Origin of the sequence: Nostoc sp. (assembly GCF_036919815.1) — a bacterium.
GTDB lineage: Bacteria > Cyanobacteriota > Cyanobacteriia > Cyanobacteriales > Nostocaceae > Nostoc.
In genome coordinates this window covers 1-57671 of sequence record NZ_JBALCE010000083.1, presented here as the reverse complement: position 1 = coordinate 57671, position 57671 = coordinate 1, and the positions used below count along the sequence as shown (strand labels likewise).

The window sequence follows — 57671 nt, the reverse complement described above, 5'->3', positions numbered from 1 at the left end:
CGCCCGTGGAAAAGGCGCAAATTAGCCGATAAGCGAGATAATTCTTCACTCCTAACAGACGCGATTAATCGCGTCTCTCCAAACTCCTCATTCCCACTCCCAACTCAGCATGACAATCTTCTACGGAAGTGCGTTGTCGCATGGCATTAACTAAAGCCTCGTAGCTAGACCAATTTTCTTGCAGTAGGGTTTTTGCCTGGAGGGTATGAAACCCCAGTTTCTGCCGATAAAATGGTTCAGAAAAACCCAAAATTGTCAAGACTCCTATCAGTTTATTTTTATCATCACCTCCACCCTCAGCATTATTAAAAACTAGGGTTTCAGCAGCAATACCCGCCATCCAAACAGTGCAGTAGCGGTCTAGCATTTGGGCACTGATTTTACCAACTTCTAGTTGAGATGCTAATTCGCCATCATCAAAGCTAACGCCGCCTTGCCCAGGTTGCCCCTGTTTCCAGGCTTCCCAAGCGCTGAGTGTGTAGCCGGTAACGGGAATACCCAACAGGTAAGCAACCAAGAAATGTCCTGCTTCGTGGTGGACGATGCGATCGCGGTGTTCACTTGAAAAACCAGCAATCCAATCTACAAAGATAGTACCACCCTTGCCTTGCAAGCTAAAACTATCTAACGTAGCTATGCCTAAGATAGTGAAAGTAGCGATCGCTGGTACTGCCGGTGATAAGTGAATAAATGGCCCCAATAGGGTGGACATGGTGATCAGAAAGATAGATATTGCAACTAAATTTAGGCTAGTTTGGCTCATTGAGAGTTTTCTGAGTGCAGCTTAATCTTTCTATATTATGAGGCGAGATTAGCTACAAAAGGAATGTGATTAAACAATGGTGCATTTATTGAGAATGACTTCCAGCCCCTTCTGTACTTGCTCAAGTTCTTGGCGCTTTTGGTAAATCCATATCTTATCTTTTCAGCCTCACGTTGTTCCAGAGTCTCGTTGTGAGCTTTTTCCTGCTGTTCTAGGAGATTTTCGTAAAGTGCGATCGCTTGTGTGATGACTCGACTGGCTGATTCAACTCGGTTTTCAAAGACTGAGCCAACAATTTCATGTAACTTCTCGGATAATTTATCCATTGATTCATAAAATTTTTTAAATCCTAGTTCAAAAACTTTCCCTTTTATTTGGTCTTTTAGTCCATCAAAATCTAGCATTCCTAAACCAAAGTAACCCGCAATTGCAGCAGCTACACTTGCTACAACTACGGCAATAAATCCAAATCCTGTCAATATTAATCCAGCCGCTAAAGCACCACCTATTCCAATACCACCACCAATTCCTCCCATAGCCATAAAGTCATCATTTATATCGCCAATAGAAATTTTAAGCTGCTCACTAAAATTAGTTTGTATGTTATGGTCTAGGCTATTAAACTCGCCTTGAATTGCATCTAGTTCATAAGCAATATTAGTGTCTAAATACTTAATATTCTCTTGTAAAATTACATCTTTAAGTTTTGTATTTTTCCATTCATCTATTTCTTTTGACAAGTCTCTAATAAATTGATTTGTATAACCTCTAATAAGTTTGTCTTGGCTAAAAACCGGATTGTGTTCAGAATTCCAATATTGGCTCTTTTGAGCCATGCGATCGCGCAATCCTTCACGCCATTCATGCCAAGATCCATCAATTTGTTGAAATGCTACCGTATGGCTAGAGATGCAATTACCGGGCAGTTTGTTGGCCATGCAATTGGTGCCACAGTCAATAACAGCCCTTTATCTCCACTGGTAGCTGATTATAATTTGATTCCGAGTGGGGAGCAAATGTATGTAACTCATAAAGGTTTTACGGCTGTATTAAATAGCTTAAAAACTATACAGACTAACTTGGGTGTGCTGCAAGCAACTACAGCCTTAATTGGTGTGGGAACAATAGCTGGTGTAGCGTTGACAGCAGTAAACCTGCATCAGACACTGAAATTAAGAAATGAAGTAGAGCAAATGAGGCTGGAAGTTAAAAACGGCTTTATTGACTTAAAACAAGCCTTAAAAGACCAAGGAGTAGAAATTAGGCAAATAATCGAGCAAGTAGCCCAAGATATCAAATTTTAACAGCATCGCACAGCTTTAGTGAGGGCGTATGGGGTGTTTATCCAGGCGATGAACCGCTTCCGTTCAGCGATGCAAGTGCAAGATTTTAGCCGGAGAAACACTGAAATTGATGGTGTGAGGGGAATGTTATTTGCGGCTTTAGCAGATTATAGCAATCCGCATCTACTGGAAGAAACCTGTGCAGCTGGTCAACTCCGCAGACTCGAATGTGCTTGGGCAATTGAACAGGTGATTGTTGCAACTTATCAAGTGCAGAATGAGGTTTCAGCAGTGAGCGATCGCTTGTCTCATCTCCAAGATAAAATCTGTGAAGATGCTATCACTGTGATTAATCGCTGTGAATCACATGATGAGCTTGATTTTCTCTTTCCCGAAATTATCCGCATTAAAAATCATGATTTAGCAGTATTGAATTCGTGGCAAAATCATGTTGATTGGATGCGTTCGCTTCCTTCATCAGAATTAAAACTTTTAAATAGCGCTGATTTTAATAGTTCAGATCCTCACTACTCCACAATCAATTTAGCAGAACCACCAGAACCCCCTTCATAACGAATATGGTTATAAGCAATTTGGAAACCAGACTTTTTGTAGTTATCTTGTTGAGCTACTACACCATCCAAGCCAATGTTACGGGCAGCACCCAGATAGTCCATTCCAGTCTTCCAAATTTTCATGCCCAACCCCTGCCCACGAAACTGGGGTTTCACAATGTAAAAACCTAGAAAGCCGAAGTCTTGATCGTAAGTAACAGCAGAAATGCACCCCACCGACTCACCATTCAACTCGCCCAAGAAAAAACCGTTCTCGTCAGTTTGATAAAAAGATTGAGCATCATAGCTTCCTGGATTCCAACCTTCGGTTGCTGCCCAAGTAATCGCCAAATCCATTTCCGACCTGTTCATTGGGCGGACGATGAAGTTGTCAGTGGTCATAATATCTCCTTACTGCTAGGCTGTTAACTATTTAACTTCACTTTCGCAAACCCAGTGATAACTCTTAATATTTTTATACTCATCTCTTATAGTAAGTGCTTATAAATATTAAATGTAGTTAAAATTGTGACTTCTTGTAGTATGGGTAAGAGAACAGAAACAGCAATGCACTTGGGCAATTGAACAGGTGATTAATCGCTACGAATTAAATTAGTTCGGAGATAAAATCATTTACTACCAAATCATCAACTTGATCACCGTGACTAACAAAGCACCACATCCTGTTCATTAATTGGGTCTGGATCTAAATCAGCAGTGGCATAATGAGCAGTTACGCCAATAATTTTTATCCCACGTTCAAAAGCTCTGTGATAAACCTTTACTCCGATAAAAGCTATTAGAATGCACAACTTTTATGTCGCGCATATAAGCTCAATGCCTATTCCTCGTGTCTTTAGCAGTTGTAGCACTAGTGACTTCTAAATCATCATACTTATTGACTTTATAGATGATGGTCGAAAGTAACCAACTGAATACAAAAATGGCAATGATTAAGTAACCAATTGTGCCAAAGTTATCACCTAGTTGACTAATTAAATCCCAAAACGGACTTTTCAGTTGTAACTGATCACCAATAATGTTCAGAGCCTCAATTCCGCCAATGACCACAGCAACTAATACAGAAACAAGGGTGATAGTCATGTTGTAGTACAGCTTGCAGATTGGTTTTACGTAAGCCCAGCCATAAGCACCAAGCATTAAAATGCCGTCAGTGGTGTCAATCAGGGACATACTTGCAGTGAACAAAGCTGGAAATAATAGGATCGACCAGATAGGCAGACCTTTAGCTGCTTGATGGGCAGAAATCCCTAGCAGTGCTACCTCTGTCGCCGTGTCGAAGCCTAAACCAAAAAGGAAACCTAAAAGAAACATTTGCCAGCTACTATCTATCAACCGAAACAAAGGACGGAAGATGCGACTGATTATCCCACGTTGGTTCAAAAATTCATCTAAGGATTGCTCGTCGTAGATTCCTCCCCGCTTGACAGTTTGGAAGGTCTTATAAACATCCCACAGCACCACCATATTGATTGCTGCAATTGCTAGTAGGAAAAGTGCAGAAATGATACTGCTAATTAGCCCCCCAACTTTTTCAAAACTGGGAAAGTTGTTATGGATGGTTGTAGTGGTTAAAGCGATCGCAACGGAGGCGGCAATTATAACGGTGGAATGACCTAGAGAGAAGAAGAACCCAACAGCAACAGGTCGTTTGTTCTCCTGCATCAATTTACGGGTAACATTGTCAATCGCGGCGATGTGATCGGCATCTACAGCATGACGTAGACCAAAGCTATAAGCTAATACGGCAGTGCCAAGCAGAAGGGGGTAGCTATGGAATGTAATCAGGACAACTACCCAGACCAAAATATTCACGCTAATCAGGAACGCATAGATGTTGATAACTTTACGTCTAACGTTTCTGGAACTATCGTTGAAAATACGTGAAAATCTAGATAGCATGTATCACTCCTTACAAAGCCATATTTCGACAAGGTGAAGAACGAATGAGACTCTGTATCAGCCGTACCAGCATACAGCCTCTGGAGTTGTCATTCATCATAATTACTTATATTGACATTAATGTAATGTTTAGTAAAACCTATCTAAATGACAGAGGCATTGCAAAGTTATGTCAAAAGTGTGACTAGTCGGTCATACTTCATAACGATGAGCAGCATTAGCAGGCTGAAATCTTTATAAATAGAACTTGTCAGCCCAGTTAGAAAATCAAGGGGTTAATACCCGCGTAGGCAAAGAGAAGACTCTAAGGGAGGCGATTAAACAATGGCGCATTTAGTGAGAATGACTTCTAGCCGATTCTGTACTTGCTCAAGTTCTTGGCGTTTTTGGTAAATCCACATCTTTTTGAGCTTTTTCCTGCTTAGGACTTACGCAAAAAACCTCTCAAACTCTTATTCCTCCGTGTCGCGCCAGTTGCTACAACTCTTGGAACCCCCCTTCGGGTGACGCTCGCGGACTCGCTAACGCTACGCTAACGGCAGTTCCTCATGGGGGAAACCCCCAAGACCGGACTGCCGACGCTCGCGGACTCGCTACCGCTACGCTAACACCGCAACGCACTGGCTTCTCTGCGTCCTCTGTGGTAGCCTGCGGCCGCTCCGCGTCTACGATTTTCCGTTGCTTGTGCGTAAGTCCTGCTGCTGTTCTAGGAGATTTTCCGAAAGTGCGATCGCTTGTGCGATGACTCGACTGGCTGATTTATAGCAACCCTTTCAAGTCCATGAACTCCTAGATGGCAGATCCTTGCTAAAGTAATAGTTATGAATGTTGAGAAACACAACCCATCTTTTATAGGAATATATGGATCACTATGAAATTATATAGGGCGAACGATGGGAATTGAACCCACGAATGGTGGTACCACAAACCACTGCCTTAACCACTTGGCTACGCTCGCCATTCAACAATTTAAATTATAGCAAAAATTTGGCAAGCGATCAAGAGCTTTTATTCAAGGAACGGACTCAGTTGATTTAGAGTCTCTGGAATCTAAGGATTACAACGAATTTTATTTGGCAAACATGAAACCCTTAACCATCATTGCATATACTGGAGCAGCAGCAGGACTCGCCGCCTTGGGTGTGACAATGGCGAAGACCAATCCCAGTCATGTTGAATATGAAGAATATGCAGTGCAACGGCTGACAAAATACTTAAAAACCGATGTATGCAAAAAAAGCACTAATTTCATCGAAAATTTAATCCATTTTAATTGTGATAAGTTGGTTGACTCGGCTAACCCGCAAATCCAAGAAATTATTGCCAGGACTACAGAAAGACAAAATTACATTATTTTTAGCATTTACCGTACAGATTTAAAAATAAATTCTTGGATACCTTCATACAAATTTGAAACAGTGGGAGCCTTGGATCAATTTTATACTTACACTGCCGAAAAACAATAAGGCAAGCAGCAGGGGAAGAATATAAAAGTGATTAAAAATACTTCTATTTAGTGAGTACTTATTCTAATATCTTGCACCAGTCTCAAGAATCGCCTTAAAATTAATTCTGATGCTAATACATTAGGGATGTATTTGATACAACTTTTAAATGCTGTCGTTATTTTCAGTAGCATTTGTTTTTCTCCTCAGTACTTATTAAATACAGGGGTAGACGTAGAATTATATAGGTATTTTTTTCTATTACTACCAGCTTAATATTAAGTAAGATATGAGAATTAGTAACTGAGAGTTCAAGCTTTGCCGATGTCATCTGCCTATCTGCTACTATCTCACGGAAGTCGCGATCGCCGCCCAGAAATTGCTATGCAGCAACTAGCAAAGCTGGTATGTCAGAAATTGCCAAAAAACCACAATTCATCAAATAGCGAACATCTGGTTGGCATAGCGGCTTTGGAAATGAGTCCTCAGCCTTTACACGAGCAGATTCAACAATTTGCCAAGAGGGCTTTTGGCGATGCCTGGGTTGGGCTAGGCCGGAGCGGAGTCTCTCAAAACCAAAATCGCCTCAAAATTGTACCGCTATTTCTGCTGCCGGGAGTGCATGTAATGACAGATATTCCCGCCGAAGTAGCACTAGCACAACAGGCTCTTGGTCAAGATATCATCATTGAGTTGCAACCATATTTAGGCTCTCACCCCAATTTAGAGAAATTGCTGGCAAAGCAAATAGCTGCTATAAAAGCAGAAGCATGGATTCTATTAGCTCATGGTAGCCGTCGCCCAGGTTCTCAAGAAACTGTGTCAGCAATGGCGGCGAGTTTGGGATCTGTGGCTGCTTATTGGGCTGGGCCTCCTAGTTTAGAATCACGGGTGAAAGAGTTGGTAGCTGCTGGTGATCGAGAAATTGCAATTTTGCCATACTTTTTATTCGCTGGTGGAATAACCGATGCGATCGCCGCCTCAATAGAGGAGCTAAAATTACAATTTTCTGCGGTGAATTTCCAATTGGCAGAACCACTGGGAGCAAGTGCAGAATTAGCCGAGCTAATTTGGGATTTAACAGATAGATGAACCGCACAGAAAAACAGGATAACAAGTATTTGGGAAAAGTTTATTTAGTAGGTGCAGGGCCTGGAGATCCAGGACTAATAACTCTGAAGGCAAAAGGTTTATTAGAATGTGCAGATGTAGTTATTTATGATGCCTTGGTGAGTCCGGCAATTCTGGCAATGATTAATCCCCAAGCAGAGCAAATTAATGCTGGTAAGCGTGCGGGGAGACATTCTTTGTTGCAGTTAGAAACAACTCAATTGCTGATTGATAAAGCGCAGGCTCATCCAATTGTGGTGCGACTAAAGGGTGGTGATCCGTTTATTTTTGGCCGTGGTGGCGAAGAGATGGCAGAATTAGTCAAAGCCGGAATATCAACGGAAGTTGTGCCAGGTATCACATCGGGGATTGCCGCCGCAGCCTATGCAGGTATTCCTTTGACTCATCGGCTATATAGTTCTTCAGTAACATTTGTTACTGGACACGAGGCTGCGGGTAAGTATAGACCGCTAGTGAAGTGGAATGCGATCGCCCACGGTTCCGAAACCATTGTAATTTATATGGGAATTCACAATCTACCTTATATTGTGGAACAATTAAGTGCAGCTGGGTTGAATTTAGAAACGCCCATTGCTTTGGTGCGCTGGGGTACGCGGCCAGAACAAGAAGAATTGATTGGTACTTTAGAGACAATTGTAGAGCAGGTAGAGCAAACTGGATTTGGTGCGCCTGCGATCGCAGTCATTGGACAAGTAGTAAATATGCACAGTATTCTAGCTGCTTGTCGTCCAGTTTGATGGTTGCTACAAAAAAATAAAAATTAGAAGTGTAGAGAAAGCAGTTTAGATGGCGGAGTTCTGCTCTCCAGAGTTTTTAAGTTTCTCGAGTCCAAAATGCCAATCCTCCTCCCCGGCCGCGAGCTGCAATGAAATCTTCCGTCACTGAAAAGAAGCCAAAGAAGGGTAGTTTAGCTATGGGCTGGTTGTAGAAATCTTCTGTTTTAACTTTACCAAAACGGATTGGTCTGTTGTAAACAACACCACCAAACAGACTGATAAGTATGTGGTTAAAGTCAAACGCCAATAAATTTTTTTGAGTTGAATATTGCACTGGCCCGGTGAGCTTTAACAAAACTGGGCCAAATTCAACCTGATTAATAATTTCGCCTCTGCCGGAATCCTGTTCCAAGGCATTGAAGGAAACATGGACTGTTATAAATTTGGGTACATAGAAACCCTTGCCTAATACAATTCCCCCGCGCTCTCTGACTTTATTAGTGCCAGTGACAAAGGAAAGTTGCCATTTACCTAAAATAGACTCGAACGGATAAGTTAATCGTTGCTGCTTGGCAGATTTTTCTGCTTGTAGCAACGCATTTACTAATGTTTCAGCACTAGGGCGTGTGCCTCTCTGTTTTCGATAGGCAGCCGCAGCATAGGATAGCACGGTTACAAAGTTAAATGTCGCTCTAGATGTCAAATCAGCTGTCATGAAAGCACTCTGGATTTAACTATTTCTTGGCTTTATTGAAGAGATTGTACCGTTATCGGGAGTCGGGAATAAATATTTTCGTGGTTGGTTGTAGGATTTTATCGGGATTAAAACCCAAAAACTATCAACCTCTAATTCGTGCCCTGCTGCCGAATTGGACTAAGCTGTTCCACATTTAAGTTGCATAATTAGGGCGGACAAGATGCCCACCCCACAAGAGTTCTGTTTATATTCGGTTATGCTAAATTAGATATTTTTCAGCTTATAGGCAGCAGCCCCAAGATGGGCATTCCCATGCTCTACATGGGAAGGAGATAATGTCATGTCACCTTGACAGTGCTAATCCTGCCTTCACTAGGAAAATCCAGTGCGTCTAGAGCTTCGGCTCTTGTTAATGACCAAATTCTGTGACAATGGTTAACAATTAAGACTTACGCAAAACAACATTCATGTAGCCGAAGGCTTCCCGTACCACTTTCCTACGGACGCGCAAGGGAGGTGAAAGCAAGCTACGCGGTAGCGTCTTTGCAGAAGAAGGGTATTGCTCCTACCTAGAAAGCATTCTTTTCAGCTATTGTTTGCGTAAGTACTGACAATAAACCGGAATACGGAATCTAAGCTACTCATGAGCCAGAGTTATCAAAACAGCCCTTTGCCACACCAACCCGTTCAATCATTTTTCGGTTGGTTATACGCTTTCTGGAAATTCTCTCGCCCCCACACGATTATTGGTACAAGTCTGAGTGTTTTAGCTTTATATTTAATTGCCATTGCCATTAGTAATCCTACTCTTTCCCCACTCCTATTCGACTACGCTCACGGCAAGCCTACTCCCGACTCCCATTCGACTACGCTCACGGCAAGCCTACTCCCTCTCTTAGGCGCATGGATTGCTTGTTTGTGTGGGAATGTCTACATTGTGGGGCTGAATCAATTAGAAGATGTTGATATTGACAAGATTAATAAGCCTCATTTACCGTTAGCATCAGGTGAGTTTTCCCGGCAGACGGGGCAATTTATTGTTGCTTTGACTGGGATTTTGGCGCTAGTTGTGGCGTGGCTAACTGGGCCATTCTTATTGGGCATGGTGGCAATTAGCTTGGCCATTGGTACTGCTTATTCTTTACCGCCTATTCGTTTGAAACAGTTTCCATTTTGGGCAGCGCTATGTATTTTTTCGGTGCGCGGTACGATTGTTAATTTAGGATTGTATTTACACTATAGTTGGGCGCTGAAACAAAGCCAAGTAATTCCGCCCGTGGTGTGGGTATTGACATTATTTATCTTGGTGTTTACCTTTGCGATCGCCATCTTTAAAGATATACCAGATATCGAAGGCGATCGCCTCTATAATATCGCTACTTTCACTATCAAACTCGGTTCCCAAGCTGTATTTAATCTGGCTCTTTGGGTGATAACTGTCTGCTATCTGGGAATAATTCTAGTTGGTGTGCTACATCTTGCCTCGGTTAACTCCATATTTCTGGTAATTGCTCATTTAGCACTGCTAGTTTGGATGTGGTTGCGGAGTTTAGCAGTAGACTTACAAGATAAAAGTGCGATCGCTCAATTTTACCAATTTATCTGGAAACTATTTTTTATGGAATATCTGATTTTTCCTATCGCCTGCTTTTTGGCTTAAACAATGCTAGAAACCTTTCCTACCAGTTCTCTTATCCCTGCTCTTGTAGTGCTTCTCAGTCTGTCAATTCTTGGCTATTTCGCTTGGAAAACTTTGATTACTTCAGACTTGTTTCAAAAAGGAATCAATCTGGCTGAAGTAAAAGATTACCAAGGCGCAGAAGCAGCATTTCGCAAAGTGATTTCCCTCAACTCTACTAATGATGTAGTGCGCTTGTTTTTAGGAGATGTTTTAAATCACCAAGGGCAAGTAGAAGAAGCAACAGAATTATTCCGGGAAGTGATTCGCCGCAGTCCGAAAAATCCTGATGCTTACTTGCGTCTAGCGAATATTCTCATGCAGCAAGAGCGAGAAGAGGAAGCCAAAACTAACCTGCTACAAGCTAAAGATTTATTGCAAAAACAACGCCAACCTGAAAAAGCTCAAAAAATCACTCAACTGTTAGATAAAATGAGTGCTAAGTTAAGTGAATCTTAAGTTGAGTGAGAATTGCGGAGATTAAAATCAGAAAGTACTAAAAGCTGGGTTTTAGATGCATTGACACAAGCCTCTTAACCCAGATTAATTAATTGCAGCCATTGCTCAACTGATGGAAACAAAAGTTTAGCAATTACTTAAAAAACGACTTTTTACTTTTAATCAAGCCCTACCTATTATGTACAAATGGACAATTATATTAGAGGATGTTTGAAAAGTCCTATTGTTGGTAGGAAAACGTTTTAGATCCCCCCTTAAAAAGGGGGACTTTAATTCCGGTTCCCCCCTTTCTAAGGGGAGCCAGCGCGGTCTTCTCCCAACGCCAAGGAGCGTCTCCAAGAGTTGGGGGTAGAGTGTTTTTATGATAGTAATTAGCCGAACTCGATATTACACGTAAACCAAGCAGATAAGGTGATAAAAATGCTGAAAAACAAGAATCTACTGGTAGCAGCTATTATCTGCTTGTGTTTGAGCAATGGTAGTACTGCCTTTGGTAGAGATGTTGGCGTTGTTTTGTCAAAAATTGATGACTCTGCACAGGCCGCAGTGACTCAAAACAAAAACGCAGTTACTAACTTCGAGCAAGGAACCAATCTCTACAAACAAGGAGATTTAAAAGGAGCAGAGGCGGCTTTTCTCAAAGCAATTGAACTAGAACCCAACTTTGTACAAGCTTATATTGGTTTGGCAAATACTCTCGACGATCAAGGGAAATCACAAGAAGCGATCGCTATTTACAAAAAAGCCATTAGCCTCGATCCTAAAGACTCTGGAGTATACTTGAATTTGGGTTTGACTTTAGCAAGACTGAATCAGTTAGAAGCGGCGATCGCCCAATATAAGAAAGCCCTCAGCCTTGAACCGAACTATGCAGACGCTCACTATTACTTAGCGAACGCCTTATACGCTCAACAAAAGCCAGCAGAAGCAGTCGCCGAATATACAGCATCCATTCGCCTCAATCCGAAAAATCCAGTAGCTTATAATGCCTTAGGAAATGCTCTGTATGCTCAAGGCAAACTAGAAGAAGCGATCGCAAATTACAAAAAAGCCATTAGCTTTGCTCCCAACTATGCAGACGCTCACTATAATTTAGCAAGCGCGTTTTACGCTCAAGGCAAGCTAACAGAAGCAATCGCCGACTATACCGAAGCGATTCGCCTTGATCCCAAACATGCACAAGCTTACGCAGGTTTGGCAAATGCAATGGACGATCAAGGTAAACCTCAAGAAGCGATCGCACATTACAAAAAAGCGATTAGCCTCGTACCCAACGATGCCTTAACTTACTATAATTTGGGAATCACCTTGGGAAGAGAACAACAGCCAGAAGAAGCGATCGTTAATCTCAAAAAAGCCAGAGAGTTATTCCAAGCTGACGAAAATAAGCAGATGGTTGAGCAAGTTGATCAGCTAATCCAAAAAATTAATCCCCGAAGGAATTGAATAAAAGAGAGTGGGGAAGAAGAACTATTGACAAATGACAAATGGACATGATTCAACAAAGGGGTAAAGTTTACCTCGTAGGTGCTGGTCCTGGAGATGTGGCATACCTGACGGTAAAAGCTTACAATCTCTTAACTATTGCTCAGGTGTTAGTCTACGATGCCCTGGTAGATGCTCAATTATTGCAGTGCGTACCAGATGAATGCTTGAAGTTAGATGTCGGCAAACGCGGTGGTAAACCCAGTACAACTCAAGCTGAGATTAACAAGTTATTAGTAAACTATTGTCTGCAAAGAAAACAAGTTGTACGGCTCAAATCAGGCGATCCGTTGATTTTTGGGCGTTGTACTTCTGAAATTGAAGCGTTGAAAGCATCTGGTTGTGATTTTGAACTAGTACCAGGAATTTCCTCAGCCCTTGCAGCACCTTTGTTTGCAGGAATTCCCCTGACAGATCCGGTTTTAAGTCGCGCTTTTGCAGTGCTTACAGCTCATGAACCAGAGGTTTTAGACTGGGAGGCACTGTCACGGTTAGAGACACTGGTAATTTTGATGGGAGGGCAACATCTACCAGAAATTATAGATCAACTGGTACGACACGGGCGATCGCACTTAACACCCATTGCAATCATCCGTTGGGCAGGAACTCCTGATCAACAAATTTGGACAGCGCAACTGGGCAATATTCTGGAACAAACCAGCGAATTATCCCTTTCTCCAGCAGTAATTGTGATTGGTGAAGTTGTTGGGCTAGGCAAGTACTTACAACCTGAGAATATATATTTAGACGAAATTATCAGATATTCTCAGGGGGAACCTCCGAACGAAAGTAATCCCACACCCCAACCTATGTTAAGTAACTTCCCTCCCTCTTCCTCATCTCCTCTTCCCCTGACTGGCAAAACAATCTTAGTGACGCGTTCAGTGGCACAGTCGAGTCAATTTAGCGATCGCTTGATCGCATCAGGTGCAACAGTTATCGAAATGCCAACCTTAGAAATCGGCCCGCCCTCCAGTTGGGAAGCTTTGGATAATGCGATCGCTGATTTATCTGATTTCGACTGGTTAATTCTCACTTCTACCAATGGCATAGACTACTTTTTTGAAAGGCTAATCGCCCAAGGTAAAGATACCCGTGCCTTAGCAGGTGTCAAAATTGCCGTTGTTGGCGAGAAAACAGCCCATAGTCTCAAACAACACTCTCTCCAACCAGATTTTATTCCCCCCAACTTTGTAGCCGATTCTTTAGTAGAAAATTTTCCAGATCAACTGGATGGTAAAAAGGTTTTATTTCCCAGAGTTGAAAGCGGCGGAAGAGAAGTTTTAGTTAAGGAATTAACTGTTAAGGGAGCAAAGGTGATAGAAGTTGCCGCATATCAATCTTGTTGTCCTAGTGGTATTCCACCTGTGGCAGAGTTAGCTCTCCAAAACCGCAAGGTAGATGTGATTACCTTTGCCAGTTCTAAAACTGTACAATTTTTCTGTGAACTTACTAATCAGATATTTTCCCACAACTCTGATGCTAGCCAACTATTAGAGGGCGTTTGTATTGCCTCTATCGGACCCCAAACCTCTAAAACTTGTCATGCTTTATTCGGACGCGTAGATGTAGAAGCCCAAGAATATACTTTAGATGGTTTAACCCAAGCACTGATAACATGGGCGACAAATTATTAATACAGCTTTGCATAAAATCGGGTATCGTCGGTCTTTACAGCTTCAGCAGAAAATTTTTTAGCTTAAAAACTTATGCCTTATAGTAAATTCACTATCAGTAAAGCTGTAGAGGATTTCCAACTCACAATCGTTGAAGGGGGTCGTTTTCTGCCAGAAATTCCCTCACTCATCCCTACCCCTTTGCTTGTGGATATTCTTAAAGAAACAATTCCCTGGGCGATCGCAGTCAGTAGCGAGAAAGCCCGTTCTGAGGGCATCATTAATCCTGTGTTACTGGAGGTAAAACGCCAACTCAAAGGACAGATTAGCGTTTTCTCTGGTGAGGAATTCAATGTAGAACCGGAGGCTGAACTCACTGGCTATGTTGATTTTCTGATTAGTCGTTCCCCAGAACAGCTATTTATTAAAGCTCCTGCGGTTATTCTAGTGGAAGCAAAGAAGGAAGACCTGAAACCAGCACTAGGTCAATGCCTCGCCGAAATGGTTGCAGCTCAACGCTTTAACCAACAAAAGCAACAGCCGATCTCGACGATTTACGGAACCGTTACTAGTGGCACGGTTTGGCGGTTTCTGAAGTTGGAAGGGCAATGCGCGTCCATTGACCTTACAGATTACCCTCTCCCTCCAGTTGAGCAAATTTTGGGTATTCTCGTTTGGATGGCGCAGAAGGGCTAATGAGAAAGATATGAGAGTAGGAAGACTTAAGTGTCTCCCCTAATCCTCATCTTCCCTGCTCGCCTCAACTGATAACTTTCCCAACCCTTGCGGTTTTGCCCCCTGCTTCCGGCGGCATCACAAAGAATTCTGAGAAATCAGCCTTAAGTACTTGGCGAAAAAGACTCAGTTTGATATTGTTGATTAACATATCAAACTGATATATCAAAATGCTGAAGTTGGCAGTATTAGGTCTCTTACAGCGAGAGCCATTAAATGGTTATCGGCTCAAACAGCAACTAGAGATGTTTATGAGTTGCAGTATTTGTGTTAACTCTGGTGCGATTTATCCTCTTCTCAAGCGCATGGAAGAACTAGGAGAAGTGATGCTATGTGCAGAACAGGTACAAGAAGCTGGGCAGTGTGGAAAGGTATATGAGATTACACCCCTCGGTAATACCACTTGGTATCAAGAGATGCTGGCATATCCTCATGAAAGTTGGGTGAATGCGCGATCGCGATTCTTAATCAAATTTTTTTTCTTTGGTCATTTATTACCCGAAGAACGAGTGCAGTTAATTGAACATCGATTGATGTCATGTCGGTTACGCCTTGCAGAGAAAAAAGCCCTGGAAATTACTGATGATTTATACCAAGTGAAAGTGCAAAGGCGGGTAGTTGAAGTCATCAAATCGGAGATAGAGTGGCTAGTTGAGCAACTGCAAACAGAACAACTTCAATTAACTCAAACGCCAACTTCAGCAAAATAGCTTTAACCCAAAAAACTTTTGAAGTATCCTAACTAACTATGTGGATCGTCAAAATTGCTTTACGTCTTCCGTATACATTCGCGATCGCAGCTTTAATGATTGTGATCCTGGGTGTAGTCACGATATTTGGTACACCAGTTGACATTTTTCCGGCAATTAACATTCCGGTAGTCAGCGTAGTTTGGACTTATACAGGGACCACATCTGAGGAAATGGCCCAGCGAATCGTGACAATTAGCGAACGCGCCATGACAACAACCGTTGGTGACATCGAACACATTGAGTCTCAATCTTTAAGTGGTGTTAGTGTCGTCAAGGTTTTCTTCCAACCGAGCGTGAATATAGCCTCAGCCGTCGCTCAAATCACCTCTGTCAGCCAAACAATTCTCCGTCCTTTGCCACCCGGTATCACACCACCATTCATCATTCAATACAACGCTTCTAGTGTGCCGATTATCCAGATGAGCGTCAGTAGCAATAACTTGCCAGAACAAGCGCTCAACGACTATGCTACCAACTTCGTCCGCACCCAACTAGCAACAGTGCAAGGGGCGAGTGTACCTCTGCCCTATGGTGGGAAACCTCGGCAAATTATGGTTGATATCGATCCCCAAGCAATGTTGGCTAAAGGTATTTCTGCCCAAGACGTAACTAATGCTGTCAGTGCCCAAAATCTGGTATTACCCGCAGGTGATATGAAGATAGGCGATCGTGACTTCGCCGTACAAATCAACAATAGTCCAGATGTGGTGTCAGCCCTCAACGACTTGCCGATTAAGCAAGTTAATGGTAACGTCACTTACATTCGTGATGTCGCGCAGGTAAGAGATGGCTTTGCTGTGCAATCAAACATTGTACGTCAGAATGGCAGACGATCCAGCTTACTTAGTATCCTTAAGAGTGGCAATGCCTCGACTATTGATGTCATCGATCGAGTAAAAAAAGCTTTGCCTCGCATCCAATCCACCTTGCCCCCAGGACTGAATTTAGCATTTTTATTCGATCAATCTGTATTTGTGAAAGCTTCTATTCAAGGCGTTCTCAAAGAAGGATTGATTGCAGCATTTCTCACCGCGCTGATGATTTTGATTTTCCTGGGAAGTTGGCGTAGCACTGTAATTGTAGCCGTATCGATTCCCCTCTCAATGCTGGTTTCGATCATTGTGATGAGTCGTTTGGGACAAACTTTCAACATCATGACCTTAGGTGGTTTGTCCTTAGCTGTAGGTATTCTTGTAGATGATGCCACAGTAGAAATTGAAAATATCCACCGAAATCTCGGACAAGGTAAAGCAATCAAGCGAGCAATCTTAGATGGCGCTCAACAAATCGCCACTCCAGCACTTGTTGCAACATTATGTATTTGTATTGTCTTTGTGCCGGTCGTGTTTTTAAGTGGAGTGGCAAAATACCTATTTGTACCGCTAGCGATGGCGGTAGTATTTGGGATGCTTGCTTCATATCTGCTATCTCGGACTGTAGTACCGACAATGGCAAGCTATCTTTTACCATCCGAAGCAGACTGGCATAGAGAAAGCGAAGATCATAATGGTCATGGCGATCGCCATCATCTAGATTCGCCAGTCCAAAACGATAATGGTCATGGCGACAATCATCATATAATAGATTCGCCAGTCCAAAATAATAATGGTCATAGCGACAATCATCATATAATAGATTCGCCAGTCCAAAACAATAATGGTCATGACAACCACGATCAAAGGTCAGAGGCAACAACGAAAACTGCCAAACCTGTTAAGAAAGATTGGATATGGCGGCTACACGAAAAGTTTAACCGGCAATTTGAGAAATTTCGCAGTTGGTACTACAATGTCCTGAACTCAGCATTAAATCACCGCCGCATAGTCTTTGTGCTCTTTGGTGCTTTTATAGTAAGTGCAGGAGTTTTGTTACCGTTCGTCGGCCAAGACTTTTTCCCGGAAGTCGATGGTGGTCAATTTAGCCTCCATGTTCGAGCCTTACCTGGTACTCGTTTGGAAGAGACAGAAAAAATTGTTAGCCAAGTCGAAGGCGTTATCCGCCAGACTGTACCGAAAGACAATCTTTCTCTGATTCTGGATAACATCGGCTTACCCAACAGTGGCATTAACCTTACCTATGGCTATAACGGTGCGACAATTGGGCAGGCTGATGCTGATATTCTTGTCTCCCTAAAAGAATCTGGTTCAACTTTTTCTTACATCAAGCAACTGCGCCAGAAATTGAAAGCGACATTTCCCAACTACACCTTCTTTTTTGAGCCTGCTGATATTGTTACTCAAATTCTAAATTTCGGTTTGCCTGCTGCTGTTGACGTGCAAATATCTGGCCCTCTGAAAAACTCAAAAGCCAACTTTGAAATTGCCCAACAAATCGCAGCCCGGATGACGCGCATTCCTGGCGCTGTAGACGTACATATGCAGCAAGTTGTCGATGCTCCAAAGTTACGTCTTGATGTAGATCGCACCGAGGCTCAACAATTGGGTATGACCCAGCGTGATGTTGCTAATAGCGTCCTGACTTCCTTAAGTTCAAGCGGTCAAGCCGCAATCAACCAATGGCTTGATCCCACAAAAGGCGTGAGTTACACCCTGGCTGTACAAGTTCCACAGTATAAAATTGACTCTATTGACAGCCTGAAAAATACGCCAGTTGGTAACGGTCAGACTGCACCCCAACTTTTAGGTAATTTGGCTACTGTCAAACGCGACACAGTGATGCAAGTTGTCAATCACTACAACATTCAGCCGGTTTTCGATATCTATGCTAATTCCTCTGGTCGTGACCTTGGGGGAGTTGCTGGGGATGTAAATCGAATCATCGCTGATTATCAGAAAAAATTGCCTAAGGGTAGTCAAATTAATGTCCGGGGGCAAGTGCAAACGATGAACTCTTCCTTCCTGGGACTTGGTTTAGGACTCGTGTTTGCAATTGTGCTGGTTTACTGCTTAATGGTGGTGAACTTCCAATCTTGGCTCGATCCCCTGATTATTATGATGGCACTGCCAAGCGCCTTAGCTGGGATCATCTGGATGCTGTTTGTCACCCGCACCACCCTGAGCGTCCCTTCCTTAATGGGTGCAATTATGAGTATAGGTGTGGCGACATCAAACAGTATTTTAATGATTACTTTTGCAAATGAGCAGCGTCAGGAAGGCGAAAATGCCTATAAAGCAGCCCTAGCGGCGGGCTATACAAGATTGCGTCCTGTGTTGATGACTGCCTTAGCCATGCTCATCGGGATGGTGCCAATGTCTCTCGGTCTTGGTGAAGGTGGTGAGCAGAATGCACCCTTGGGTCGCGCTGTAATTGGTGGCTTGTCAGCTGCAACAGTCGCTACTCTGATCTTTGTACCTGTCGTATACAGCATTATGCGGCGTCAACAACCTCGTCCTGTTGATGATGACGATTTAAATTTCTCAGATCCGCAGGCAGCATACTCATTATCATCATCTCAAGGCAAATCATGAGCAATTCCAAGTAAGGCTACAAAGTAATACAGTTCAGTTAAGCATTTCTTTCTTCTCTTCCTTTGCGTCCAACTCTTCTCTACGAGACACTCTTGCTAGCTTGTCCTCCGCAGGAGTACGCGGTTCGTTAAAAAAATTGACTTTGACAAAGATAGGACTTACGCAAAATATCTCTGAAACTCTGATTTCTCCGTGTACTCTGCGCCTCTGCGGTAGCCTGCGGCAAGCCGAAGCGTCTACGTTATTCCGTAACTCATGCGTAAGTCCTAAAAGAGTTAAGCCTTAACCCAACCGTATTGGGCTACAAAAAAAATAGTCAAAGCCAATCATGGTAATGACTCTAGCTGCTAAACTTCTGCTTTCTTAGATAATATGGGACAGTTTACCTATGGATTCTCAGCATCGTCCATCTCCTGATTCTGAACAACAAACGACTTCTAGAAAACAAAAGCGTGGCATTGGTGGAATTGGTTGGGCTGTAATTGGGGCTGTTTTTTTTGCTAGCCTACTGGCCATAGGTATTCTGCCTCGGTTAAGCCAAAGGTCAGAATTACAAGCAGCAGTTAAGGAAGCAAACACCCTACCCACAGTCAACGTGATCACTCCCCGTCGCGCCACTGCTTCTACCAAATTGGAACTACCTGGGAGTGTTGTAGCCCTTAACCAAACGACCATCTACGCTCGCAGTACTGGGTATTTGCGGCGGTGGTATGCAGACATTGGCGATCGCGTCCGATCTGGTCAGTTGTTGGCAGAGATTGATTCACCAGACACCGATCAGCAAGTTCTGCAAGCAAAGGCAGAATTAGTGCAAGCACAAGCTAACGTGCTTCAAACTCGTGCTAATTTAGCTAAAGGTATTTCTGATTTGAAGCAAGCCCGCGCTAATCTATTGATCGCACGTCAGAGCTGGGAGCGCTGGCAAGTTCTTGTTAAGAAAGGTGCAGTCGCTCAACAAGAAGCAGATACAAAATATGCTACATATCAGGCTAATCTTGCCAACGTTGAGGCAGCACAAAACACTATTAATTCCAACTCTGCCAACATCAAAGCAGCACAAGCTAACGTCTACGCAAGTCAAGCAAACTTCCAGCGTAATACTGTATTGCAGTCTTATAACAAAGTCACTGCTCCCTTTTCAGGAGTGATTACCGCACGTAATGTAAATACAGGTGTTTTAATTTCAGCAGGTAGTGGCAACACTAATACCAGCAACACTAATACCAGCCTTTATACTATTGCTGCTTATGACAAGCTAAACGTAAATGTGAGTGTTCCACAGAGTTTATCACAGTCACTTCAGACTGGTCAAACAGCACAAATTACAGTCAAAGAGTTACCACAACAAGTATTTACGGGTAAAGTAGTGCGTACTAGCAACGCTATAGATCCAAATACTCGCACTTTGCTGGCACAATTAGAAGTGCATAATTCCGAAGCTACGCTGCGACCTGGAATGTATGCCAATGTGAAATTTGCGATTAACCGCACCAATCCTCCCTTTGTTGTGCCAGATAGTGCCTTAGTCGTGAACGCCGGAGGTACGCAGGTAGCAACTGTAACTAAAGACCAAACAGTGCATTATCAAAAAGTTGTCGTTGGGCGAGATTATGGTACTGAAATAGAAATTACATCAGGTCTGACAGGAAATGAATCGCTCATTGCCACTCCTACGGTTGATGACACAGAGGGTTTGCGCGTGCAGCGAGTTGCACAAACAAAGTAGACTCATTTTTGATAAGCTGTTGGACATTTAACTTGTATATTACCTGGAAGTAAAAATCTTGTGGGGTGGGCATCTTGCCCGCCCTGGTTATGCAAATTAAAAGTACATTAGCTTATCACACTTGGTTAAAAACTTTTGAGTTAGATGCTTATTAAATTGGCATTTTAACTATAGCCCTACTTAATCATTTGTGAACAACTAGATCCCCGACTTCTTAGAGAAGTCGGGGATCTGAATCTTGTGATTATACTATGTACTGAAGATCCAAACTTATATTGGAAACTGAATATCTTCGTAAACCAAAGAAATAGGAAAGTCGAAATCAACACTAGTTAAATGAACTTCATCCCCTTGTTCATAAGGGTGTAACTCCCAAATTCCTTTGTCATTTATACGAAAGCAATCTAAACTGATTTTTTCAGCATCAATGAGGACATATTCTTGTAAAGTCTCGATACGACGATACTGCGTAAATTTCCCGCCTCTGTCGTAAGCTTCCGTGCTAGGGGAAAGAACTTCAACAATTAAACAAGGATACTGAATAAATTTAATCGCTTGTCTATCTCTTTCATCACAACTCACCACAACATCTGGGTAGTGAAACGGCCCGTTCTCAGTTACTCCTACTTTTGCATCTGCCATAAAAGCTCGACAAGAACCTCCCCGCAGATGGCTTTTTAATGCTGAAGCTAAGTTTAAGGCAATACTAGTATGGGGAATAGTACCCCCAGTCATAGCGAAGACTTCACCATTGATATATTCATATTTAATATCTTGGTGTTCTTCCCATTCCAGGTATTCCTGGGGAGTCATATACTTACTGTCTGGATTCGCAATCATAACTTTATCCTTTAAACATTACGTTCAACCGCGATAATTTCAGTATATTCATACTCGTTCGGGCTTTGTTTCACCAAAGGATATCTTTCCCCAGCCAACTCAATATAATCTTGTTCGCAATCCGCCTTAGAAGAATAATACGTAAGCACATATTCTCTACCAATTCTATCTGTCATTTCTGCTTCTACTTCACCCCGCCACTGAGTCTTAGTAACTAAAACTATCAACTGATTCGCTAATTCAGGAATTGTCTTAGCAATGTGTCGCCGCGAACTTTCATCTAAACTACCGAAAGGTGAATCCATGACAATTGGAAAAGTGCTACTATCGGGAATCATCATCATTTTTCGCTTCTCACTCCATTCCCTTACTTTGTCAATAATGCTGGCAATAAAGGACAAACTGAGAATTTGATTCTCCCCGGTGGATGCTGCAACTGGTGCTTCTATACCTGTAGTATTTTCTACTAATGTCAGTTCATATTTATCGCTAATTTTAGGAATGTATGGAGTCACAGAAATTTCTGTGAATATCTCTTGGACTCGCTTTTCTAGTTGCAAGCGAAATTGTTGTTCTTGACGATTTTTAACTTCCGTTAACCGTTCGATTGCATCTTGAGTAGCGTTAATTCGTCGCTGTGCTAAAGTTTGCTTGTCTTCATTCAGCTTTTGTTTGGCAATTTGTTTGTTTAAACCTTCAATTTCAGTTGTAAGTTGAGCAATTTGCTGCTGATTTGCACCCTGTTCTCGATTTAATGCATCAATTTTACTTTCAATTTCATCTAACCGTTTTTGCAAACTGCTAATTTCTTCATTAGCATCTTTTCGCAACCGTTCTTGAATATTGTCTAAATCGCCTTCAATTTGAGATATGCTTTGCCTTAATTGATTAATCCTAGTTTGTTCTCTATCAACTTCTTCCCAAAATCCTATAGCTTGCTTATCAATTTCATCTACTTGAGCTATCATCCGAATTGCAGTTTCTTCTACCGCCGAAGAACCTGCTTTATTTAACCAGGTACTCACATGAGTATGAGAATGATTACCCTCGTGTAATTCTGCACCACAAATACAGCGTTGAGAATTGAGTAAATCATTCACAAATTCCCGCGAAATTCCTGATGTTAACTCGCCTCGCTGCTTCAAATCATTGATAATTCCGCGAAACTGGGATGTAGTTTCTGACAATAAAACGGTATAACCCCGCGCGGAAATAACTTTTTTCAGCGCTTCTTTAGTTTTTTTATATTCTTCTTGATTCGCCGTCTTCTGCGATTCTAAATTTTGCCATCTTGATTGCAATTCCTTAGCAGCACTAAGTTCTCGCAAACGGTTACTTGTCTCTTTTTTAAAAGTTTGTTGATATTTTAACTCTTCTTTAATTTCTATTTGCCGTTTGGCAATGCGTTCACGCTCTTGTTCTATCTTTTCTTGCTGTTGTAACAGTTCTTTAGTTTGGGAATCACCAATAGCTTTTAACTCATTTTCTAGAGTTTTTTTAGCATCTCCCAAATGTCTGATAGAACGGTTAATTACCTCCACACCCAAGAAAATTTTTGTAGCTTCAGCAATTTCAGCTTTTTTGTCAGAACGGACTATTTCTTCAATTCGTTCGCCGTCAAAGAAAAAATATTGATGTAAAGTAGCGGGTAAAATTTGATTAATTATATCGTCTGGTTGCTGATTTGGTATATTCCATTTCCCATCATCACCACCAACCCACATGGTTAATTGGGTTTTGCCGGCGTCAAAATCACTTTCGTTTTTATAACCCCGACAGGCGCGTTTAACTCGATAACGTTTACCTTCATGTTCCCAGCCAATTTCTACCCAACATTCTATAGTTTGACCTTTTTGAGCTTCAGCGATCGCACGCTTATTTACTAACTGTTCTATCGATGCAAACGCCGCACTAAATTTATCATACAATACCCAAGTAAAGGCATTCAATAAACTGGTTTTCCCAGAGCCATTATTGCCATGAATAATCGTCGTGTTATGAACATCTCCCCCAGCCAGGATCATCTCTGGTGTCGTACCATAAAAGGAGCGAAAGTTGCAGAGTTTGATTGAAGTTAGCTTCATCGCACCTCTTCCTTAATAATGTCCAAAATATGATCGTTTATATGGCTGTTAATCTTTTTATCTAGCCTGCCTTTTTCCAGCTTCCATACCCGCTCAATAATTTGCCGTACTTCCGGCAAAGCGCTGGTTATTGGCTCCTGCACATCATCAATATTCGCATCTTGTGACATATTGGGTTTTTAAATATACTTTTTCTATATTTTAACTTCCTCTAGTGCTGTATTTACCTCCGTAAAACCACTGTTTGCGTTATCTTTAATTTTTGGAAAAAATAGTTTTTGCAAATTTATAATTTTCTTTGAAAAACCACTTTATTCTTTAATCGTTTTCTGTTATTATAAATAATAACAATCTACTTTATAATCGGATGTAAGTACCTTTAAAATTTTTACTTACATTCCATTATTATCAAACTCATAATATTATTATTTCATACTTAATGCTTCTTTTTTATAAACTCGAAAAATTTTTACAAAATAATACAAATATAGCAATCCTAGATGAGTTATGAGAATTGAAGGATAAAGATCCCCGACTTCGTAAAAGTTGTCGGGGATCTAACTTTTCACAAATGATTTAAGATTGCTATGATCAAATATCTAATAAACCATATCGCTTTTGTAAATCGAGTAATTTCATTCTGGCAACGCCTGCGTTATCAGCCAAATCAGCAAATTCCACAAAGCGACGCAATTCCTTTTTCAAAAGATTACGCTCAACTTCTATCGTTTCTCTATCTAAATCTGGTGGCAAAACAATCATATCAAATATAGTAGCGCGTTCCTTAGCAGGATGAGGACGCAAAACTCGCCCCCGTCGCTGGATAAATTGGCGAGGATTACCAGAACTTGATAAAATCACCGCAGTTTGAATTGCCGGAATATCAACACCTTCATCTAAACAACGAATTGCCACCAAACCCTGCAACTCACCACTTTCAAATTGACGGCGTAAAATTTCCCTCTCTTGTAAAGATGTTTGGGCTGTATAGGTGCTTACCTTATACTCTAAATCCACACCCAGAATTTTAGCAACAGCTTTAAGTTGGCGTAGAGATGAACGTTGTCCCGCATCCTGTGAACCATCACTACAATAAAAAAGAGTGTGAGTAGTTTCGCGGCGAGTTGCCATTAAATCCCGTAAAGCATTTAATTTATTTTCCGCCGCCCCAATTAATCTTGCTCTTTGCATCAACAATGGCTTTAAATCTTCATTGTCTTCAAATCCCGCTTGTCCATTATCTCGATCTCGATAAAGTAGCGATCGCCCAATTCTTTTAGTTAACTTTAAATAAGCAATACTTTCTGCTTCAGTTAACTCTACCAGCACCGGATAATACAGATAATGTACCAAAGCACCTTGAGCGATCGCATCCCTTAAAGTGAACTCTGGCTGGAGAACTGGCCCAAAATAATCAAATAGAGATTGCGTGCCAAAATCATCAAAATACCTTTCCGGTGTGGCAGATAAAGCTAGTCTCAACCCAACACTGCGTGGTAAACTTTCTTCTAACTTGGGTGCGCCTAAATTATGCGCCTCATCCCCAATAATTAAAGTTTTGGCAGGAAAATATTTGAGTTGAGACTGAAACCCATCTCCAATTAAAGTAGAGTTCGTAGTAATCACCGTGACAAACCGTTGAGAACCAGAACGCAGATTATAAATTTGCGTCGAAAGTTGACTTTGCCAAGTGCGTAAATTCTCGAAAGCTAAAATGGGTTGCAAATTAAATTTTTCACATTCTCGCGCCCATTGGGTGACGAGATGACGGTAGGGACACACCACCAACAACACTTGTAAATTAATCTGCTGATATAATTCACAAGCGATCGCTAGTGCAGTAATCGTTTTACCACTACCAGTAGCCATTTTCAGCGTCCCTCTGCCATTGTTGGTAAACCAGCTAGCGATCGCTTGTCGCTGATATTGCCGCAATTGCAGAGATGGAGGCATTCTTGGGCATCCTGGTAATGGTTGCGAAGTGTAATAACTGCCCTTACTTTCCCTTGCAATTGGTAATTTTAATCGAAATGCGCCACGGGGAGTATCCCCGTGGTCACTTTCGCGGAAAGTGGGCAGTTGCTGCACTGGATTTGGCGTCAGGTACATATATTAAGCAAATGGGCATTGGGCATTGGGCAATTCAATTTTGGATTTTGGATTGACGATAGCGTAGCGTTAGCGAGTCCGCGAGCATCTTTTGGATTAAATTTCAATTCTTTAATCTAAAATCTAAAATCTAAAATTCTCACTTCCCATTACTCAGTTGTAACCGCGCCAAACACCAATAAGTGAACCTTGCACCTGCACTTGCATAGCACTGACTTCAATCGGATTATACTTAGGATTTGCTGGTTTGAGGGTGACGCGATCGCCTTGACGATAAAAACGTTTTAATGTCGTACCGAATCCATCAACTCTGGCGGCGACGATAGTACCATTTTTTAAATGATTTGGTTCTGCTACTGGACGCAGGAATACGACATCGCCATCAGCAATTAAATCTTCAATCATGCTATCGCCAGCTACCCGCAAGGCGTAGGTTTGGGGAGGTAACTCGAAATTAGAAAAGTCTAGATGATCTACAGCATCGGTAAACGGTTCTATTAAACCACCAGCAGCGATCGTCCCCAAAATTGGCACACCTTGCTTAACACCACGCAAAATCCGAATCGTTCGCGCTTGGCCTTCAGTCCATTCTATATATCCTTTAGTGCGTAAATGTTCTAAGCGACTTTGAATTGGTGCTGGTGACTTCAAATTCATCGCTTGCATCATTTGCCGAATTGAAGGCGAATGCTGGTGCGATCGAATGTATTCTCCTAACCATTCGTAAAGTTCTTGTTGAGCTTCCGTTAGACGTTCCATAAATTTGCCAGAAGTAATTATAAATGTGTCTAGAACATTAGTACTACAAAAAACTCCCTATAACAAGAGAAAAGTAAAAATATGAAAGGCAAAACAAAGAATATTCTCTTTTCTTTTACCCATTTATCAAGAAATGGGGTCTAAAACCCCGTCTTTCTAAGACGGCTTTGTGGTAGAATGTATACACCGAGAGCAAGAAACGGATATCTTGAGAGTAAAAGTTAGGCACAAGCCGGAACCTCCAAACGATATAAACTCTTCTTGTATTTGTACCGATGGATAGACAGGGATTGGAAACTGTCTGGGCAATCAGAGCGTCGGGGATATGTGGGTAACTGCATATCTAGATAGTGGGTGAAAAACCGTAAGGAAATAACCAGAAAATCTAAATCGTGAGGTTTAGAAGCTCCGTACCTTTAGGTCGCAGTCATGTCACTTAGGATTTTTAACCAAGAAGCAGTCAAGAGCCAATTGCACACTCGCTATTCTGACTCCTAACTCCTGTACAGACGCGATTAATCACGTCTCTTGACTTGTAGAGACGCGATTAATCGCGTCTCTACTCCTTTCATTCTGCCCCTAAGATACTGGCAAGTAAAGCTTTTTGGGCGTGCAAGCGGTTTTCTGCCTGTTCCCAAACTCGTGATTGCGAACCTTCAATAACAGATTCGGTAATTTCTTCACCGCGATGGGCTGGTAAGCAGTGTAAAACAATTGCCTCTGGATCAGCAAGGCTCAATAGCTGCTCTGAAATTTGGTAAGGCTGGAAAATTGGCATCCGATCGCCTGCTTCTGCTTCTTGCCCCATACTCGCCCAAACATCAGTATAAAGTACAGCAGCTCCCTTAGCTGCTAATTCTGGATCATGAGTGAGGAGGACTTCAGTTTTGTGATTAGCGATCGCTCTTGCTTGTTCTACAATTCTAGAATCTGGCTCATATCCACTAGGGGTAGCAATTCTGACATTCATTCCCACCAAAGCACAGCCCAACATCAGAGAATTAGCCACATTATTCCCATCACCCACGTAGGTTAAAGTTAACCCAGCAAGGGTGCCAAAGCCTTCTTGAATCGTCAATAAATCCGCTAATACCTGACAGGGATGTTCTGCATCAGTCAGCGCATTAATCACCGGAATCTTGGCATAATCAGCAAAAATTTCTAAATCCTGCTGTGCAAAAGTGCGAATTGCCAAAATATCCAGATATCGATCTAACACCCGCGCCGTATCCTGCAAAGGTTCCCCGCGACTAACTTGAGTGACATTGGGGTTGAGATCGATTACCTGTCCCCCCAGTTGATACATCGCCACAGTAAAACTTACCCGCGTGCGAGTTGAAGCTTTGGAGAACAACAACCCCAAAACTTTATTACACTGCAACTTCAACTGTTGTGATTTAAGTTGAGTTGCCAATTGCAGGAGTTCTTGAAGTTCCGTTGGACTGATGTCCGCCAGACTTAATAAATCTCGTCCGATCAACACTGCCATGCTTATGATGTGTAAAGAACAATTATATATTTTTGTTGCTTTACCAGCCGTGTTAATTCATCACAATTGCTACGCCAACTCAACCATCTAGGCGCACAAAAGCAGCGATATTGCCAAAATCTCTGGTTTTCTAGCCTAATTTCTGAAGAGGCAGATATTTTTTAGCGATCGCATCTAGACAAATAGGTTGATTATGGTATAATTAAAAATTGTGGTTGCTATATTGAGAGCAATCGCCAAATTTGCCAGCATAGCACAGTGGTAGTGCATCCGACTTGTAATCGGAAGGTCGCGAGTTCAAATCCCGCTGCTGGCTTTTGTTGATTTTGGCAGGTTTAAATATAAAATGACATAACAATGGTTATTTGGAACGAAGTAACCTATCGCTGCCCTTGGTGGGTCGATACCAAGTAAGTGCTAAATGATTTCCGAGGCGTTTAGCGCATTTATCCTCATACATTAGCTTGTCAGCCTCTTCTATCAATTGTTCTAGTGAAACGTTTTCATTTAAGGCGGATTGTGACACACCAACACTTATGGATAGTTGATATGGGTAATTATGCTCTTGATTAAAGCGATCAATATTTGTTTGCAATCGAGGATAAATTTCATCTGTATTCCTAGATTTGACATGAACTAATATTACAAACTCGTCTCCTCCTAGACGGGCAATAATATCCGAATCCCGAAAGGTTTGCTTTAGTATTTGGGCTGTATCAACGATCATTTTGTCTCCTATTTCATGCCCTAGAGAGTCATTAATCTGCTTTAAACCATCTATATCAACAAACAAAACGTAGCAGAACATTTGTATGCGTTGGAGAATTTTGAATTGCTGATTTGCCTGCCAAAAGAAACCACGTCGATTATATAGTCCTGTCAACTCATCAGTTAGGGATAGCTCCCTTATCTCTGCTTCAGCCTTCAGGCGTTCCTGAATTTCATGCTCTAGGCGTTGATTTTGTTCAAGAAGTTGTTGGTATTGCTGTTTAATGAGTAGCTGGTTTTTGACTCGCATTAGCACTTCAAGTTCTTCAAAGGGCTTGGTGATATAGTCTTGTCCACCCACTTCAAATGCCTGCAATTTATCATTGATTTGGTCAAGGGCACTAATAAAAATAATCGGAATTTGATCTGTTATTTTTGATGCTTTTAATTGTTGACAAACCTCATAGCCATTCATTTCGGGCATATTGATGTCAAGCAGAATCAGATCCGGGGGATGTCGATAAGCAGCTTGTAATGCCATTCTGCCGTTGAGGGATTTACGGATGATATAACCATGCGACTCTAACATTTTGGCTAACAATCGTAGATTGTCGGGGGTATCGTCCACGATTAGGATATTCGTTTCCGAAGCAGATTTAAGTAAATTAGACATAGGGGAAATGGGAAAAATTTTTAACCAATTACCAATTATTAATTACTCCTTAACCCTTGTTCGCGTAAAAGGTTATTAGACCATATAGCATCTTCTGGTTTTAGGGGTGGTACTGATTCTTGATTATAATCAATTGCTAAGTAATATCTTGCACGATTGTATATACCATGCAATAAAGATTGCAAATCTACAATTGGTTCTATATCTTCTGACTGTAACGGTAATGGAAATACGGGAATCGTTTCTCTGATGATAAAGCCATATAATTTCGCTTGAGGACGTGTTTCACTTCTGCTAACAATAATTTGATAATCTGTTACAGGAACTTCCCCTAAAATTGACATGGGTTTTCCACTTCTGAGTAAATCAATTTCGATTAAGTGAGAAAGACTAGCTAAAACTTGTTTGCGTTTCCGTTGATAGGCTTTTCTACCTTCGCCTGGGCGTTTATTTTTAGGAGATAAAACTTCGATAGATGTCACCACAAAACCTGTAGAAACTTCTCGAACTTCTAAGTAATTTTCCGTAATATGTTCGGGTAACGGTATCATCACAGTGATGCCTTCTGATGTCGCTGTTTGGCTAGCAGTTGATGAGTATTGCTGGGGTGATTTTTGTTGAGAAAAAATAGAAACATCAGGTATACCAACTAATACAGAATCGGAGTCCTCACTTAAATAAGTACGTCGTTCAATTGCAACTCGATACTGTGGGGGAATATTTTCCTCAATAGTATCTGCGATCGCTGTAATCAATCGATGATTTACTTCTGACCAGAACACAGGATTTTCTAAATAAGGATTCATTCCCGGAAATGGAGAATTCATAGTTTTACTATCCTGAAATGAGGGATTGGGATGATTTTAAATTAATTCTCTTCTTTTCCATTCCTTTTCCGCTTCGCAGCAGCGCTTCGCTATCGCCTCCATCTGGAAGTTATCCACCAGATATTTCAGAGCATTAGCAAGAACTTGCTCCTGGTTGGGGATTTGGGCGATGAGATTGTAGAGTTTGGTATCGTTGAGATCCAGGGCTGCTTGATTTACCTGAATAATCCACTCTGGCGACATTACTTGTAAATCTTTGGCAGTTAGGGATTTATGAGATTTATGAACTAAGATTGGCTGGTCTAACCCTGGTAAAGCTTCTTCGCGGTAGGAGTAGCGGACTCCCAAGTAGTGTGCAATCCGATCAAATAGGATAGCTTCTATAAATGGTTTGGTGATGTGGTCGTTGCAGCCTGCTTGAATGCTGGTGGTATAGTCTTCCTCAAAAGCATAGGCTGTCACTGCAATAATCACCACGTCTTTACCTGCTTCCCTCCCTCGAATTTGCCGAGTAGTTTCGTAGCCATCCATCACGGGCATTTGAATGTCCATTAAAATCAGATGGGGATGCCATTCTGACCAGAGTGCGATCGCCTCCTTTCCGTTCTCGGCTGCACAGACCTCGAACCCAACTAATTCTAATAGGCTGACGAGCAACAGACGATTTTCTCTCAAGTCTTCCGCCACCAGAATCCGATAAGTGGGCTGTCCCGGTTCCAGACCGATAACAGTGCGATTCGTTTCCGGCGCAATGATATCTACTGAGCTTACCAGACTCAGTAAAACCTCACAAATAAAGGTTGACTTCTGATTCAGGGTGCTTCGCGCTGTAATATCACCACCCATTAAACGGGCAAACTGACGGCTAATCGATAAGCCTAAGCCTGTACCTTGAACATAGCGACCTGGTTCTATTTGCGTGAAGGCTTCAAACACAGTCTCGATATCGGATTGAACGATACCACATCCAGTGTCTTCAACTTCAAAATGAAGAGTGATGATTGGTTTGGAATCATCGGTAGAAATTGAATCAAGTGAGTTGACGCTGCCCACTCTCCCGGCCAAAGCTTGGAATCGCAGGGTGACACTGCCTGTTGTCGTAAATTTGATCGCATTGCTTAATAGGTTGAGCAGAATTTGCAGCAATTTTGATTTGTCACCATACACATAGCGAGGAACGCTGGGATGCTGCTCTGTGATCAGATCAATTCCTTTCTCTAAAGCTTTGAGAGCAACCATATCTCTGATGGAGTGGATTAGCTCATGCAAATCGAAAGAGCTTTCTGTTAACTCTAACTGACCCGCTTCAATTTTGGACATTTCCAGCACATCGTTGATCAGAGTTAGCAAGTGTTTTCCACTGCGGCTGATGATACCTAAATCTTCTTGAAACTCAGATGGAATCTTCTCGCTGCGGTTCATCAACTGAGTAAATCCCAAAATGGCATTTAGGGGAGTCCGTAGTTCGTGACTCATTTTAGCGAGGAACTGGCTTTTGGCGCGGCTGGCGATCGCAGCTTGTTCTGCGGCTTTTTCTAGGGCTATCTGGGAAAATTCCAGCACTGCCAACATCAGCGTATTTCGCATCTCAGTAGCGGCTTCCAGTTCCGCAACCTCCCAAGGCAAGGAAGTTTCCCGCACGGTTTCCTTCCACATCTCAAACGATTTCCGGGGACACAATTTCATCTCTCCAATTTCGTTGATTGTGATCGCATCCTGGGGGTTACCCGCCCAATTCACCGTCTGGATTTGCTCCGGTCGAAACCAGAAAATGTGGTAAGACTTTTGTTTGACATGGTTGAATAAGATTGAAATTGCCAGGAGGCCGCTAGCTTGATTTTTGAATGCCTTCGCATCTGGATATAAACATGAGAGGGAATTGGTAGCAAACACTTGTTCCCCCTTGTGTTGCACCAACCACGTCACCAGATCCTGCACCTGGGTAGCCAATGGCGTTTGACCAATTAATGTCAGATGACCGTCAAGCAAAATCGCGGCTCCTTGAGCATGAACTAGATCCAGCAATTGAGAAGTATTTCGGATCAACACTTGCTCAATAAAATTGAACTCCTGCAATAACATCTGTTGCAGTTCATCCTGAATCGCTTTCACCTGTGTTCGGTAAACATCAAATTCTCGTTCTTGCTGATACACCAGTTCGATTGAGCCAAACTTTCCTAACAATTCACAGGCTTTGCGAATTTCATAATCCACTAGTTTCGGGTTGTAGTGATGACAGGCAATTAATCCCCAGAGGCGTTTGTCGTTGAGCAACGAAATCGTCATCGACCCAGCAACCCCCATATTCTGTAAGTATTCAATGTGAAAGTGAGACACTCCTCGTAACAGACAATTACTCAGATCAAGGGGTGTATCCGTCAGAGGATGCTTAGTGGCAATCAGGCAGACAGGGATATAATTGATATCGGGAATAAATCGCATCCAGTTGCGGCAAAATAACTTGCGGGCTGGCGCGGGAATATCTATCGCCAAATAGTGCAGTCCCAGGTAGCTTTCTAGATGGCTCTGTTTTTCCTCCGCAATCACCACACCACTCTCGTCTGCCTCAAAGCGGTAGATCATCACCCGATCAAACCCAGTCATTGCTTTCACCTGTTTGGCAAGGGTTTGAGCCAGATTCGTCAGGTTAGTGGCATTACGGAAATTAGCGATCGCGGTTTGCAGACAGTGATAAAATTGAGTTGAATCGGTACTTTTGAGCGATCGCACAGGTTCTAGTTCCAGGATCAACCCATCTACTATCCGGTGCATTACACCTGTAAATGTCTGATTTTTCCGTTGCCAATCAGTCTTGGCAACCCTCCGCCGCGTTTTTAGCTCAAACGGATTGCAAAGCTCCAGGTTCTCTTCAGCCAGATAACCAGCAAGTCGCTGCACTTGAGCGCCAGAAAACAACCGTTGTAAAGGTTGACCCAGCAATGCTTCTGCCGAAATCCCAAAAAACTGTTCCACATTTTCACTAATCTGCAAAATTCTCAGGTGTGGCTCTTGCAGCATCAGCAATATTCCATGCGGCTGAATAGAACCGGGAGCATACACCGATTCATCACTGCACACTTCTAAAGCCGTCAGTATAGAGGTGAGTGAGGAAAGTGAGATCGGATTTGGTGATTGCATAACTGAAGTAAGCCGTTTTGGAAATCAAAAGTTGTGAATCTAAAAATCGAAAAGTTTTTTTTTAAAAGAGCGATGATTAGGTTGTGCGATCGCTGCGACTAAAAATTGTAAATAAAAATACATCTTTGCTTAACTATAGCGGTTCTCAATTGCATGGAATACAGGAGCCAGTCCCGTGGGCGGGTCTCCCGACTTAGGCGAACTGGCGTCCCACTCAGAGGGGTACAGCAATGCTTATTGGTGTCAACTTAGAGCTAGGGCAAATATAAATTCGCGCGCCAGTTGCTCATAGGGGTTTCCCCGATAAGCAATTGGCTTTATTATACAAACGTAGTCCACGGAGGCGGACTAATATAAAATTAAGGGTTCTTAACCCACGTTCGCGTAGCGTTAGTATTCGTTATTACCTGGAAGTAAAACTCTTGTGGGGTAGGCCGGAAAGCCCGCCCTAGTTATGCAAATTAAAACTCATTAGCTTAGTACAAGTCCTATTGTTCAAGAATTTGCAAGATGTCGAAAGCGTTCTTGAACTTCTTGAATCGAAAACAAAGTTTCAAACTTTAACCCAACTGACTGGTACAACTCCCCTCCCCCTTGCTGTCGGTCTACCAGTGCAATTACTTGATTTACGGTATAACCTGCTTCTTGAAGACGCTCAACTGCTTTCAGAGCAGATTGCCCAGTTGTAACCACATCTTCCAAAACTACTACTTTTGCACCTTCTGGTAAACTGGGGCCTTCTATATAAGCTCTCGTCCCATAACCCTTGGCTTCCTTGCGAATAATCAGCGCTGGTATCGGTCGCTTTTCATAAACAGAAACTAGACTTACTGCTGTCACAATTGGGTCAGCCCCCAATGTTAAACCACCCACAGCCTGTGTATCTACAGGTAGTAAAGGAAACAGCAATCTTCCAACTGCTAATGCGCCTTGAGGATGGAGTGTTACCTGTGTCTTGTTCACGTAATAAGAACTACGTAGCCCAGAAGAGAGGAGAAAATCACCCTCTTGATAAGCAAGTTGGCAAAATAAATCTAGTAGCTTGTGGCGCAAGGTGATCAAATCAGTAGTGGTTGCCCAAATATCTGAGTGGGTAGGAGTTTCAGTAGGATACGTCATTACAAAACATTAAAAGTTGTGCTACACCAAAGGTTGAACTCATAAGAGTTCTGAACTTAAGCATAAATTAAGATTGCCCAAAAATTGAGGAGTCAGAAAGGTGCGTATAAAATTAAAAACCCTTGGTGGTTTATTAGTGCTGCTTGCTGCTGGTATTGCTTTTCCCTCTGTTGCATCTGCCCAAATACAAACACCCAATTATGAAACTACAAATGATGTATTTGAACGAGCTTATTTTAATCACGATCGCAATTTCTACGAAAATGGTAGCCTCAAGCGTCAGCTAGACTCATTTCTAGGAATTGGTTCCAGTTTCGGTGGTTCCTTCCCAGAAAATGAAATTGCCCACGATGCTGAGTTGCTTAACACTTTATATCGTGATGTCCTGACTCAGCAAGTTAGCAACGATCCTTATATTCGCACTCCTGATTTACCAAATCCTTATGACACATCGCTGATGATGTCTCCTCGTGTGAATAGCAACAAACTCAAAGTCGGAACTGAATTCAGGTTTGAAACTTTATCACCTCCGTAAGATTGGGGAGTGGGCTTGCCGTGAGCGTAGCCGAATGGGAGTGGGGAGTTAGAAGAGACGCGATTAATCGCGTCTGTACAGGAGTTGGGAGTTATAAAAATTTTCCCCTCCCCTTGTGTCCCTTTGTGGTGAGTACTCAGGATTCATTAATCTAGGGTGTAGGAGTTGAACACCTATGGCAATTCTCAAGATAATGTAGTATTACTCATGTCCCAATCATCATTGAGACCCTGATAAAATAACACATTACTGGTTTTTGCTGATTTAGGATTTAGTGCGCCCTGCTGGAATCGAACCAGCCTGAAGGCGAATTATGAGTTCGCTGCCTCCCCAATCGGCCAAAGGCGCTTGTTTTGTTGGGTTTGGGGTTCCTATGAGTCAATTACTTTAACTTTTAGGTCAACCTAATTTGCTAATTTTAGAGTGAGGAAAATACCTCAATGCTCTGAGTCTAGCCAATTGGATGATAATAGCACAAATTTACCGCCTGTGAATACTGGACAATAATTTACCAGATTTTTATACTACATAGTTTAATCATAAAATAGTGCAAACTAATATTGATTAAGTTCCTTTAAGGATTGAGGTCAAAAGCTTCACTATTCTTAAATAGACCAGCATTCTTTTGTGATAGCTTGTCAGTGATGAAAATAAGTTCTACTGTACTTCTTACTTTGATTTTGTTAATCCTGATGTTGGGAGCAGGTTCTGTGAGCGCGTTTTTGGGGTTTGAACTGGGGAGTTCAGCACTTAAAGGCGTTACTACACCAGATGGGCGTCCAACAACCAAATTTGCCAGCAATAAGACAAATAGCTCCCAACAGGCAGGACTAGTGCTATTAAAAGAGCAAGAGATCCTGAAAATTGTCAAGGCGCGAATTGAGGGTAAGACCAAGGCGGCTAAATCGGAAAACCCAGAGGAAGATGATGAAGAAACCAATAGCAGCAAGCAGAAGCCAGAGGAAAAACCCCCACAAGTGGTTGAAGAAAAACTCCAGCCAGGTTTTCCGGTTATTGCCCAGAGTGAAGGTGTAACCATGTCTGTGCAATCTGTCCGCTACTCTGGTGGTGATTTGCTACTGAAAGTGAAAATGCAGAACAAAGGTAAAGATTCTGTACGCTTCCTGTATAGTTTTTTAGATGTTACCGATGATAAAGGACGAACTCTGAGTGCTAGTACAGAGGGTTTACCAACAGAATTGCCTGCAAATGGGCCAACATTTTCCGGTACAGTGAGCATTCCCACAGCTTTACTTGATGATGTCAAAAAGATATCACTTGCTCTCACTGATTATCCCGCTCAAGAATTAAAGCTAGAGGCATCGAATATTCCTGTACAAAGGTAGATTGGGCAACTGGAGATTTTAGATTTTAGATTGGGGACTTGGTACTAAGTAATTTACCTAATCCCTAACACCTAAAATTTAATCCAAAATCCAAAATCCAAAATTCAAGAATGGAGGGCGTGAGTTTTACACGAGCTTTGGCGGTGAGTGGTTTTCCTAATTTAATTTGGACAGATGTGGCGCTGCGGTTGTTATCAGTGCTACTGCTGATTGCCATAAATGCCTTTTTTGTGACGGCGGAATTTTCGATGGTGAGTGTGCGGCGATCGCGTATTCACCAGCTAGTTAAGGCTGGGGATATTCCCGCGATCGCTGTGGATATGCTACAACGTAGTATTGACCGACTACTATCTACCACCCAGTTAGGGATTACCCTTTCTAGTTTGGCACTGGGATGGATTGGAGAAAGTACGATAGTCATGCTGGTGAATACCTGGTTAAAATCCTGGCCTTTACCTATTGGGATGACTACCTTCATCGCCCATTCCCTATCAATTCCCATCACCTTTTTCTTGATTGCCTATTTGCAAATTGTGATCGGAGAACTATGTCCCAAATCCTTAGCTATGCTCTACTCAGAACAGCTAGCTAGGTTTTTGGGGCCTTCGGTAAAAGCGATCGTGCGTTTTTTTGGCCCCTTCATCTGGATTCTCAACCAATCAACTCGTTGCTTATTGCGTGTTTTTGGCATCCAATACACAGGTCAAGGCTGGAGGCCGCCTGTGACTCCCGAAGAATTGCAATTGATTATCTCTACAGAATGGGGGTCTACTGGTTTACAGCGTTCAGAGCGAGAATTGCTCAATAATGTCTTTGAGTTTGGGAATGTTATGGCCCAAGATGTGATGATCCCCCGCACCAGTATTATCGCGCTGCCAAAAGATGCTACCTTCGGGACATTACTCAAAGAAATGGCTTCTACTGGTTATTCTCGCTATCCTGTGATTGGTGAATCTTTAGACGATGTACGCGGTATTGTTTATTTTAAAGATTTGGCACAACCTTTGGCTCTAGGAAAGCTAAGTTTAGAGACACAAATCCAACCTTGGATGCGTCCAGTTCGGTTTGTTCCAAAACACACATCCTTGAGTGAACTTTTGCCAATGATGCAGCAAGAGAAACCAGCTATGGTCATCGTAGTGAATGAATTTGGTGGTACTGTGGGGCTTGTGACAATTAAAGATGTCATTGCTGAAATCATTGGCGACGCCAGCGAACCTGAAAACAGTGACGACTTACTGATTCAGATGTTAGATAAGCAGAAATTTTTGGTGCAGGCACAAATCAACCTCGAAGACCTCAATGAGATTTTACATCTCAATTTGCCCTTAACAAGAGAATATCAAACACTAGGAGGCTTTTTGCTGTATCAGTTCCAGAAAATTCCTGCCAAAGGCGAAACCTTATGTTATCAAAATCTCGAATTCACTGTCGTGTCAATTGTTGGCCCACGCCTGCATCAAATTCAACTGCAACGGTTAGAAGAGTTAGGAGTTGAGAGTTAGGAGTTAAGAGTTAAGAGTAGGACTTACGCAAAATATCTCTCAAACTCTGATTTCTCTGTGTCCTCTGCGCCTCTGTGGTTCGTCATTCCACAAATTGTCCGTAACGTCCTAAGTTAACGTGAATTCGACGAACCTCTCCCTGCCTTGAATTAAAGTTCAAGTCTGTTCCTCTAGCCCGTCGGAGAGGGACGGTTTTACCTAGAAAAGCCAGGGAGAGGTCTTTTGATTCAGCTAATTAGACGAACACTATATAAGCCGTCGAATTCACGTTAAGTTATGAATTTTAACTCCAAACTCCAAACTCCAAACTCTTAACTCCTCACTCAAGAAGCATACGCCAGTGGATCAACGAGTCCCAATTCGGCAAAAGCTGCTAGCCGCAAGCGACAAGAATCACACACACCGCAAGCGACATTTCCATTGGCATAGCAAGACCAAGTTAGCTCCCAAGGAACTCCCAATTGGTTCCCTAGTTGGATGATTTCAGTTTTTTTCAAGTTGATCAAGGGTGCAACAATATTAATTGGTTGTCCCTCACGCCCTTGTTTGGTTCCCAGGCGAAATACTTCCTGCATTGCCTGGATATAGTCGGGGCGACAGTCAGGATATCCTGAGTAATCTAGGGCGTTGATACCGATATAGACACGCTCTGCTGCGATCGCTTCGGCGTAACCAAGAGCAAAGCTTAAGAAGATGGTATTACGAGCCGGAACATAGGTTACAGGAATATTTTGAGACATTTCATCCAGCGATCGCTCCTGGGGTAAATCAATTGCGTCATCGGTAAGTGCTGAACCGCCCCATTGTCGTAAATCAAAATTAACTACCTGATGTTTCACGATCCCAGCTTTTTGAGCGACAGCGAGGGCTGAGTCTAACTCTCGGCGGTGTCGCTGCTGGTAATCAAAGGAAATAGTATGACATTCACAGCCATCAGCCTGAGCTTTGTACAGAATTGTGGAAGAGTCCAATCCCCCAGATAACAGAATTACAGCTTTCATATCGGTTGCAAATTTTGGATTTCAAATCGCCAAATCACACCTTAACAAGATGCTAGGAAGCAATGCTAAAGAGAATTTACACTTAGGTCTTACTGAATTTTTTAAAGTTAATCAAAAGACATATATTTTTTGTAAAAAGTGTAAAATTTCAAGCAAACCCGAACTATCTATACAAAAGATATTTGGATTACGGGAACCGATCACAAACTTTGAAATTCTTCATAAACATAGGCTCTATGTTACCATCTGGATGGTTTTAGACGGATCGTAACTGGCTTTCGAGTATAAACGCCAACGGCCGTAGCGTCTCTAAATTTGGTGGTTGAGGAGAGAATAATAGTGCAAAATAGCATGTCAGTGGCAGAACCGAATCCATATACACAGCGTAACCAGCCACGACCGATCCGCATAGGCGTGATTGGAGTGGGTAACATGGGACAACATCACGCTCGCGTGCTGAGTTCAATGAAAGATGTGGAACTAGTCGGAGTGGCAGATATTAACGTTGAGCGAGGATTAGAAACTGCCAGTAAGTACAAGGTGCGTTTTTTTGAAGATTACTGTGACCTGCTACCCCTTGTGGAAGCAGTTTGTGTCGCTGTTCCCACCCGTCTGCACTATGCCGTGGGTATCAACTGTCTGTTAGCGGGAATTCATGTTTTGATTGAAAAACCGATCGCAGCCAGTATTTCTGAGGCAGAGTCTTTAGTAAATGCAGCAGCTGAGTCTGGGTGTATCCTGCAAGTGGGTCATATTGAGCGTTTCAACCCAGCTTTTAAAGAACTGAGCCAAGTGCTGAAAACAGAGGAATTGCTGGCGCTAGAAGCCCACAGGATGAGTCCTTACTCAGATCGGGCAAACGATGTTTCGGTTGTGCTGGATTTAATGATCCATGACATTGACCTACTTTTGGAATTAGCTGCTTCCCCAGTCACGAAATTGACTGCTAGCGGGACTCGCGCCCTGGACTCTGGTTATTTAGATTACGTAACCGCCACCTTGGGGTTTGCCAATGGTATAGTTGCTACTCTGACTGCCAGTAAAGTCACCCACCGAAAAATTCGCCGGATTGTCGCCCATTGCAAGAATTCATTTACTGAGGCAGATTTTCTCAAGAATGAAATTTTGATTCACCGACAAACGACTGCCAATTCTCTCACCGACCATCGACAAGTACTTTACAGGCAAGATGGTGTGATTGAAAAAGTCTACACCAGCAATGTTCAACCCCTGAGTGCAGAATTAGAACATTTTGTCAACTGTGTACACGGTGGCAATCAACCCTCAGTGGGTGGTGAACAAGCTCTCAAAGCCCTGAGACTGGCAAGTTTAATTGAGCAGATGGCGCTGGAAGATCGAGTTTGGAATCCATTAGACTGGCAATCGGAACCAAGAGTACAATCATTGACTCCGACAGCCTAGAAGAAGAGGGGACAACGGGGACAAGGTATAATTTTCTCCCCCTGTCTTTCCCTACTTGGGAAGCTACCCTGCACACACAAGTCTCTATTAACACAATTTACGGTTTATTGAATAGCCCAAAGAAACCTCACCCTGGTTCTGCTACGCAAAACCTGTCCCTCTCCTTGATAAGGAGAGGGATGTCCGTCAGGACAGGGTGAGGTTTTTGTTTTGTTTTGGGCAACTCTAGAAGACTTGTGTATAAAGGGTAGCAGGGGTTCTGAATCTGACTGCATCTGCACTCTGGTCAGACCACGCTTGTTAGTAATTGCCTTCCAACTTCTTCGATAGGATGACGCTAGCTAAACAAGCGATTAAACTATGGATAATATCAACCAATTAATTGTTGCTTTTAGCACCACTTACATAAATTTAATTTGATTGTTAAATCTAAAATCTCATCCTGCTATATAAAATACCAATTATGTCAGTGTATCAAGTAAGTTCTGGGGAGACCACCGATTTAATGATTGGTATTCACAACCAAGAAAACCTCGAATTACAAGCAAATTCTGCTCCTGTGGGTGCTCTTGCCAGAAGACAAGGAACCTTTTCTACGTTTCTTGCTCCCTTGACTCAGGATACTTTTAAACAGGTAGTTAGGGATGTCGAGCAAAAATTACAGATTGTCCATCAAACCCTATCAATGCTGGATTCTCAGGGGTTTGAAACTCTTCTGCAAGAAATGTTGCATTCGATTACCTTGAAAACCGGGGAATTACTGGGGGCAGATCGGACAACGATATTTTTATTGGATGAAGAAAAACAAGAACTTTGGTCAATTCTGGCTGAGGGGGAGGGCGATCGCTCTTTAGAAATTCGCATCCCCGCCAATAAAGGCATTGCTGGGGAAGTCGCCACCTTCAAGGAAGTTATCAATATTCCCTTTGATTTTTATAGTGATCCGCGATCGCATTTTGCCCAAGAACAAGAAAAAAGAACTGGCTATCGCACCTACACGATGCTAGCTTTGCCCCTCTTAAATGAACATGGGCAATTAGTTGCAGTAGTACAATTACTGAATAAATTAAAATCTGAGAATAAGCCCGATGCTCCACTTGCAGAGCGCATTGATACCAAAGGTTTTATCTATGCTGACGAGCAATTATTTCAAGAATTTGCTCCTTCGATTCGCCTAATTTTAGAATCCTCGCGCTCTTTTTATATAGCAACTCAAAAACAAAGAGCAGTGGCGGCGCTCATGAAAGCGATCAAGTCCCTCTCTCAAAGCAGTCTCGACTTAGAAGACACTCTCAAGCGGGTGATGGATGAAGCCAAAGAACTGATGAATGCCGATCGCAGTACACTATGGTTAATAGACCGCGATCGTAATGAATTATGGACGAAAATCACCCAGGACGATGGTTCAACTAAGGAGTTGCGAGTCCCCGTAGGTAAAGGCTTTGCTGGTCTAGTGGCGGTTTCTGGCAAAAAACTCAATATTGCCTTTGACTTGCACAACCATCCTGACTCGAAGACATCCAAAGAATTCGACCAGCAAAATGGCTATCGCACTTGTAGCTTACTTTGTATGCCAGTGTTTAACGGCGATGAACAACTAATTGGCGTTACCCAACTTGTAAATAAAAAGAAATCTGGTGATTTTCCTCCTTATAATCCAGCTGATTGGCCGAAAGCTCCCGACTGCTTCCAAGCTAGCTTTGACCGCAACGATGAAGAGTTCATGGAAGCTTTTAATATTCAAGCCGGAGTAGCACTACATAATGCCCAGTTGTTTGCCACAGTCAAGCAACAAGAACAAATGCAACGGGATATTCTGCGTAGTCTTTCCAATGGAGTGGTTTCCACTGATAAAACTGGATTAATTATTGCCGCCAATGAAAGCGCCAAGCGTTTGCTAGGACTGGAGCCAGAAGATCGGTTAGAAGGTAAATTAGTTACTGATGCGATCGCCATCAAAGAAGGTGACTTTAGCAAGTGGTATCAGGATGCTTTACACGCAGTTGATTTAAAAGGCCGCCAGCAATATTACCCCGATCGCACACTCATAAGTACTAGCATAAAACCGCACAGTATTAATTTATCGATTAACACAATTGCCGATGCTAGCGACCAAGCGCAAATTCGTGGGGCGCTAGTGGTGATGGAAGATATCAGTGATGAAAAGCGGCTCAAGAGTACGATGTACCGCTACATGACCCAGGAATTAGCCGAAGAATTGCTGAAATTGGATGATGCTAAACTAGGAGGCGATCGCAAAGAAGTTTCGATTTTATTTTCCGATATTCGCGGCTACACCACTTTAACGGAAACCTTGGAAGCAGAAGAAGTGGTGAGTATGCTCAATGAATATTTTGAATCAATGGTGGAGGCAGTCTTTAAACATAAAGGCACCCTTGACAAATACATCGGCGATGCCATCATGGCTGTGTTTGGTTCTCCCCTACCGTTGAAAGAACACGCTTGGATGGCAGTGCAAACAGCCTTAGAAATGCGCGTTCGGCTGCACGAATTTAATCTACGTCGCTACGCAGTTAATAAGCCCAAAATCAAGATCGGCATTGGCATCAATTCTGATACCGTGATTAGTGGGAATATTGGCTCTAGCAAGCGAATGGAATTTACCGCCATTGGCGATGGCGTTAATCTTGGCTCCCGATTAGAAAGTGTCAGTAAACAGTATGGTTGCGATATTATTATTAGCTATAACACTTTTAAACCATGCCAAGATAATATTTGGGCTAGGGAATTGGATTACATTCGTGTCAAGGGCAGAAATGAACCAGTAGCCATATATGAATTACTGGGTTTGCGTTCCAATCCGATTGAAAGCGAAAAATTGCAAGTGATTGAGCATTATCAGAAAGGGCGCGAGTATTACCTCAAGCAGGAGTTTTCTCTTGCAAGAGCTGAGTTTGCTAATGTTTTGGCAGCAGACAACCAGGACAAAGCTGCTATGTTGCATCTGTTGCGTTGTCAGCATTGGTTACAATCACCCCCAACAGAATCAGATTGGGATGAAGGAGTCTGGACATTTCTGGAAAAATAAGTCAAGTTCCTAAATTGACGGGTGAAGGATGGATGATAAGACTCGAAGGGTGCTGGCAACTCAGTAAAGAGTAGGAGCAATTACCACAGATATGATGAACAAATTAGTCGGATTCTCACCCCAGCCCTGTTGCACACATTCTTTCAGACGAGCGATCGCTACTCATTCGAGTTAACCAACCCACGATCTACAATCGCAATCCCCCAATTCAGAAACTTAACCAATAGTTTCTTAATCACAATCTGCTTTCGCCGGATCAACAATTATTAAATCTCTGCCTGATCATGCTCCCAATAATTATTCAGCAATCTGCTTTTTACGCTTCATTCTTAAGGCTAGTGCAATTGTAGCACCAATACCAAGGATGGTATTTGCTTCTGGAATTGCAACCTGAGTATTTATGGTTTCTGTTTTGCTAATATTAAGTAACATCTTTTCAGTGTTATCACTATAAAAATTATCATTAACAGCAAGGAACAAAAACTTGGCGTTGGTTGGAATCTGAAGGGTTATGTCGCTGAAGATACCGAAAATACCATCAAATAATGTTTTTTGACCGCACGTTCTACTAGGATCGCTTAAACTCATACCACTGCACATATAAGCATTTTTAGCAGAGTCGAAAGTAGAGTCTGAGTAGTAATTTGAGTCAAACAGGGTGCGAGAAGTCCAGGTTTTATCAGTGTAACCATATTTATTACTATCTTTTGAATTGAGACCAATAGCATCAACTACTCGCTTTTCAGCAGATGCAGATGCATCAACGAGTTTATCTGAAGCACTGAATACGCCAATCATGTCGCTCATGTTACCAGGGTTCCAAACACTGAAGTTAAATTCACCAGAGGTACTCAAATGGATGAAATCTCCACTTTGAAGACCATTATCTGACAGAGAGATCGCTTTAACGTCGCCAGCAATGGTCTTAACACCGTTGTAATCAGTTGTATCAGCATAAGTTCTTAAAAAAGTGTAGGCAGGGTCAATCTCGAAAGACGCCGCTTGAGCTTTAGTGGCAGATAAGATTTCCAGTCCTGCTAGGCTAGAAACCATTAAAATACTCCAAAAATTATTCATTTTCTTGCACTTATTGATTACTAATCAAGCTTAAGCAAGAAACTCTAATTTATGTATAAAGTAACATTAGTATTCGACAAACTTTAGATAAACTTTATCGCTTAAATTAATTTTTTCTTAAGTAGATTTACTATTTACTTACTATAAATAAATACCTTAATTGATGAATAAACAGTGAAACAGCACACGCTGATCTATGAGCGAATGCTGGCTGATATAATATGTCGGAGGTTGTCGGGTGTATTACTGTTGTTTACCCAAAGGACGAGGTGAGTGAATTCACTGCTGGAGAAAAGGATATCAGTATATATATAGATAGCGATCGCCCTTAGCAAGAAATAAGTAACTTATTTTTATGTAACTCATCCCTAAGGCAGTAGTTTCTTTGCGAACTTTTTAGATATCTCTGATTAGGAATTCTATATTATTAGATGTATTTGCAAAATTAAAAATCTTTAAACAGTCAATACTGAATTTGATTTTGACCAAAACAAGTAATCACAGCGCCTAGATATACCAAGGAAAAAGCGATGTCCGCCTTACCACTGAATAGTCAGAATCTACCATACCCTGACCCACTGCACCCGATCGTCGTTCATTTTGTGATTGCGATGGTGTTTTTTTCTTTCTTCTGCGATGTTGTCGGCTATTTCACTCGCAACGTGCGTTTATTTGAGGTAAGTTTCTGGAATATGTTTGTTGCGGCAATCGCAATTTTTCTAGCAGTGATATTTGGTCAGTTTGAAGCGGGTTTAGCAAACATTTACGTTTCTGTCCAGCCAACGGTGAATTATCATACCATTTTAGGTTGGTCACTTGCGGCTATTGTCGTGGCGATCGCAGCTTGGCGTTTTGTGATTCGCAACCGCAGCCCACACAAAGTACCACCTGCTTATCTGGGTGCCACAATGTTTTTAATTTGTCTGGTGTTCTTACAAGTGTATCTGGGGAGCAAGCTATTTTGGGTATACGGGCTACATGTCGAGCCAGTCGTTGAAGCGATGAAGAAGGGAGTATCACCATGAACTCGCAGCTCATTGAGCAGTTGGGATTGAAGTTGGGTGCTAACGGGCTACCCTACGAAATCCCAATGCATCCGCAACTGGTGCATCTGACACTGGGTTTATTCATCATCGCCGTCCTGTTTGATATAGCAGGCACATTCTTTCCTATAGAAAAACGGATTTTCAAATTTTTAGGTCTTCCTGCGATCCGTGCGGGTCTTTTCGATGTCGGGTGGTACAATCTGCTGGCGGCGGCAACGCTCACTTTTTTCACTGTTGCAGTGGGATTTTTTGAGCTACTGCTAGCAAACCCGCCAGTCAATGAAAAAAGTGCTTGGGGTTTGAGCGCCCCTTTGACAATGCTTTTGCATGGTTTGGGTGGCGTGTTCCTGTTGGGGATCATCGTGGCCATGACTGTGTGGAGAGGCTTACAGCGCTATCGCTGGCGCAAAAATTCATCAAGGCAGGTGCAGTGGAGTTACTTGTTACTAGGCATTGCGATATTAGGCATTTTATATGTTCACGGAACTTTGGGGGCGCAATTGGGAGAAGAGTTTGGAATTCACGTTACTGCTGCAAAATTACTCCAACAGGGTACAAATCCTGATTTGCTGCTTAAATAATCAAACCAGAAGCACTGAGGAACGTGGATTAAATAAAATGCAAAACTTCATTCTGTCTCTAGCTTCCCTCTCCTTTATAAGGAGAGGGATTGAGGGTGAGGTAAGCCAGGGACATAAATGTAAATTAAAAGTGCAATAGATGATGAGTGCGTATTGGACTTTGGACAAAAATTGCTATGTTTAGATTTTTAGAATATTTACTAATAGCTGGTTATATCGCAGTTTTGCTCGTTATTAGCCATTGGATTGGACAGCTAGCCTTCTCCTGGATGCCTCTTCAAGCCACCGCCGAAGCAAAAAAAGTAGATGATTTATTTAGCTTCTTAGTTTCAATTGGAGCTTTCATCTTGCTTGGGCTGGTTGGGATGATGTTGTATTCGGTACTTTTCTTTCGTGCATCAAAAGACGACTACAGCGAAGGACACCCTTCTAGGGGCGATGTGAGACTAGAAATTCTCTGGACAGCAACCCCGACTCTGCTGGTGTTGTGGATTGCTTTTCAAAGCTTCAATATTTATCAGCAATTAAATATTTTGGGTTTGGGACAAATCGTGCATTTGCATCTGCTCTCAGAATCAGCTAATGCTGCAATAGTGAGCGACGTTCCCAAACCTGCTTCTGAAACTATTAATGTTTTCGCTAAACAGTGGGAGTGGTCTTTCCGCTATCCAAATAATGTTAGCAGTAACGAATTACACCTAAAAGTAAATCGTAGCATCCGCTTGAATATGCACGCACAAGATGTAATCCACGGTTTCTACGTCCCTGAGTTCCGCTTAAAACAGGATATAATCCCCAAACGCGACATTGACATTGTGCTAACGCCGACTCGCACGGGAAAATATAAGCTGAAAGATTCTCAATTTAGCGGTACTTACTTTGCGTTGATGGAAGCAGATGTATACGTTGAATCTGTTGAAGCGTATAACCAGTGGCTCACCCAAACGGCTAGCGAACCAACGGCTATAAAAAATCAGGCAGTTGCTGAACATATTCAAGCAGCAAAGACATTATTTAAAAGCGGCTGGTACACTGTCGCACCCGATCAACCTGCTGTAGCTAATAAAAGGAAGGTAAGTAATGACACATGAATTCAGTGAAGCGATCGCGGAGGATAGAGAGCCTCTTGATAACTGGCGGCAATATTTCAGCTTCAGCACCGATCATAAGGTGATCGGTGTTCAATACATGGTGATGACCTTTATTTTCTTCCTGATTGGCGGGCTGTTGGCGATGATCATTCGTGCCGAACTGCTGACTCCCGAATCGAATCTGGTTGATCGCCCCCTTTACAACGGCTTGTTCACCATGCACGGGACAATCATGATTTTCCTGTGGATTATCCCCTTCAATGCCGGACTTTCTAACTACTTAGTGCCGTTAATGATTGGAGCGCGGGACATGGCGTTTCCTTTACTTAATGCCATCTCTTTTTGGATTCTGCCACCAGCAGGTATTTTGCTAATATCGAGCTTTTTGCTACCTAATGGGACTGCACAGGCAGGTTGGTGGTCTTATCCACCAGTCAGCCTGCAATTTCCCCTCGGACAAGTAATTAACGGTGAATTCATTTGGATCGTCAGTCTAATATTGATTGGCATCTCTTCGATCATGGGGGCTGTCAATTTTGTGACTACAATCTTTTGGATGCGGGCACCAGGGATGACGTTTTTTCGGATGCCTGTGTTTGTTTGGTCAGTTCTCAGCGCCCAGTTGTTGCAGTTGATTAACTTACCAGCCTTGACAGGTGCATTAATACTGCTGTTGTTTGACCTCGCTTTCGGTACGCAATTCTTCAAACCAGAAGAAGGTGGCGATCCGATCATTTACCAGCATTTATTCTGGTTCTATTCTCACCCGGCAGTTTATATCATGGCACTACCAGCCTTCGGTATTATTGCGGAGATTCTGCCAGCTTTTTCCCGGAATCCTTTGTTTGGTTATCGGTCAGTTGCGATCGCTACTTTAGGTATTGCTTTTCTTAGCATCTTCGTTTGGGTGCATCATATGTTCACCAGTGCTACCCCTGGCTGGATGCGGATGACTTTTATGTTTAGTTCGATGCTGATTGCCATACCGACTGGTGTGAAGGCATTTGCTTGGACTGCCACTATCTGGAAAAGCAAGCTGCATTTAGAAACACCAATGCTATTTGCGATGGGAGCAGCAGCCATGTTTATTTTCGGTGGCGTTACTGGTGTGATGCTGGCTGCAACGCCCTTTGATATTCACGTCAACAACACCTATTTTGTAGTCGGTCACTTCCATTACATCGTCTTCAACACGATCACGATGGCAATCTTCGCAGCCATTTATTTCTGGTTTCCCAAAATAACTGGAAGGATGTACGCTGAAGGTTGGGGCAAGCTGCATTTTTGGCTGACTTTTATCCCTGCCAATATTACCTTCTTCTCCATGCACCCATTAGGTTTGCAAGGGATGTTGCGCCGAGTCTCTTCCTACGATCCACGGTATCAAGGATGGAACGTCATCGCTAGTTTAGCCGCATTCTTGCTGGGAGTATCTACTCTGCCCTTTATTGCCAATATTGTTGGTTCTTGGCTATACGGTCCAAGGGCGGTTGATAATCCTTGGCACGCTACTGGATTGGAATGGACAACCTCCTCACCACCTCCACGAGATAACTTTGTCGAGATTCCGGTTGTGACAAGACCCCCCTACGACTATGGCGATCCCAAATACTCAATAATAAAAAATTCTAATAACGGTGAGTAAGGAGTTATATCATGTCCGCCAGATTACCCATAATAAAAGAACCCCACCCCCAACCCCTCCCCGCCGGCGGGGAGGGGAGACAAAGCATAGCTTTGGCGGGGTGGGGTTCTTCGGGTTTAATAAGCAATCAAGCGGACATGATATTATGCAACCTCGCCCCATTCATCTAGATGAAAGTCCGATCCGTTTTGAAAAGTGGCTCCTACGCCTACCAAATTGGTTGCAGCGCTTCCTGCCAAGTGGTGGTGGGAGTCATGAAGATCATCATGGTAAAGGAATGTTCGGGTTTACCGTCTTTCTGCTATCAGAGAGCATCATCTTTTTGAGTTTTATTTTTACTTATGTTGCTCTGCGACTGAATACTACTAACTGGCTACCACGCGGTATTTCTGGGCCAGAATTGTCTACCCTTGTAATTATTAATACGGTAGTATTACTTTCTAGTAGCTTTGTTATTCAACCAGCAGAAAATGCTCTCAAGCGTAATCATCTCACTAAATTTCGCTGGCTATGGCTGATGACGATCGCAATGGGAATCTACTTCCTAATTGGTCTATTAATTGAGTGGAAAAATCTCGATTTTAAGCTGACTACAGGATTAGTTGGTTCCACATTTTACTTACTAACAGGTTTCCACGGTTTACACGTTCTGGCTGGTGTTGTGCTTCAGATAATTATGCTGATTCGCTCATTTATTCCAGGCAATTATAATCAGACTCACTTCGGTACAAGTGCAACCACATTATTTTGGCACTTTGTTGATGTAGTTTGGGTTTTCCTTTTCTCGCTTCTCTATCTTTGGCGGGCATAAAAATCTTCAGTTCACCAAGCATTTTCAGGAGTAACTTTATGAATTTATTCATCCAAGAAATACCAGCGTCAGAACGCGCCCCAAAAACAGTTCAAGAAACTGCACCACCAGGAAAAGACCCACTAATTGCACATGATTTACAAAAAGAGCAATATATTGGCATTATCGGGCTAGCGATCGCCTTGGTTGCTGCTGTAGGATTTTTTAGTCGGAGAGTTGAATACGCGATTGGATTGGCTGTGATCCTCAGCGTTAGTTTGATTGCTTTGTTTTTATTCCTATAAGAGAAGCTCTGATTAATTGAACATCCTGATTTCACAATATTTGCAAGGGATTATATGAACACCCCAGTTTATCAAACTGTGATTGTCGGTGGTGGGTTTGCAGGGCTATTTACAGCCTTGCACTTAGCTCACGAAAATTATCCTCGCTCTGTGATCTTGATTGATAAAGACGAGCGCTTTTGCTTTAAGCCGTTACTCTATGAATATTTCGATGGCGAGATGGATACCTTGCAAGTAGTCCCACGTTTTTCGGAATTACTTAAAGGTAGTGGTGTGATCTTTGTTCAAGATACAGTGCAATCGATAGACTTGGATCAAAAGGCAGTCAAATTAACTTCGGGAAACTCCTACAATTACAGCAACTTAGTATTAGCTTTGGGCAGCGTTACTGCCTATCATCAAATTGAGGGAGCCAAAGAAAATGCCTTTCCTTTCTGGACGCAAGAAGATGCGATCGCTCTGGATCGGCATTTACGCGATCGTCTACAACAAGCAGTGCAAACTGAAGATTTAGAACAACGCCGAAAACTGTTAACAGTAATCGTGGTTGGTGGTGGTGCTTCCGGCGTAGAAATGGCAGCAACTTTAGCTGATTTCCTCCCACATTGGTATAGCGCTTTGGGAGGCAATAAGAGTGAAATTCGCGTGGTACTGCTCAATCCCGGTAAAGAAATTCTTAATGGTGATATTAATGACCCCTTACGTGAAATTGCTGAACGGGAATTGCAGAAACGCGCTGTGCCAATTGAAATACTCACCGGAGCAGAAGCCACTGCTATCCATCCCAATGCAATTGAATATAAGCGCAATGAGCAAGTCGAGACATTAGCAACATATACTACAATTTGGACAGCTGGGACTTCTACCCATCCACTGATTAAAGACTTGGCAATTTCCAAAGAACATCGAGATCATCGCGATCGCCTCCTAGTTACTCCAACGATGCAATTGCTCGACTTTCCAGAAGTTTTTGCAGGTGGTGATTGTGCGGCAGTTCAGGAGAATTCCCTACCATCTACAGCTCAAGTAGCCTATCAACAAGGGGCTAATATTGCTAGTAATTTGAAAGCATTAGCGTTAGGAGAAGACACCAAACCGGCTCAGGTTAACATCCGTGGAACTCTCTTGAAATTGGGGATAAATGACGCTGCTGCTAACTTATTCAATGTTTTTGAAGTTGCAGGCGAACCCGCGCATTTAATCCGTCAAGCCACTTATTTAACGTTATTGCCAACACCAACTCATGATTTTAAAGCCACAACTGAATGGGTGGATGAGAAAATTTTTCATCACCACCTCAACCCTCAAGATATAGGCAAAAAAGTGGTGCAAGCGGTGGAATTAGTTGGTGCTGGAGTTATGGGCGTTTTAGTTGCCAGAAAATTATTGAAAATGTTAGGCGATGAACAGAAAAGGGACTAGTACAGCACGGCCTAAATCCAGCTACCATCTCAATTAACCAGACAAGTAGGGGCAATTCATGTAGCTTTAGCTGACCGCAGGGTATTGCCCCTACTCAACCAACTTGTTAAAGATAGGCAAACTTCTACCACAGTGTACTAATACCGCAAGGCGAAATTCAAAATTCAAAATTGCGACACAATTATAAATGAATTAGTCATGCTTTCGTCACAATATTGCCATAGCTCTGTCAATATAACGTGTAATGCTAAAGCTCAGGGTTAAAAATAAGTAAGTAGGTGAGAATAAATAAAAGTAAGTTAAGTAATGTAAAAATTCTTGAGATTATTTTGTAGTGAGGGCTGAAGCCCTCATTTGGGGAGTAAAGTCCTCACTACAAACCTTTAATTATTTACGCCGCTCTACTTAGGCTCACTCTATACAAAACCCACACATCAGAGTCTACAGAGAAGAATCACTATAAGCCACTAACCCTTATTAGGATGACTCTTCTAATCAACATTGTCAGAATTCTCATAGTTAGAAGGAACAAAAAGATGAATTGGAAAGTACTTGCTTTGCTCCCCGCCTTGGCTTTAGCTACTGCTATGCCTGCTTACTCTTTAACCAATAATAAAAGTCACAATCCGACTACTGCTTCCGACGTTGCTCAAAATATGCAGCAGGGCAACACCATGAAAAAGCCTAATGCTATGCAAAAGGTTCATGCCAAGCAGAGGTCTAATAGTATGGCAAACCATAGTGACGTACTAAGAGTCGGTAGCAGAGGAGAGGCAGTCAAAACTGCTCAGAGTTCTTTAAAGCAGCAAGGATTCTATACTGGAAATGTGGATGGTGTATTTGATCGCAACACACGTTCAGCCGTGATGAAATTTCAGAAATCTAAAGGCTTAAGAGCAGACGGAATAATTGGACACCGGACTTTGGCATCTATGAAATAAAATGGTTTCAGCTTCTTGACTAAATTTTAGATTTTAAATATTGGATTTTGAATCTTCTCTACGAGAGGCTCCGCCAACAATCCAAAATCCAATATTTAAAAAAGCAAGCTACGCGCAGCCTCTGGTAGAGAAGAGTTGGACGCATTCGCGCAGCGTCTCGTAGAGAAGGAATAAGAGTTTCAGAGAGTTATTGTGTAAGTCCTATATAAGAAAAAATTATTTGTTAAGTTTGCCTAAAGTACCTCTGTTAATGGCAAACTGATTGGCCAAACCCAATTTTTATATGAAGTAGCTTGACCGGACGACAGTTAGTAGCGGCGATGCAAACAAAACCTGCAAAAGCAGCCTTGATCATCTTTACAGCTGTTTTCATTTATTTGAACCACACTACTCCCCGTCTCAGTTGTGGTCTATTTACCTGAAAACAGCTGTAAATTGTATTGGCTAGGTATTTTGTAATAAGTCTAATGACACAGATTAAGCCGGAAGTAAAGCGCACAGAAGAATTGCGCCAGTTATTGCAACAAGCCAGCTATGCTTATTACGTTTTAGATACTCCAATCATGGAGGATGCAGTCTATGACCAACTATATCGAGAATTGCAACAACTGGAAATTCAATATCCAGAGTTGACGGCACCCGATAGTCCGACTCAGCGCGTAGGTGAGCTTAAGCATACGCAGTTTACCTCGGTGCGGCATAATATCCCCTTGTACAGTCTGGAAAATGCCTTTAATATCGATGAGTTGCAAGGGTGGGATCAGCGTTGGCGGCGACAAGTAGCTAAAGTAGACTCAGTGGAATATGTCGCTGAACTCAAAATTGATGGTTCTGCTTTGGCTCTTACCTACCAAGATGGCATTCTAGTTAGGGGGACAACTAGGGGTGATGGAGTGATGGGTGAAGATATTACCCAAAATGTGCGGACAATTCGCTCAATTCCCTTGCGTTTGAATTTTGAAGGGTTAGAAATTCTGGAAAGGGTGGAAGTGCGAGGTGAGGCGTTTTTGCCGTTGGAAGTATTTAAACAAATCAACGAGGAAAGGCTAAAAGCAGGTGAGCAATTATTTGCCAATCCTCGTAATGCCGCAGCTGGTACACTCAGGCAACTAGACTCCCGCATTGTCGCTAAACGGCGGTTAGATTTCTTTGGCTACACTTTGCACATTCCTGGTAGAGATGACACCAGTATTGCCAATACCCAATGGGAAGCCTTGGAGTTGTTGAAAAAGATGGGTTTTCCAGTGAACCCCAACCACAAACTGTGTGCCTCGATCGCAGAAGTGGCAGAATATTATGAATACTGGGATACGGAACGGCTGAATTTACCCTATATGACTGATGGGGTAGTAGTGAAGCTGAATTCTTTTAAACTTCAGGAACAGCTAGGGTTTACCCAGAAATTCCCCCGGTGGGCGATCGCTTTGAAATACGCAGCCGAAGAAGCGCCTACCCGTGTGGAAAATATCGCTGTGAATGTGGGACGAACGGGGGCGTTAACACCGTTAGCCGAGATGCGCCCTGTGCAACTGGCGGGAACAACAGTTTCCCGCGCAACTTTACATAATAGCGATCGCATTGCTCAATTAGACATCCGCATTGGCGATACTGTGATTGTCCGCAAAGCTGGGGAAATCATCCCAGAAGTGGTGAGGGTATTAAAAGAACTCCGTCCCACTGACACCGAACCCTTTATTATGCCCAGCCATTGTCCAGTTTGCGGTCAACCTGTGGTGCGAGAATCAGGTGAGGCGGTGACTCGCTGCGTCAATGCTTCCTGTGCCGCGATTCTTAAAGGTTCCATTGAACATTGGGTAAGTCGTGATGCCTTGGATATTAAAGGCATCGGGGAAAAGTTAGTGTATCAATTCGTTGATAAAGGTTTGGTGCATTCCGTTGCGGATTTATATGAGTTGACAGCAGAGAAGCTATCTGCATTGGAAAGGATGGGGAAAAAGTCGGCAGAGAAATTGGTTGATGCGATCGCACAATCGAAAAATCAACCTTGGTCAAGGGTATTGTATGGTTTAGGTATCCGTCACGTTGGCAGTGTGAATGCCCAATTGTTGACTCAGAAATACTTCACTGTAGACCAGTTAGCTACAGCAAAGCAATCAGATATTGAAGGAATTTACGGTATCGGTGCTGAAATTGCCCAATCTGTCTATCAGTGGTTTCGGATTGATGCCAACCAAATGTTAATAGAACGCTTGCAAGCAGAAGGATTGCAATTAGCTGCCACAGAGGAAACAAAAACAGTTGGTGATGCTAATCAAAAGTTTGCAGGTAAAACTTTTGTAATTACGGGAATATTGCCAACCTTAAAGCGAGATGATGCGAAAGCTTTGATTCAAAAAGCTGGGGGAAAACTGACTGATTCAGTAAGTAAAAAAACAGATTATTTAGTGTTAGGAGAAGATGCTGGTTCTAAATTAGAAAAAGCCTTATCCTTGGGAATTCCGCAGTTAAGTGAGGTGCAATTGTTGGAGATGCTTGAGAATTGATAAAATAATTTTTAATTCGTAACTACTTGATCTGTTGCAGAACCATTGGTCGATCTCCAGAAATTAAATATGCGTTACCCAGAACCCTTGTAGAGACGTAGCAGTGCTACGTCAAAACAATTCTTTTTCACTCCTATGTCTATTGGTCGAGATCCAAAGTCTGCTGTGGCAAATTTATAACCAAGCACAATACGACTTAGTAATTGATTATTGACAAGAACCCATTCTACCCTTGTCAGCATTTATAATTTTGCAGTGGAAGTTTTGTTTTGTATATATCGCAGTTGATACGTTTACCACTAAATACAGGTTTTACCTCGCTTTTTGTGTTGTAAATTGGTAATTTATCACCGTCTAAAGCGCTAGTTAAGCAAAATTTGGAGTTTATCAATGTCTGAACAAAAGTCCGTAAGTCCCTGGAATTACAAACCTTGGTGGTGTCAGCCCTGGTCTATAGTTCTCACAGGTGTAACACTGATTGCTGGTAGCTGGTTACTATTTAAAACTATCTGGCTAACAGTTCTCGTTTCCATCCCTGTAGTCACCTGGATGGGATTTTTTGTGTTGTTTTGGCCGCAACTAATGATTCGCAGTGGGATTTTGGAGTCATATAAAGACTAATTCGAGCCTGAGCTGATACTGGAAATTGCTCCAGGTAGAGAACAGACGGGAAGGAAAAGTTGCCAGGGACGGCTTCCAACCCTGGCAACTTCTGTACATCTATGCAAAATAGCAGGATCAAAAATGTCAAGTTGTGACGAAGAACTCTGCCAGTATAATAAGCTTTGATAATTTTTCGCATATACTGATAATTTCCAACCTGAATTAGGGCAAAAGAGCTTGTAAGCATCTATATAGTCAGGGAATTTCTCCAGTGAAAGTTAGGGTGATATGAACAACAGAGCAAACCAAAGGCATGAAGAACATCATGCAATACAATATTTCTGTATATTCAACCGAATGTTGATTTTTATTGCAGAGATGTTTGTATCACGCAGCCTTGATGCTGGAAAGGTAATCAGGTGGTTATTGCAAAATTTCCAGCATACCAGACTTCCCTGGCTAAGGCTCAGACACTCATCTGTGAAAACGCCAGCTGTTGCTTTACTTGAAAATGAACCAGAAAGGCTCAAAGCATTGGCAGAGTACAATATTCTGGATACTCTACCGGAACAAGCATTTGATGATCTAACTGCTCTGGCTGCCTACATTTGTAAGACTCCAATTGCTTTAATTAGCTTAGTAGATAGCGATCGCCAATGGTTTAAATCTAAGGTAGGACTAAAAGCTAGGGAAACACCCAGAGAGTTGGGTTTTTGTGCCCATGCGATTCTTCAACCAGACGATATATTAGTGGTTCCCAACGCGCTCAAGGACGATCGCTTTAATAACAATCCCCTAGTCAAAGGTAATCCCAAAATTCGTTTTTATGCTGGTGCTGTACTAGTTACATCCAAGGGTTTTCCCATCGGAACGTTGTGTGTGATCGATACCATTCCTCGTCTTTTAAGTTACCAGCAGTTGGATGCACTGCGTCGCCTAACTCGGCAAGCGATCGCTCAGATGGAACTCATTCAGGAAGTTCGCAACCGTAAACAAGCAGAGATGGAAGTAAGGCAGTTATCGCTGACCGATGAACTAACAGGTTTGCATAACCGACGTGGTTTCTTTTTGTTGGCTGAACAACAGTTAAAAATTGTTCACTGCATGAAAGTTTTTTGCTGGGTGATCTTCATTGATTTAGATGGGCTAAAACTGATTAACGACACCCTTGGTCACGACATGGGAGATGCCTTGATTGTTGATGCTGCTCAATTACTCAAGCAAAGTTTTCCGAACCCGGATATTGTTGCCCGCCTGGGTGGAGATGAGTTCATTGTTTTCATCTCCAGCTACTTTCAGGACGCTGATAGCATTCAAGTGTGTCTGCAAGCAAATATCGCCAACTTTAACCAACAGCAAAACCGCAGCTATGAACTTTCGATGAGTATGGGGATAGAGCGTTATTCACCAGAAAGCAATATGTCACTAGAAGAACTAATCGCCAAGTCTGATGAATTAATGTACGCTCATAAGCGTCTCAAGCAGCAATCTATTGCATGAAGAGGGCGAGAAAACTCGGTTTGAAAACTCCAATCGGATCAGACGAAAGTTGAAATTAAATAATAAAGAAATCTCCAAGATGCGTGGCATTGCTGGATTTACAGCAGGTTTCAAGTATTTGAACCACATCTGTGGTAGCGACACAGCATTACTCATTGGTGTCAACTTAAGCCAAAACTCCTTTAAAACCTCGTTTCTAGCCTCTGGCTCTTAATGCTCCTCATTGCGGATCTGCTGCAAATCTTGAGGCGGAGCCTCACATAGGCATTAAGAGTCAGAGACTGGGAACGAGACAACCACATCTGTCGTAGGGGCACAGCAATGCTCATACGTGTCAACTTCAGAAAAAATCTGCTTTGAGAAGACGTTTTGCCCTCATCCCCTAACCCCGAATCCCAAATTGGGAGAAGGGGAACTAGAGAATTTGCTCCCCTCTACCAAAATTGGTAGAGGGGGTGAAGGTCAAACCTCGAAAGCTTGCCAAGCCTAACTTCTACGTTAAGTTGAGACCAATGAGCTTTTTCTGTGCCCCTACCGCTTTGGTCTAGATTTATAAAAAAGCTTTCTGGTGGCAATCAACATATTGCTGAAGTTCTTGTCGCCAAGAAAAATCATTAGATGAAATCGGATTCAGAAACTTTTTTATCAGCTGACGGGCAACATCGACTTGTCCGACTTTTGCATAAAGTCGGACAAGTCGCTCAATTGGTTGGATAAGGTAGACGTTAGGTTTCTTTTGATTATTGAGAACATTTACAGCCCGTTCGAGCATTTTTATTGCTTCTTCAGGGCGATCGCGGTCGAAGTAAGCTTTAGCAAGTTGAGATGCTTGATCTAAAAATAATTCTGGCGCTCCGTAGCTATACTCTAAATCAACCGCTTGCTGGGCAATGGATAAATTACCCAGTTGTAACGCTGTAACTACTAGATTGCCAATGCTTGCGTCTTTGTAAGCATCCTGAGAATTTTCCTGGAGCGTTTTCCAGGCTGCTTCGACTTGATTGGCATTCAGAAACTGTTGCGAGATTGAGGACAGTATACCGTTGGCACTAACAGCTCAGTGACCATCGTAGACATCGGGTTGAGTCGATGGGGGATATTATTCCCCGCACCTCTCAGTTAGATCCGGACGTGCCCATTTCTGTGCATCCGGCTCCCGATGTTCTCAGCT

At 42.4% G+C, this 57671-nt stretch carries 48 protein-coding genes, 3 tRNA genes and 1 pseudogene; 31 read left to right on the top strand and 21 right to left on the bottom strand.

Annotation, left to right across the window (positions count from 1 at the left end; all coding sequences use genetic code 11):
- Positions 1-64 precede the first annotated feature (64 nt).
- Positions 65-763, bottom strand: a complete 699-nt coding sequence (locus tag V7K15_RS19460; protein WP_334907790.1) for an ATP-dependent Zn protease — start codon at positions 761-763, stop codon at positions 65-67.
- 35 nt (positions 764-798) lie between these two features.
- The gene (locus V7K15_RS19455) at positions 799-1599 is read right to left on the bottom strand and encodes a hypothetical protein (protein WP_334907788.1); all 801 of its coding nucleotides are present in this window, start codon (positions 1597-1599) and stop codon (positions 799-801) included.
- Between the two features lie 63 nt (positions 1600-1662).
- Between V7K15_RS19455 and V7K15_RS19450 the strand changes: the two genes are divergently transcribed.
- Together V7K15_RS19450 and V7K15_RS19445 are read left to right on the top strand one after the other, a co-directional pair.
- Positions 1663-2067, top strand: a complete 405-nt coding sequence (locus tag V7K15_RS19450; RefSeq protein ID WP_334907786.1) for a hypothetical protein — start codon at positions 1663-1665, stop codon at positions 2065-2067.
- Between the two features lie 48 nt (positions 2068-2115).
- Positions 2116-2619 carry a hypothetical protein gene (locus V7K15_RS19445; RefSeq protein WP_334907784.1) on the top strand — a complete coding sequence of 168 codons (504 nt, stop codon included), beginning with the start codon at positions 2116-2118 and terminating at the stop codon, positions 2617-2619.
- Here V7K15_RS19445 and V7K15_RS19440 read toward each other — a convergent pair.
- From V7K15_RS19440 to V7K15_RS19425, 4 genes and pseudogenes are all read right to left on the bottom strand, one after another.
- A complete protein-coding gene (locus V7K15_RS19440) occupies positions 2574-3002 on the bottom strand; it encodes a GNAT family N-acetyltransferase (RefSeq protein WP_334907782.1) in 429 nt (142 codons plus the stop codon). The genes V7K15_RS19445 and V7K15_RS19440 overlap by 46 nt on opposite strands.
- A 235-nt stretch (positions 3003-3237) precedes the next feature.
- Positions 3238-3403 (bottom strand): annotated as a pseudogene (locus V7K15_RS19435) (formyltransferase family protein); the annotation flags it as partial.
- Between the two features lie 31 nt (positions 3404-3434).
- Positions 3435-4523 carry a HoxN/HupN/NixA family nickel/cobalt transporter gene (locus V7K15_RS19430; protein ID WP_334907780.1) on the bottom strand — a complete coding sequence of 363 codons (1089 nt, stop codon included), beginning with the start codon at positions 4521-4523 and terminating at the stop codon, positions 3435-3437.
- Between the two features lie 885 nt (positions 4524-5408).
- A tRNA-His gene (locus V7K15_RS19425) sits at positions 5409-5481 on the bottom strand.
- Between the two features lie 124 nt (positions 5482-5605).
- Here V7K15_RS19425 and V7K15_RS19420 point away from each other — a divergent pair.
- The 3 genes from V7K15_RS19420 to cobA (V7K15_RS19410) all read left to right on the top strand — a co-directional run bounded on the left by V7K15_RS19420 (position 5606) and on the right by cobA (V7K15_RS19410) (position 7836).
- On the top strand, positions 5606-5989 hold the full coding sequence (locus tag V7K15_RS19420; RefSeq protein ID WP_334907778.1) for a DUF4359 domain-containing protein: 384 nt from the start codon (positions 5606-5608) through the stop codon (positions 5987-5989).
- A gap of 303 nt (positions 5990-6292) precedes the next feature.
- Positions 6293-7060, top strand: coding sequence for a sirohydrochlorin chelatase (locus V7K15_RS19415; protein WP_334907776.1), 768 nt, complete (start codon positions 6293-6295; stop codon positions 7058-7060).
- Complete coding sequence (gene cobA / locus V7K15_RS19410) at positions 7057-7836, top strand: uroporphyrinogen-III C-methyltransferase (protein ID WP_334907774.1); 780 nt, start codon at positions 7057-7059, stop codon at positions 7834-7836. Before V7K15_RS19415 ends, cobA (V7K15_RS19410) begins: the two co-directional genes overlap by 4 nt.
- 76 nt (positions 7837-7912) lie before the next feature.
- Here cobA (V7K15_RS19410) and V7K15_RS19405 read toward each other — a convergent pair whose 3' ends face one another.
- The gene (locus V7K15_RS19405) at positions 7913-8530 is read right to left on the bottom strand and encodes a hypothetical protein (RefSeq protein ID WP_334907772.1); all 618 of its coding nucleotides are present in this window, start codon (positions 8528-8530) and stop codon (positions 7913-7915) included.
- A 625-nt stretch (positions 8531-9155) separates the two neighbouring features.
- On the opposite strand from V7K15_RS19405, the gene V7K15_RS19400 reads away from it, so the two are divergent.
- The 8 genes from V7K15_RS19400 to V7K15_RS19365 all read left to right on the top strand — a co-directional run bounded on the left by V7K15_RS19400 (position 9156) and on the right by V7K15_RS19365 (position 20391).
- On the top strand, positions 9156-10172 hold the full coding sequence (locus V7K15_RS19400) for a homogentisate phytyltransferase (RefSeq protein WP_334907770.1): 1017 nt from the start codon (positions 9156-9158) through the stop codon (positions 10170-10172).
- Positions 10173-10175: 3 nt separating this feature from the next.
- Entirely contained in the window at positions 10176-10649 is a 474-nt protein-coding gene (locus tag V7K15_RS19395; protein ID WP_334907768.1) for a tetratricopeptide repeat protein, read from the top strand.
- A 420-nt stretch (positions 10650-11069) separates the two neighbouring features.
- Positions 11070-12095, top strand: coding sequence for a tetratricopeptide repeat protein (locus V7K15_RS19390; RefSeq protein ID WP_334907766.1), 1026 nt, complete (start codon positions 11070-11072; stop codon positions 12093-12095).
- Positions 12096-12142: 47 nt separating this feature from the next.
- On the top strand, positions 12143-13771 hold the full coding sequence (gene cobA / locus V7K15_RS19385) for a uroporphyrinogen-III C-methyltransferase (protein ID WP_334907764.1): 1629 nt from the start codon (positions 12143-12145) through the stop codon (positions 13769-13771).
- Between the two features lie 72 nt (positions 13772-13843).
- Positions 13844-14446 (top strand): hypothetical protein, encoded by a 603-nt coding sequence (locus V7K15_RS19380; protein ID WP_334907762.1) that lies wholly within the window; start codon positions 13844-13846, stop codon positions 14444-14446.
- A 209-nt stretch (positions 14447-14655) separates the two neighbouring features.
- Positions 14656-15195 carry a PadR family transcriptional regulator gene (locus tag V7K15_RS19375; protein ID WP_334907761.1) on the top strand — a complete coding sequence of 180 codons (540 nt, stop codon included), beginning with the start codon at positions 14656-14658 and terminating at the stop codon, positions 15193-15195.
- Between the two features lie 38 nt (positions 15196-15233).
- Positions 15234-18665, top strand: coding sequence for an efflux RND transporter permease subunit (locus V7K15_RS19370; RefSeq protein ID WP_334907760.1), 3432 nt, complete (start codon positions 15234-15236; stop codon positions 18663-18665).
- 388 nt (positions 18666-19053) lie between these two features.
- Complete coding sequence (locus tag V7K15_RS19365) at positions 19054-20391, top strand: efflux RND transporter periplasmic adaptor subunit (RefSeq protein ID WP_334907758.1); 1338 nt, start codon at positions 19054-19056, stop codon at positions 20389-20391.
- Between the two features lie 270 nt (positions 20392-20661).
- On the opposite strand, the gene V7K15_RS19360 is transcribed toward V7K15_RS19365, so the two are convergent.
- From V7K15_RS19360 to V7K15_RS19345, 4 genes are all read right to left on the bottom strand, one after another.
- On the bottom strand, positions 20662-21231 hold the full coding sequence (locus V7K15_RS19360) for a Uma2 family endonuclease (RefSeq protein WP_334907756.1): 570 nt from the start codon (positions 21229-21231) through the stop codon (positions 20662-20664).
- A gap of 11 nt (positions 21232-21242) precedes the next feature.
- Positions 21243-23315: an AAA family ATPase gene (locus V7K15_RS19355; RefSeq protein ID WP_334907753.1), complete on the bottom strand. Its 2073-nt coding sequence runs from the start codon at positions 23313-23315 to the stop codon at positions 21243-21245.
- Positions 23312-23485 carry a hypothetical protein gene (locus V7K15_RS19350; protein ID WP_334907751.1) on the bottom strand — a complete coding sequence of 58 codons (174 nt, stop codon included), beginning with the start codon at positions 23483-23485 and terminating at the stop codon, positions 23312-23314. The genes V7K15_RS19355 and V7K15_RS19350 overlap by 4 nt, the downstream gene beginning before the upstream one ends.
- Positions 23486-23906: 421 nt before the next feature.
- Entirely contained in the window at positions 23907-25328 is a 1422-nt protein-coding gene (locus V7K15_RS19345) for a DNA phosphorothioation system restriction enzyme (protein WP_334907850.1), read from the bottom strand.
- Here V7K15_RS19345 and V7K15_RS19340 point away from each other — a divergent pair.
- Complete coding sequence (locus tag V7K15_RS19340) at positions 25286-25480, top strand: hypothetical protein (protein ID WP_334907858.1); 195 nt, start codon at positions 25286-25288, stop codon at positions 25478-25480. The genes V7K15_RS19345 and V7K15_RS19340 overlap by 43 nt on opposite strands.
- 97 nt (positions 25481-25577) lie before the next feature.
- On the opposite strand, the gene lexA is transcribed toward V7K15_RS19340, so the two are convergent.
- Both lexA and argF read right to left on the bottom strand, forming a co-directional pair.
- Positions 25578-26183 (bottom strand): transcriptional repressor LexA, encoded by a 606-nt coding sequence (gene lexA / locus V7K15_RS19335; RefSeq protein ID WP_334907749.1) that lies wholly within the window; start codon positions 26181-26183, stop codon positions 25578-25580.
- A 568-nt stretch (positions 26184-26751) separates the two neighbouring features.
- A complete protein-coding gene (gene argF, locus V7K15_RS19330; RefSeq protein ID WP_334907747.1) occupies positions 26752-27672 on the bottom strand; it encodes an ornithine carbamoyltransferase in 921 nt (306 codons plus the stop codon).
- 244 nt (positions 27673-27916) lie between these two features.
- On the opposite strand from argF, the gene V7K15_RS19325 reads away from it, so the two are divergent.
- Positions 27917-27988, top strand: a tRNA-Thr gene (locus tag V7K15_RS19325).
- Positions 27989-28033: 45 nt separating this feature from the next.
- Here V7K15_RS19325 and V7K15_RS19320 read toward each other — a convergent pair.
- From V7K15_RS19320 to pyrE, 4 genes are all read right to left on the bottom strand, one after another.
- Positions 28034-29053 (bottom strand): GGDEF domain-containing response regulator, encoded by a 1020-nt coding sequence (locus V7K15_RS19320; protein ID WP_334907745.1) that lies wholly within the window; start codon positions 29051-29053, stop codon positions 28034-28036.
- 38 nt (positions 29054-29091) lie between these two features.
- Positions 29092-29880, bottom strand: coding sequence for a DUF4058 family protein (locus V7K15_RS19315; protein ID WP_334907743.1), 789 nt, complete (start codon positions 29878-29880; stop codon positions 29092-29094).
- A gap of 36 nt (positions 29881-29916) precedes the next feature.
- Complete coding sequence (locus tag V7K15_RS19310; protein ID WP_334907741.1) at positions 29917-33018, bottom strand: response regulator; 3102 nt, start codon at positions 33016-33018, stop codon at positions 29917-29919.
- A gap of 495 nt (positions 33019-33513) precedes the next feature.
- Positions 33514-34137, bottom strand: a complete 624-nt coding sequence (gene pyrE, locus V7K15_RS19305) for an orotate phosphoribosyltransferase (protein ID WP_334907739.1) — start codon at positions 34135-34137, stop codon at positions 33514-33516.
- Positions 34138-34237: 100 nt separating this feature from the next.
- On the opposite strand from pyrE, the gene V7K15_RS19300 reads away from it, so the two are divergent.
- Positions 34238-34672: a hypothetical protein gene (locus V7K15_RS19300; RefSeq protein ID WP_334907736.1), complete on the top strand. Its 435-nt coding sequence runs from the start codon at positions 34238-34240 to the stop codon at positions 34670-34672.
- 275 nt (positions 34673-34947) lie between these two features.
- Here V7K15_RS19300 and V7K15_RS19295 read toward each other — a convergent pair.
- Positions 34948-35020, bottom strand: a tRNA-Ile gene (locus tag V7K15_RS19295).
- A gap of 296 nt (positions 35021-35316) precedes the next feature.
- On the opposite strand from V7K15_RS19295, the gene V7K15_RS19290 reads away from it, so the two are divergent.
- Positions 35317-36018 carry a hypothetical protein gene (locus V7K15_RS19290; protein ID WP_334907734.1) on the top strand — a complete coding sequence of 234 codons (702 nt, stop codon included), beginning with the start codon at positions 35317-35319 and terminating at the stop codon, positions 36016-36018.
- Positions 36019-36128: 110 nt separating this feature from the next.
- Positions 36129-37523 carry a hemolysin family protein gene (locus V7K15_RS19285; RefSeq protein WP_334907732.1) on the top strand — a complete coding sequence of 465 codons (1395 nt, stop codon included), beginning with the start codon at positions 36129-36131 and terminating at the stop codon, positions 37521-37523.
- A 323-nt stretch (positions 37524-37846) separates the two neighbouring features.
- On the opposite strand, the gene queC is transcribed toward V7K15_RS19285, so the two are convergent.
- Positions 37847-38524 carry a 7-cyano-7-deazaguanine synthase QueC gene (gene queC, locus V7K15_RS19280; protein WP_334907730.1) on the bottom strand — a complete coding sequence of 226 codons (678 nt, stop codon included), beginning with the start codon at positions 38522-38524 and terminating at the stop codon, positions 37847-37849.
- 339 nt (positions 38525-38863) lie between these two features.
- Between queC and V7K15_RS19275 the strand changes: the two genes are divergently transcribed.
- Both V7K15_RS19275 and V7K15_RS19270 read left to right on the top strand, forming a co-directional pair.
- Entirely contained in the window at positions 38864-39946 is a 1083-nt protein-coding gene (locus V7K15_RS19275; protein WP_334907728.1) for a Gfo/Idh/MocA family oxidoreductase, read from the top strand.
- A gap of 463 nt (positions 39947-40409) precedes the next feature.
- Positions 40410-42995 (top strand): GAF domain-containing protein, encoded by a 2586-nt coding sequence (locus tag V7K15_RS19270; RefSeq protein WP_334907727.1) that lies wholly within the window; start codon positions 40410-40412, stop codon positions 42993-42995.
- Positions 42996-43292: 297 nt separating this feature from the next.
- Here the strand turns inward: V7K15_RS19270 and V7K15_RS19265 are convergent, their stop codons facing one another.
- A complete protein-coding gene (locus V7K15_RS19265; RefSeq protein ID WP_334907725.1) occupies positions 43293-44072 on the bottom strand; it encodes a hypothetical protein in 780 nt (259 codons plus the stop codon).
- Positions 44073-44602: 530 nt separating this feature from the next.
- On the opposite strand from V7K15_RS19265, the gene V7K15_RS19260 reads away from it, so the two are divergent.
- The 11 genes from V7K15_RS19260 (at position 44603) to V7K15_RS19210 (ending at position 56500) form a co-directional block, all read left to right on the top strand.
- Positions 44603-45097: a DUF2231 domain-containing protein gene (locus tag V7K15_RS19260; RefSeq protein WP_334907723.1), complete on the top strand. Its 495-nt coding sequence runs from the start codon at positions 44603-44605 to the stop codon at positions 45095-45097.
- Positions 45094-45699 carry a DUF2231 domain-containing protein gene (locus V7K15_RS19255; RefSeq protein WP_334907721.1) on the top strand — a complete coding sequence of 202 codons (606 nt, stop codon included), beginning with the start codon at positions 45094-45096 and terminating at the stop codon, positions 45697-45699. Before V7K15_RS19260 ends, V7K15_RS19255 begins: the two co-directional genes overlap by 4 nt.
- 176 nt (positions 45700-45875) lie before the next feature.
- Complete coding sequence (locus tag V7K15_RS19250) at positions 45876-46790, top strand: cytochrome c oxidase subunit II (protein WP_334907719.1); 915 nt, start codon at positions 45876-45878, stop codon at positions 46788-46790.
- A complete protein-coding gene (gene ctaD, locus V7K15_RS19245; RefSeq protein WP_334907717.1) occupies positions 46780-48435 on the top strand; it encodes a cytochrome c oxidase subunit I in 1656 nt (551 codons plus the stop codon). Before V7K15_RS19250 ends, ctaD begins: the two co-directional genes overlap by 11 nt.
- Positions 48436-48580: 145 nt before the next feature.
- The gene (locus V7K15_RS19240) at positions 48581-49246 is read left to right on the top strand and encodes a cytochrome c oxidase subunit 3 (protein WP_334907715.1); all 666 of its coding nucleotides are present in this window, start codon (positions 48581-48583) and stop codon (positions 49244-49246) included.
- Positions 49247-49284: 38 nt separating this feature from the next.
- Positions 49285-49530: a hypothetical protein gene (locus V7K15_RS19235; protein WP_334907713.1), complete on the top strand. Its 246-nt coding sequence runs from the start codon at positions 49285-49287 to the stop codon at positions 49528-49530.
- A gap of 54 nt (positions 49531-49584) precedes the next feature.
- Complete coding sequence (locus tag V7K15_RS19230) at positions 49585-50952, top strand: NAD(P)/FAD-dependent oxidoreductase (RefSeq protein ID WP_334907711.1); 1368 nt, start codon at positions 49585-49587, stop codon at positions 50950-50952.
- A 536-nt stretch (positions 50953-51488) separates the two neighbouring features.
- A complete protein-coding gene (locus tag V7K15_RS19225; RefSeq protein ID WP_334907709.1) occupies positions 51489-51893 on the top strand; it encodes a peptidoglycan-binding domain-containing protein in 405 nt (134 codons plus the stop codon).
- Between the two features lie 467 nt (positions 51894-52360).
- A complete protein-coding gene (ligA, locus tag V7K15_RS19220; RefSeq protein WP_334907707.1) occupies positions 52361-54397 on the top strand; it encodes an NAD-dependent DNA ligase LigA in 2037 nt (678 codons plus the stop codon).
- Positions 54398-54787: 390 nt separating this feature from the next.
- The gene (locus V7K15_RS19215; RefSeq protein ID WP_334907705.1) at positions 54788-55018 is read left to right on the top strand and encodes a DUF6737 family protein; all 231 of its coding nucleotides are present in this window, start codon (positions 54788-54790) and stop codon (positions 55016-55018) included.
- Positions 55019-55288: 270 nt separating this feature from the next.
- Positions 55289-56500: a sensor domain-containing diguanylate cyclase gene (locus V7K15_RS19210; protein ID WP_334907703.1), complete on the top strand. Its 1212-nt coding sequence runs from the start codon at positions 55289-55291 to the stop codon at positions 56498-56500.
- Positions 56501-57050: 550 nt separating this feature from the next.
- Here V7K15_RS19210 and V7K15_RS19205 read toward each other — a convergent pair.
- On the bottom strand, positions 57051-57272 hold the full coding sequence (locus tag V7K15_RS19205) for a hypothetical protein (protein ID WP_334907700.1): 222 nt from the start codon (positions 57270-57272) through the stop codon (positions 57051-57053).
- Between the last annotated feature and the right edge of the window lie 399 nt (positions 57273-57671).

Coding starts and splice junctions, on each gene's coding strand:
- V7K15_RS19460 (WP_334907790.1), bottom strand. CDS start 763: ATGAGCCAAACTAGCCTAAATTTAGTTGCAATATCTATCTTTCTGATC.
- V7K15_RS19455 (WP_334907788.1), bottom strand. CDS start 1,599: ATGGCTCAAAAGAGCCAATATTGGAATTCTGAACACAATCCGGTTTTT.
- V7K15_RS19450 (WP_334907786.1), top strand. CDS start 1,663: ATGGCTAGAGATGCAATTACCGGGCAGTTTGTTGGCCATGCAATTGGT.
- V7K15_RS19445 (WP_334907784.1), top strand. CDS start 2,116: ATGAACCGCTTCCGTTCAGCGATGCAAGTGCAAGATTTTAGCCGGAGA.
- V7K15_RS19440 (WP_334907782.1), bottom strand. CDS start 3,002: ATGACCACTGACAACTTCATCGTCCGCCCAATGAACAGGTCGGAAATG.
- V7K15_RS19430 (WP_334907780.1), bottom strand. CDS start 4,523: ATGCTATCTAGATTTTCACGTATTTTCAACGATAGTTCCAGAAACGTT.
- V7K15_RS19420 (WP_334907778.1), top strand. CDS start 5,606: ATGAAACCCTTAACCATCATTGCATATACTGGAGCAGCAGCAGGACTC.
- V7K15_RS19415 (WP_334907776.1), top strand. CDS start 6,293: ATGTCATCTGCCTATCTGCTACTATCTCACGGAAGTCGCGATCGCCGC.
- cobA (WP_334907774.1), top strand. CDS start 7,057: ATGAACCGCACAGAAAAACAGGATAACAAGTATTTGGGAAAAGTTTAT.
- V7K15_RS19405 (WP_334907772.1), bottom strand. CDS start 8,530: ATGACAGCTGATTTGACATCTAGAGCGACATTTAACTTTGTAACCGTG.
- V7K15_RS19400 (WP_334907770.1), top strand. CDS start 9,156: ATGAGCCAGAGTTATCAAAACAGCCCTTTGCCACACCAACCCGTTCAA.
- V7K15_RS19395 (WP_334907768.1), top strand. CDS start 10,176: ATGCTAGAAACCTTTCCTACCAGTTCTCTTATCCCTGCTCTTGTAGTG.
- V7K15_RS19390 (WP_334907766.1), top strand. CDS start 11,070: ATGCTGAAAAACAAGAATCTACTGGTAGCAGCTATTATCTGCTTGTGT.
- cobA (WP_334907764.1), top strand. CDS start 12,143: ATGATTCAACAAAGGGGTAAAGTTTACCTCGTAGGTGCTGGTCCTGGA.
- V7K15_RS19380 (WP_334907762.1), top strand. CDS start 13,844: ATGCCTTATAGTAAATTCACTATCAGTAAAGCTGTAGAGGATTTCCAA.
- V7K15_RS19375 (WP_334907761.1), top strand. CDS start 14,656: ATGCTGAAGTTGGCAGTATTAGGTCTCTTACAGCGAGAGCCATTAAAT.
- V7K15_RS19370 (WP_334907760.1), top strand. CDS start 15,234: ATGTGGATCGTCAAAATTGCTTTACGTCTTCCGTATACATTCGCGATC.
- V7K15_RS19365 (WP_334907758.1), top strand. CDS start 19,054: ATGGATTCTCAGCATCGTCCATCTCCTGATTCTGAACAACAAACGACT.
- V7K15_RS19360 (WP_334907756.1), bottom strand. CDS start 21,231: ATGATTGCGAATCCAGACAGTAAGTATATGACTCCCCAGGAATACCTG.
- V7K15_RS19355 (WP_334907753.1), bottom strand. CDS start 23,315: ATGAAGCTAACTTCAATCAAACTCTGCAACTTTCGCTCCTTTTATGGT.
- V7K15_RS19350 (WP_334907751.1), bottom strand. CDS start 23,485: ATGTCACAAGATGCGAATATTGATGATGTGCAGGAGCCAATAACCAGC.
- V7K15_RS19340 (WP_334907858.1), top strand. CDS start 25,286: ATGGTTGCGAAGTGTAATAACTGCCCTTACTTTCCCTTGCAATTGGTA.
- lexA (WP_334907749.1), bottom strand. CDS start 26,183: ATGGAACGTCTAACGGAAGCTCAACAAGAACTTTACGAATGGTTAGGA.
- argF (WP_334907747.1), bottom strand. CDS start 27,672: ATGGCAGTGTTGATCGGACGAGATTTATTAAGTCTGGCGGACATCAGT.
- V7K15_RS19320 (WP_334907745.1), bottom strand. CDS start 29,053: ATGTCTAATTTACTTAAATCTGCTTCGGAAACGAATATCCTAATCGTG.
- V7K15_RS19315 (WP_334907743.1), bottom strand. CDS start 29,880: ATGAATTCTCCATTTCCGGGAATGAATCCTTATTTAGAAAATCCTGTG.
- V7K15_RS19310 (WP_334907741.1), bottom strand. CDS start 33,018: ATGCAATCACCAAATCCGATCTCACTTTCCTCACTCACCTCTATACTG.
- pyrE (WP_334907739.1), bottom strand. CDS start 34,137: ATGACGTATCCTACTGAAACTCCTACCCACTCAGATATTTGGGCAACC.
- V7K15_RS19290 (WP_334907734.1), top strand. CDS start 35,317: ATGAAAATAAGTTCTACTGTACTTCTTACTTTGATTTTGTTAATCCTG.
- V7K15_RS19285 (WP_334907732.1), top strand. CDS start 36,129: ATGGAGGGCGTGAGTTTTACACGAGCTTTGGCGGTGAGTGGTTTTCCT.
- queC (WP_334907730.1), bottom strand. CDS start 38,524: ATGAAAGCTGTAATTCTGTTATCTGGGGGATTGGACTCTTCCACAATT.
- V7K15_RS19270 (WP_334907727.1), top strand. CDS start 40,410: ATGTCAGTGTATCAAGTAAGTTCTGGGGAGACCACCGATTTAATGATT.
- V7K15_RS19265 (WP_334907725.1), bottom strand. CDS start 44,072: ATGAATAATTTTTGGAGTATTTTAATGGTTTCTAGCCTAGCAGGACTG.
- V7K15_RS19260 (WP_334907723.1), top strand. CDS start 44,603: ATGTCCGCCTTACCACTGAATAGTCAGAATCTACCATACCCTGACCCA.
- V7K15_RS19255 (WP_334907721.1), top strand. CDS start 45,094: ATGAACTCGCAGCTCATTGAGCAGTTGGGATTGAAGTTGGGTGCTAAC.
- V7K15_RS19250 (WP_334907719.1), top strand. CDS start 45,876: ATGTTTAGATTTTTAGAATATTTACTAATAGCTGGTTATATCGCAGTT.
- ctaD (WP_334907717.1), top strand. CDS start 46,780: ATGACACATGAATTCAGTGAAGCGATCGCGGAGGATAGAGAGCCTCTT.
- V7K15_RS19240 (WP_334907715.1), top strand. CDS start 48,581: ATGCAACCTCGCCCCATTCATCTAGATGAAAGTCCGATCCGTTTTGAA.
- V7K15_RS19235 (WP_334907713.1), top strand. CDS start 49,285: ATGAATTTATTCATCCAAGAAATACCAGCGTCAGAACGCGCCCCAAAA.
- V7K15_RS19230 (WP_334907711.1), top strand. CDS start 49,585: ATGAACACCCCAGTTTATCAAACTGTGATTGTCGGTGGTGGGTTTGCA.
- V7K15_RS19225 (WP_334907709.1), top strand. CDS start 51,489: ATGAATTGGAAAGTACTTGCTTTGCTCCCCGCCTTGGCTTTAGCTACT.
- ligA (WP_334907707.1), top strand. CDS start 52,361: ATGACACAGATTAAGCCGGAAGTAAAGCGCACAGAAGAATTGCGCCAG.
- V7K15_RS19215 (WP_334907705.1), top strand. CDS start 54,788: ATGTCTGAACAAAAGTCCGTAAGTCCCTGGAATTACAAACCTTGGTGG.
- V7K15_RS19210 (WP_334907703.1), top strand. CDS start 55,289: ATGAACAACAGAGCAAACCAAAGGCATGAAGAACATCATGCAATACAA.
- V7K15_RS19205 (WP_334907700.1), bottom strand. CDS start 57,272: ATGCTCGAACGGGCTGTAAATGTTCTCAATAATCAAAAGAAACCTAAC.